This is a genomic window from Modestobacter muralis (genome assembly GCF_010682105.1).
GTDB classification, from domain to species: Bacteria; Actinomycetota; Actinomycetes; order Mycobacteriales; family Geodermatophilaceae; genus Modestobacter; species Modestobacter muralis.
In genome coordinates this window covers 1-56,663 of record NZ_JAAGWH010000055.1, presented here as the reverse complement: position 1 = coordinate 56,663, position 56,663 = coordinate 1, and the positions used below count along the sequence as shown (strand labels likewise).

Here is a 56,663-nt window from a genome sequence, read left to right as displayed (position 1 = left end):
GCCCGGCGTGCCGATGGTCGGGCCGCGGCAGCACGACGCCCCGGCCCCGGCGGCCACCGACTCGCAGCCGGTCCCGGCGCTCGGGCAGCCGCCGGTGGGCGAGCCGGCGCCGGGACACCAGCCGACCACGCCGGTGGAGGCCCGCTCCCGGCCGCGCCCGCGGATGCCACGGCCGGACCAGATGATCCGGATGGGCCCCTGGGCGCCGGTCGCCGGTGCCGCGATCGGGCTGCTGCTCGGGCTGGTCGTGGTGGCGTTCCTGGCCTCGTCGGCTAACACGTTCGACCAGCGGATGGCGCTGGTGTTCGTCGTCCTCGGGCTCGCCCTGCTCGGTGCCGGCGGCACGCTGCTGGCCGACGAGGTGCGGCTGCTGCGCCGCGGCACCCAGGCCGTCGAGGCCCGGTCGGCCAACGCCGGGATGATCGCCGGTCTGCTCAACGGGCTCACCCCGGCGCGGTTGCTGATCACCGCCAGCGCGTTCTCGCTGCTGCTCAGCGCCTACGTCACCAGCGGCAGCTGACCCAGCGACCCGGCCGGCGCCACGGCGCCGGCCGGGGGCCGGGTCAGTGCCGGCGGGGGACGGACAGCTCGTCCAGGCCCATCCGACCGGCGACCAGGTCGTCGGCGACGTCGTCCACCACGCGGCCGGTGGCGAAGGCGTGGGCCTTGAGCACGGCGAGGGCGTCGGCGGTGTCGAGGTCGAAGCCGACGTTGACCATGCCGGTGGCCTGCCACACGCGGGCCCGGCGCAGTGCGTCCGGGCCGTCCCACCAGCCGCGCCGGCCCTCCTGCACCGGGGCCCCCAGTGCGGCGGCGACCATCGCGCGGGTCATCGCGATCGTCACGTCCGCCACGTCCTCGCGGTCGGTGGCCGGCAGCGCGTCGGCGTCGCGCACGTAGAGGTCCAGGACCACCAGCGGCCCCAGCGGCGGCAGCAGCGGCACCGACAGCACCGCGTGCAGGTCGGTCTGACCGATCATCGACTCGTGCAGCTCGGGCCAGTTGCGGGCGATGGCCGCCTCGTCGAAGGCGATCGCCACACCGTCGTCGTGCGCCCGCAGCGCGGGGCCGTCGCCGTGGGTGAACTGCAGCCGCTCGGCCTGGGACGCGACCGGGTCGCTGGCGCCGATCGGCGTCCGGTGCCCCTCCATGTCGTGGATGCTCAGCCCGGCACCGTCCACCGGCAGCGCGGCGACCGCCGCCCGCGACAGCCGGACGGCGAGCATCTCGGGGCCGCGCAGCTCCGGCGGCGGGAGCTGGTCGAGCTCCGCCACGAAGCGCTGCGCTGCCGGACCCGGCACGATCATGTCGTTCCTCCGTCGTCGGGGCGCCCGTGCGGACGCCGGGCCCGGCCGGTGGTGCGACCGGGCCGGGTACCACTCTGCCCGGTCAGCCGAACGCGTCGAGGCCCAGGTGCACCGCGAGGCCCAGTCCGGCCACCGCGATGACCCGGCGCAGCAGCACCTGCGGCACCCGCCGGGCCACCCGTGGGCCCAGCCGCCCCCCGATCAGGAAGCCGATCGCCAGCGGCAGCGCCGCCAGCCAGGCCACGTCGGCGAAGACGGCGTAGCCGATCGCGGCCACCGAGTTGGCCAGGCCGAGGACGACGTTCTTCAGCGCGTTGCCCTGCGGCACGCCGACCCCCAGGACCAGCAGGAACGTGGCCAGCATCAGCACCCCGGCGGCCGCACCGAAGTAGCCGCCGTAGATCGAGATGGCGAAGGTGCCCAGGACGACGCCCCAGTGGTCGCGGTGCGGGTGGGCGGCCTGTTCGGCCGCCCCCTGCGCCGCCAGCTCCCGGGCCGGGCGCTGCACCAGGATCGCCGCCGAGGCCACCGCGATCAGCACGGGCACGGCCTTCTCGAACGCCGCCGACGGGGTGAGCAGCAGCAGGACCGCGCCGACCGCCCCGCCGGCCAGCCCGGCGGCGCCCAGCCGCAGCAGCCTGCTCCGCTGACCGGCGAGCTCGGGGCCCGAGGCGCTGACCGAGCCGACCCCGTTGGCCACCAGGGCGACGGTGTTGGTCACGTTCGCCGACACGGGGGACAGGCCGGTGGCCAGCAGCGCCGGGTAGCTGATCAGCGAGGCCAGCCCGGCGATGCTGCCGGTCAGGCCGGCGCCGGTCCCGGCCAGGACGAGGAGGGCGAACTCGAGCACGCTCACCGGCTGACCAGCACCCCGATCGCCACCAGGCCCAGGACGACGATCGCCGTCCGCAGCACCGGGGCGGGCAGCCGCCGGCCGTAGGTCGAGCCCAGGTGCCCGCCGACGAGTGAGCCGCCGGCGACCAGCCCGGCCGCGCGCCAGTCGATCCGGTCGGTGGCCACCACGACGTAGGCCAGGGCGGCGACGGCGTTGACGCCCAGGGTGAGCACGTTCTTGATCGCGTTGAGCCGCTGCAGTGGCTCGCGCAGCAGTAGCCCGAAGATGCCGATCTGCAGCACGCCCTGGCTGGCGGCGAAGTACCCGCCGTAGGTGCCGGTGGCGTACGCGCCGGCGACCAGCCCGGCCAGCCGCGCGCCCCGGACGTCGCCGGGCCCGCCGCCCGGGCGGGTGCGCAGCCGGCGCTGCAGCCACGGCTGGACGGCGACCAGCACCACGGCGAGCCCGACCAGGCCCGGCACGACCGCCTCGAACGCCGACGCGGGCAGATGCAGCAGCAGGAACGCCCCGGTCAGCGCGCCGAGCACCGAGGCCGGCAGCAGTCGCAGCAGCAGCCCGCGCTGCCCGGCCAGCTCGCGCCGGTAGCCGATCGCGCCGGTGAGGTTGCCGGGCACCAGGCCGAGTGAGTTGGAGATCGTGGCCGTCACCGGCGGCAGCCCGACGGCCAGCAGCACCGGGAAGGTCACCAGGGTCCCGGAGCCGACGACGGCGTTGATGCTGCCCGCCGCCAGCCCCGCGGCGGCGACCGCGACCATCTCCTCCACCGTCATGCCCACATCGCCGCGAGCGTGTCACAGCCCCCGGTGCCCCCCGGTCAGGCGGGGGTGAGCTCACCGGTCGAGGAGCGGCGCCGGTTGTCGGCCAGCCAGGCGCTGAACGCCTCGGCCGGCGCCGGCGGGAGGTACAGGTAGCCCTGCAGCGAGCCGATGCCGACGCGTTCGAGGACGTCCTGCTGCTCGACCGACTCCACGCCCTCGGCGACGGTCTCCAGTCCCAGCCGGTGCGCCATCTGCACGATCGCCTCGACCACGGCCTGGTCGGCGGCCTGGGTGAGCACCCCCGCGACGAAGGAGCGGTCGATCTTGACGATGCCGATCGGCAGGCTGCGCAGCGTGGTCAGCGCCGAGTAGCCGGTGCCGAAGTCGTCGAGCGCGATGACCACGCCGAGGGCCACCAGCGCGTCCAGCGTCGCCGCGACCACGGGGGAGTCCAGCACCGTCGTCTCGGTCACCTCGACGACCAGCTGCCCGGGGTCCAGGTCGGCGGCGGCCAGCGACTCGCGCACCAGCTCGACGAACCGCGGGTGCGCCAGCTGGGTGGGGGAGGCGTTGACGTGGACGGCGACCGGGTGGCCCTCCTGCGCCCACCGGGCGGCGTCGGCGCAGGCCCGGCGGACCACGAACTCGCCCAGCGGCACGATCGCGCCGGTCTCCTCGGCCAGCGCCAGGAACTGGTCGGGGCCCAGCAGCCCGCGGAAGGGGTGCGCCCAGCGGACGAGCGCCTCGACCGCGGTGCAGCGCCCGTCGCCGGCCGCGACCACCGGCTGGTAGGCCAGCACGAGCTCGCCGCCGTCCACCGCGGCGCGCAGCTCGGCCTCGGCCTCGACGGCGTCGTCCAGCTGGAGCATCGCCGGGTCGAAGAACTGCACGCGGTTCTTGCCCGCGGACTTGGCCGCGTACATGGCCACGTCGGCCTGGTGCACGACCAGCGTCTCGGTGGAGCCGGGCAGCACCCGGGTCGCGCCGACGCTGGCGCCGATCCGGGCCAGGCCCTCGCCGAGCTGGACGGGGGTGGAGATCGTCTCCACGATGCGCTGGCCGATCCGGCGGGCCTCGGCCTCGCCGGCGCCACGGAGCAGCACGGCGAACTCGTCGCCGCCCAGCCGGGCGCACAGGTCCTCGGCGCGCAGCGTCCCGGTCAGCTCGCAGCCCAGATGGGCCAGCAGCCGGTCGCCGGCCAGGTGGCCGAGGGTGTCGTTGACGACCTTGAAGTCGTCGAGGTCGAGGAAGAGCACCCAGGCCTCGGAGTCCGGGTCGGCCAGTGCGGCGTCCACCGCGGTGGAGAAGGCCGTGCGGTTGGCCAGGCCGGTGAGCCGGTCGGTCAGCGCCTGGGCGCGCAGCTCGCGGTGGGCGCTGCTGGTGCGCAGGGCGAGGGCGACCTGGTTGAGCATCGACTGGACGGCGAGCACCGCGTCGCGGGGCACCGTGGGGTGGCCGCCGAGGAGCATGTAGCCGCCGGGGGAGTCCGGCATCGGCAGGCCCAGCCACTCGCCGCGGACACCCGAGCTGAGCACGAGCGCGGTGGGCGGCACGACCCGCTGGGGACCCGGTTCGTCGTCGGACAGCAGGTCGCCGGGCAGCGTCGTGGGCGGGCGGAGGAACTCACCGGCCGCGCCGTGCACCCGCAGCAGGTCGCCCTCGCGGGCCAGCACCGCGGTGCGCAGTCCGGGGGTCGCCGCGCAGACGGCCTCGGCGGTGGCCCACGCCGTCCGCAGGATCGCCGTCCGGTCGGTGACGCCGAGCAGCTGCCCGCCGAGGGCGGCCAGGGCGGTGTCGCGGGCCTGGGTGTGCTCCCGCTCGAACAGCCCCACGGCCAGGTGCCGGACGACGAAGACGGTCAGCAGCAGCACCGGCAGGTTGCCCACGACGGCGGCCACCGCCAGCTGCGCGCCGTGCCCGGGGACGGCCGACCACAGCTCCAGACCGCCCACGAGGGCGAGGCAGACGCCCACGCCGTAGCCGACGATGCGGCCGGTGTCGCCGTAGACGGCCCGGTACCAGACGGCGGGGAAGGCGACGCCCAGGGCGAGCACCGGCCGGGGGCAGGCCGCGGCGAACACCGCCAGCGCCAGCAGGTCGGCCAGGTCGGCGACCAGCGGCGCCCGGCGACGTCGGTAGCGGTGCAGCCAGGACGCCACGAAGGTGGCCGCCGCGACCGCGGCCAGCGCGAACGACCAGCCGGTGACGCCACCGGACAGCACGGTCAGGCTGGTGAGCCCGACGGCGGCGATGCTGGCCAGGCAGAACAGCCAGCGGGTGTGCTCGACCAGCTCGGTGGGCGGGTGCACGCGCTGCAGGGCGGCGCGCAGCACCGTCTCGACGCGGGGGGAGCTCATCACGGTGGACCGTCCTCGGGCTGGCGGAGGGGACGTCGTGGTCGCGACGTCGGTCCTCATGCCACGTCCATCGTCATCGGACGATCTCGTCTTGATCACCCCGTCGGGGCACTTCCGTGGGCTCCAGGTCCCGTCCGGGCCCCCGCGTGGACATCCGCGGCCGGGGTGAGCAGGCTCGGGTGGTGTCCCGTCCCGCGCCGTCCTACCGGTTCCGCAGCACCTGGCGGGTGGCCGGCACCGTGGCCGAGGTGCAGGCGGTGCTCAGCGACCCGGACTCGCTCACCCGTTGGTGGCCCTCGGTGTACCTCGCCGTCGTGCCGGTCGCCGACGGCGGGCCGGACGGCGTGGGTCGCAGCGTGCAGCTGTCCACCACCGGCTGGCTGCCCTACACGCTGCGCTGGACGCTGACGATCACCGAGACGATGACCGACACCGGCTTCGCGCTGTCCGCGACCGGTGACCTGGTCGGCTCGGGCCGCTGGACGTTCGTGCCCGACGGGCCGGAGGTGGTGGTCACCTACGACTGGTCGGTTGCGGCGGCCAAGCCGCTGCTCGCCCGGCTGAGCTGGCTGCTGCGCCCGGCGTTCGCCGCCAACCACCGCTGGGCGATGGCCCGCGGCGAGCAGAGCCTGGCACTCGAGCTGCGTCGTCGCCGGGCCACCGGGCTCGAGGTGCCCCCGCCGCCCGGCCCGACGTTCCGCCGTTCGGCCCCGTCCAGAGGCTCGTCCCGAGCTTGCGAGGGATGAGGAGGACGGGGTCCTTCATCAGTCCTTGCGGCCGGCGTCCACGAGGCGCATCACCAGCACGCCCTCCTCGTCGGAGGCGTCCAGGTCGATCTCGGCGTCGACGCCCCAGTCGTGGTCGCCGGCCGGGTCGTCGAGGACCTGCCGCACCTGCCACAGCCGCGGGTCGGACTTGTCGACGATGAGCAGCGCGGGGCCGCGGGCGTCGCCGCCGGTGTTGAGCTCGCCGTGCTCGGCGAAGTAGGCCTGCACGACCTCACCCCACCGGTCGGCGTCCCAGCCGGAGGCGGCGTCGAGCTGGCCGAGGTCGTACCAGCGGCGGCGGGCGATGAGGTCGACGCGGCGGAACAGCGCGTTGCGCACCATCGCGGTGAACGCGCGCTCGTTGCCGGTGAGCGGGCGCGGCCGGGCCGGCACCGACACCGGGGCGTCGAGCGGACCGGAGGGGTTGGTCAGCTCCTCCCACTCGTCCAGCAGCGAGGAGTCGACCTGGCGCACCAGCTCGCCGAGCCACTCGACGATGTCGGTGACCTCCTCGGTGCGGGCGTCGGCCGGGACACCGGAGCGCAGCGCCTTGAACGCATCCGACAGGTACCGCAGCACCGCGCCCTCGGAGCGGGTGAGCTGGTAGGTGTTCACCAGCTCGCGGAAGGTCATCGCCTGCTCCCACATGTCCCGCACCACGGACTTGGGTGAGAGCTGAGCGTCGGCGACCCACGGGTTGGAGGTCCGGTAGGTCTCGAACGCGTACTCGAGCAGCTCCTCCAGCGGCTTGGGGTAGGTGATCTCCTCCAGCAGCTCCATGCGCTCGTCGTACTCGATGCCCTCGGCCTTCATCTGCGCGACCGCGGCGCCCTTGGCCTTGTTCAGCTGGGCGGCGATGATCTGCCGCGGGTCGTCCAGCGTGGCCTCGATGACCGAGACGACGTCCAGGGCGTAGGTGTCGACGCCGTTCTCGTCCGGGCCCGGGTCCAGCAGCCCGATCGCGGCCAGCGCGAAGGTCGACAACGGCTGGTTGAGCGCGAAGTCCGGCGGCAGGCTCACCGTGAGCCGGTAGCGGCGGCCGTCGGGCTCGGGGACGGCGAGCCGCTCGATGACGCCGGCCTGCAGCAGGCCGCGGGCGATGCCGATCGCCTCCCGGATGTGCTTGCGCTGCCGGGAGCGGGGCTCGTGGTTGTCGGTGAGCAGGTGCCGCATCGCCGCGAACGGGTCGCCGGGGCGGGCCAGCACGTTGAGCAGCATCCCGGTGGACACCTTGAAGTGGCTGGTCAGCGGCTCGGGGTCGGCGTTGATCAGCCGCTGCTGGGTGGCCTCGCTCCACGGCACCATGCCCTCGGGGGCCTTGCGGCGCACCAGCTTGCGGCGCTTCTTCGGGTCGTCGGCGACCTTGGCGAACTGCTTGAGGTTCTCCACCTCGTGCTCGGGCGCCTGGACGACGACGGTGCCGGCGGTGTCGTAGCCCGCGCGCCCGGCGCGGCCGGCGATCTGGTGGAACTCGCGGGCGTTGAGCAGCCGGGTGCGGGTGCCGTCGTACTTGCTGAGCGCGGAGAACACCACGGTGCGGATCGGCACGTTGATGCCCACGCCCAGGGTGTCGGTGCCGCAGATGACCTTGAGCAGCCCGGCCTGGGCCAGCTGCTCGATCAGCCGCCGGTACTTCGGCAGCATGCCGGCGTGGTGCACGCCGATGCCGTGGCGCACCAGTCGCGACAGCGTCGTCCCGAACGCCGAGGAGAACCGGAAGCCGCCGATCATGTCGGCGATCGCGGCCTTCTCCTCCTTGGTGGAGACGTTGACGCTCATCAGCGCCTGCGCGCGCTCCAGTGCGGAGGCCTGCGTGAAGTGGACGACGTAGACCGGCGCCTGCTTCGTCGACAGCAGTTCGTCGATCGTCTCGTGCATCGGGGTGGTCGCGTAGTAGTGCGACAGCGGCACCGGGCGCTCGGCGTTGGCGACCAGCGCGGTGGGCCGGCCGGTGCGCCGGGTGAGGTCCTCGCGCAGCGTGGTGACGTCGCCGAGCGTGGCGCTCATCAAGAGGAACTGGGCGTTGGGCAGCTCGATCAGGGGCACCTGCCAGGCCCAGCCGCGGTCGGGGTCGCCGTAGAAGTGGAACTCGTCCATCACGACCAGGCCGATGTCGGCGTCCGGGCCCTCGCGCAGCGCGATGTTGGCCAGCACCTCGGCGGTGCAGGCGATGATCGGGGCGTCGGCGTTGACGCTGGCGTCACCGGTGAGCATGCCGACGTTGGCCGCGCCGAAGACCCCGCACAGGGCGAAGAACTTCTCGCTGACCAGCGCCTTGATCGGTGCGGTGTAGAAGCTGACCCGGTCGGTCGCCAGCGCCGCGTACTGCGCGCCGGTGGCCACCAGTGACTTGCCCGAGCCGGTCGGGGTGGCGAGGACGACGTTCGCCCCGCTGACCAGCTCGATCAGCGCCTCCTCCTGCGCCGGGTAGAGCACCGTGCCCGAGGCCTCGGCCCACTCGGCGAACCGGGCGAAGACGGCGTCCGGGTCGCTGCCCAGGGCCAGCAGGTCGGACAGGTCGTCAGGGTCGGCGATCAGCGGAACCGCGCCGGACGAGGGCAGCGCGGAGGCGGGGGAGTCGGCCGGGGTCGAGTCGGTACCGGCGGGGGAGAGCGTCATCGTGCCCATCAGCGTGCCCGATGCCGCAGACGTTCCCGCGCCGGGCCGGGCCCAGCCGGGTCACCCGTTCGGGTCACGAACCGGTCTCGGTGGGTCGCTGCGTGCATGAAGAGGCGAACAGTGGGACATTAGGTGAACGGAAGGTTAACGAGAGGTGGATGTCATGCGTGAGAACCTGTGCCCGGAGCTGCACTGGGTGGCCGTCGTCGACGGTGCCGGACGGCGTCGTCTCGAGATGCGCTGGGAGCAGCCCGTCGGTGCCGTCGTCCCGATGCGCAGCACTGCGCGCGTGGCCGCGTCCCGCGCGGCCTGAACGACGACGTCCCACCGGCTGCCGGTGGGGCGAGCAGGAGACCGACCGGCGACCCGGGAGGAGGCGAGGCGCGCGACACGTGCCTCCTCGCCACCTCCCGGGTCGCTGGCGGTCCGGGGTCACGTCGACGGTGCGGGCACCCGCCGGCGCGTGCGCGGGTTCGCCGAGTCCGGGCTCGGGTAGGCGGGACACGACGCGGTACCGGGCCGGCCGCAGGATCAGCCGGCCGCGTGAGCAGAGCGCGGGAGTGCCGCCGTCCGTGAACCGCAGGAGGACCACCATGTCGTCACCGCGCCCCGAGTCCCAGCCCGAGCAGCAGCAGACCCCGCCCGGCGTCCTCGCCGAGATGACCCCCACGCCCGACCACGGCGAGGAGAGCTACGTCGGCTCGGGGAAGCTCACCGGCAAGCGGGCCGTCATCACCGGCGGTGACAGCGGCATCGGCCGCGCCGTCGCGATCGCCTTCGCCCGCGAGGGCGCCGACGTGCTCATCTCCTACCTCAACGAGCACGAGGACGCGCAGGACACCGCGAAGTACGTCGAGCAGGCCGGCCGCAGGTGCGTCCTGGTCCCCGGCGACCTGTCCGACCGGGCGCACGCCAAGACGATCATCCCCAAGGCGGTCGAGGAGCTCGGCGGGATCGACATCCTGGTCAACAACGCCGCGTTCCAGATGAGCCACGAGACGCTGGACGAGATCAGCGACGACGAGTGGGACCACACCGTGGCCACGAACCTCACCGCGATGTTCATCCTGTGCAAGGACGCCATCCCGCACATGGGGCCGGGCTCGGCGATCGTGAACTCCTCGTCGGTGAACTCCGACATGCCCAAGCCCAACCTGGCGCCCTACGCCATGACGAAGGCCGGCATCGCCAACTTCACCGCCAGCCTGGCGCAGATGTACGGCGACAAGGGCATCCGGGCCAACAGCGTGGCCCCGGGGCCGGTGTGGACCCCGCTCATCCCGGCGACCATGCCCCCCGAGCAGGTGGCCAGCTTCGGCTCCGAGGTGCCGCTGGGCCGCGCCGCGCAGCCGGCCGAGCTGGCGCCGGCGTACGTCCTGCTGGCCAGTGACGAGGGCAGCTACATCTCCGGTGCCCGCCTCGCGGTCACCGGCGGGAAGCCGATCCTCTGATGGTCTTCGTCTGGGGCTGGGGCGGCGGGGGGCCGCGTCGCCGACGTGGCTTCCGCCGTCCCGGCTACGGCCGCGGGTACGGCCCCGGCTACGGTCCGCCGCCCGGGTACGGCGGGTACGGCCCGGCGTACGGGCGCAACGACTCGTGCCTGCGCAACCTGTTCTTCCTCAACACCGGTTGCTGTCTGGCCCAGGCCCTCGGCTGCGGGATGGACCTCCTGCTGGTGGCGCCCACGACCCTGCGCAGGGTCCGATCGGAGAGCCCGGGCGGCCGGACAGCTGACCGGCTGATCGCGGCGGTGCGGGTCTACCAGCGGGAGGTCAGCCCGCGCCGCGGTGCCTGTTGCCACTTCACGCCGACCTGCTCGGCGTATGCGATCGAGGCGGTCGAGCGGCACGGGGCGCTGCGCGGCAGCTGGCTCACCGCGCGGCGGCTGGTGCGCTGCCGGCCCGGCGGCCGGCGGGGCGAGGACCCGGTCCCCGCCTGAGGGAGGACCCCGCTGCCCCCCACCACTCGCGAGCCGGTGACGGGACGCGGCAGCGGGGCCGGGTCACCGGACGGCGTCGGCGATCGCGCGGACGTCGTCCGGTCGCACCCGGCAGCAGCCGCCGACCAGCCGCGCGCCGGCGGTCACCCAGGCCCGGACGTCCCCGACCCCGGTCGTGCCGGTCCAGCGGCGGGCGACGGCGTCCCAGCTCTCGCCGCTGTTCGGGTAGGCCACGACCGGCTTCCCGCTGGCCGCCTGCGCCGCCACGACGGCCGGGACCACCGTGGCCGGATCGGTGCAGTTGACGCCCACGGCCACCACCTGCGCGACCCCGCGCGCCATCCCGAGGACGTCGGCGACGAGCTCGCCCCGGCGGGTGCGGACGGCCCCGTCCGGTCCGGTGACCGCGGAGACCGAGAGCCACACCGGGACGTCGAGGGCGGTGACCTCGTGCAGCAGCGCCTCGACCTCGGCGGCCGCGGGCAGCGTCTCGCAGGCCAGCACGTCGGCGCCGGCCTCGGCGAGCACCTCCAACCGTGGCCGGTGGAACGCACGCAGCGCCGCCACCGGGACGTGGTCGACGTAGTCCCCGGAGTACTCCGACCCGTCGGCCAGGTACGCCCCGTACGGGCCGACCGACCCGGCGACCCAGCCCTCGGGTGCGCCCTCCCGGGCCAGCGCCACGGAGCGGGCCATCAGTGCACGTGCCTCGTCGGCGCCGATGCCGGCGGCGGCGAAGCCCGGGAGGGTCGCCTGGTAGCTGGCCGTGGTCGCCACCTGGGCGCCGGCCGCGGCGAAGGCGGCGTGCGCGGCGACGATCGCCCCGGGGTCGTCGCGCAGCAGCCGGGCCGACCACAGCGCCGACGTGACGTCGTGCCCCCGGGACTCCAGTTCGGTGGACAGGCCGCCGTCGAGCACGACGGGTCCGTCGGCGAGGGCGGCGGCGAGGCTGGTCACCGGTCCATGGTGCCGGGTCGCGGCCCTCCCGGTGACGTCAGCGGGGGGTGCGGCCCCGCCGGTGGTCGGCGGCCACGAAGGCCACGGCCAGCGCCAGCGGCACCGCGCCGGAGAGCAGTGTCATGCCCAGGACGTCGCCGAGGCCGGCCGGGGCGCCGGAGGAGGCCAGCAGCGACCACCCGAGCGCGGTCATCGGCACCGTGACCACCCCGGTGCCCAGCGCGGCGCGGATCCGGGCGCCCCGCCCGTCGGCGTGGGCCAGCGCACCGGCGAGCAGCGCGGCGACCAGCGGGACCAGGCAGCGCACGGCCAGCCCGCCGGGCCGCTCGCCGGTGCCGGCGTAGGAGGTCAGGGACAGCGCCGAGGTCAGCGAGACCACCATCGCGCCGATCACGAGCAGCCACCACACCCGGACCGCGCCGGCGGAGTCGAAGGTGCGCTCCGGGCGCACCGCGCGGCCGGCGGCCCAGACGCACAGCGCGCCGCAGATCAGCAGGAAGGTCACCAGCGACTGCGGGACGGCGCCCACGGCACCACCGACCCGCTGCGGCAGCTGCCAGGGCTGGTCGCCGAGCAGGGCCAGCAGGACGGTGAGCCCGAGGATGAGCGGCACGACCAGCCCGGCGCGCGTGCCGGTGACCGGGCGGGGCGCCGTGGCGGCGTCCAGCTGCTCGGCGCGGGCCAGCAGGTCACGGAACCGGTCGTCCTGGGCGGCGGCGAAGGCCCGGTCGTCCTCGGTCTGCGCGGGGTCGGGCTGCGCACTGACGGAGTTGCCGGCGAACTCGGTGCCGGTGACCAGCTGCAGGTGGTTCGCGCTCCGGGTCGTCACGTCCTGAGCGTCACACGCAGTGACCGCACCGGCGAGCCGAGTGGGTGACGTGCACCCGACCGGGCGACCTCCTCGTGACCGGCCGTGGGCAGACGTCCCCCGGACCGGTGACGCGGCCCGCCCCGGCCCGGCCGCGAACTCGGTGGTGGACGCCGACGGTGACCAGGGAGGATGGGCGCATGGCCGGTGACGACGCGTTCGGTGACCTGCCGGTCGTCGGGTCGCTCGTCGTCCCGGCGTCCGCGCTGTCGTGGCGGTTCTCCCGGTCGTCCGGGCCCGGCGGGCAGGGCGTGAACACCGCTGACTCGCGGGTGGAGCTCGTGGTCGCTCCGCTGGAGCTGGCCGGGCTGACCGAGACCCAGCGGGCCCGGCTGACCGAGCGGCTCGGCCCCCGGCTCGTCGACGGCCTGCTCACCATCGCGGCGAGCGAGCACCGGCAGCAGCTGCGCAACCGGGAGGCCGCCCGTGCCCGGCTGGCCGCGGTCCTGCGCGCCGCCGTCGCCGCGCCGCCGCCGGTCCGTCGGAAGACCAAGCCCTCGCGCGGGTCGCAGGAGCGCCGGATCAAGGCCAAGAAGGAGCGCGGGCAGACCAAGCGGCTGCGCGGCTCCTGGGACTGAGGCCTGACTGCGGGGTCAGCGCCGGCGGGTGAGCCACGAGCCCACCAGCACGCCCGCCAGGGCCCAGACCGCGCCGGCCCCCACCCCGGCGAGCACGACCCAGAAGGGGACCCGCAACTGGTCCGTCGCCACGTGCACCAGCCGCTGCTCGGTCGTCTCGTCCATGCACCGGAGCGTGGCCCAACCGCCGCGCCCCCGCCAGGGCCTGCGGCACGGACGTCCAGCCGGTGGGTGCGCGGTCCGGTCGGGTGCCCACAGGTCGGGTGCTGGTCGCTTGTGCTCTGCTCCCTCCCAGGGAGCAGAGCACAAGCGAGGAGGTGGTGGTCCCGTCGACCGCGCCGGCTCAGCCGTGAGCCAGGACCCAGCTCGAGCCCGGCGCAGGACCTGGCCGCCGAGCGACGCAGTGCGTACGGTCCGGCCGTGCCGCCGCGCGGGCTGACCAGGTGGACCGGCGCGCCGCGTCGGGTTCGGGTGGTGGCCGCAGCGACGGTGCTCCTGCTCGGGTACGGCACGGCCGTGCACGTGATTCAGTTGGTGGACGCCGGCTTCGCGCCCTACCCGCACCTGCCGGGCTGGCTGCGGAGCTACTTCATCGGCCTGACCGTCCTCGACCCGCTGGCCGCCGTCCTGCTCGCCCGCGCTCGGCGGAGCGGCGTCGTCCTGGCGGTGGGCGTCCTGGTCACCGACGCCGCGGCCAACGCCTGGGCGAACCTGGTGCTCGACGAGAGCCCGGGCCTGACTTCCGGTCGGGTCGGTACCGCGGTCATCGCGGCTCTGGCGGTGGTCCTGCTCGTCACCGCGCGGCCGCTCTGGCGGCACGCGGGCGGCCCCGGTCGCTAGCCTCCGCCCGTGACGCTGACCTGGTGGCTCGTCTACGTCGCCGGTCTGCTCCTCTTCGTCGGCGCGTTCATCGTGCCGCTGCTCCGCTCGGAGCCCGCAAGACGGCTCACCGCGGCGAGGGCGTTCGAGGGCGGGGGGCCGTGGGCGGCCGTGGCCGGCGTCGTCGGCTCGGGCTTGCTGATGACGGTGGTGGGGATGGCCACCGAGGGCGTCCTGGCCGCGGCTGCGGTCCCTGGCTCGGCGGTCGCCGTCGGCGTGGTCGCCTGTGCGCTGGTCATCCGGCGGCACAACGCGCGGCTCACTCGGACCGGCCGGGGCGGGACCGACCGCTGACGGCCGCGCGGCCTTACCGTGCGGTTGTGGACCTCGACCGGGCCGTCGCCGCGGTGCTCGCCCTGCCCGGGGTGACCGAGGCCGACCACCACGGACGGCGCTCGTTCCGGGTCGGTGCTGGCACGGTGCTGGCCACCGTGCCCTCGGACGGCGTGCTGAACGTGCTGGTCGGCGAGGAGCTGGCCCAGGCGGTCGCGGCACAGCCCGGCGTCACGCTGCTCACCTGGGGCATGACCACCCCCGGTGTGTGCGTCGAGCTGACCGTCGTCGACCCCGACCTGCTCGACGAGCTGCTGCACGCGGCCTGGTCGCGGCGCGCCCCGGCGTCCCTGCGGCGGCAGCTGCCCGGCTGAGCAGTCAGCGCGGCGGCCCCACCGTCGTGGTGAACGGGGCCAGCAGCAGGCGGCACTCCCGACGCAGGTCCAGCACGAAGACCGCCCACAGGCCGATCAGCACGGCGAGCGCGAGCACGGCCCAGTCGAGCAACGTCGACGGTCCCGGTGAGGCGATGAACCAGACGGCCTCACCGGCCAGGAGCACCGCTGCGGCCAGCACCAGCGGGAACGCCCAGCGGGCGCCCCGCTGGCTCTGCCACCAGTGCGGACCCGTGGGGCGCAGCACCGCGGCCGCGTAGACGACCGCCGCCCAGGCGGCCGGCTCGTGTGGGTGCCGGTGGCCGAGCTTCGCAACGCGCACCACCTCACGTCGCAGCGCGTACGGGTATGCCGCCCAGGTCCGGCGGACCCAACGCCGTTCATCGCGGGTGGTCGGCACGCTCAGGTCGAACACGGGCCGAGGATGGCAGCACGACGTGCCCGGTGGCCGCACCGCCACCACCGGCTCGGTGTGAGGCCGACGGAACGCGACCTTGACGCGGGCGCATCGGCGGGGAAACCGCGCCACCGCAGTCTCGGTTCGTGTCCACCGCCGTCTCGCTGCCGCACCCGGCGACCGGTACGCGCACCACCGCCACCCACTGCCCGTACTGCTCGCTCCAGTGCGGCGTCACGATGACCGCCGGCGACCGCCCGGCGACGTTGGTGCCCGCGGACTTCCCGGTCAACCGCGGCGGCCTGTGCTCCAAGGGCTGGTCGGCCCCCGAGCTCCTCGACCACCCCGAACGGCTCACCCGCCCGCTGGTCCGCGCCGTCCCCGGCGACCGCACCAGCCCGCTGGTGGAGAGCACCTGGGACGACGCCCTCGACCGCATCGTCACCGCCGTCCGCACCACCCAGGACCGGCACGGCCGGGACGCCGTGGGCTGCTTCGGCGGCGGTGGGCTGACCAACGAGCAGGCCTACCAGTTCGGCAAGTTCGCCCGGGTCGCGCTGCGCACCAGCGCCATCGACTACAACGGCCGGTTCTGCATGTCCTCCGCAGCGGGCGCCGCGATCAAGGCGCTCGGCCTCGACCGCGGGATGCCCTTCCCGCTGGCCGACGTCGCCGAGGCCGACGTGGTCGTGCTGGTCGGCAGCAACCCGGCCGACACCATGCCCCCGGCCATGCAGTACTTCGACGCCGGCCGGGCGCGTGGCGCCGAGCTGATCGTCGTGGACCCCCGCCGCACCAACACCGCGAAGAACGCGAGCCTGCACCTGCAGCCGCTGCCGGGCACCGACCTGGCGCTGGCCAACGGGCTGCTGCACATCGCGCTGGCCGAGGGGCTGGTCGACGAGGCGTACATCGCCGCACGCACCACCGGCTTCGACGACGTCCGGGCCGGGGTCGCCGGGTACTGGCCCGACCGGGTCGAGCGGCTCACCGGCGTGCCGGTCGCCCAGCAGCGCCGCACCGTCTTCGCCCTGGCTCGCGGCAAGCGGGCGATCATCCTGTCCGCCCGCGGGGCCGAGCAGCACCGCAGCGGCACCGACACCGCGCTGGCCTGGATCAACCTCGCGCTGGCCCTCGGCCTGCCCGGCCGCGAGGGCAGCGGCTGGGGCACCGTCACCGGCCAGGGCAACGGGCAGGGCGGTCGCGAGCACGGGCAGAAGGCCGACCAGCTGCCCGGCTACCGGAAGATCACCGACCCGGCCGCCCGCGCCCACGTCGCCGCCGTCTGGGGCGTGGACCCCGAGTCGATCCCCGGCCCCGGCCGCAGCGCCTTCGAGATGCTCGACGCGCTGGGCACCGACGGCGGCGTGCGCACGATGCTGGTGCTCGCCTCCAACATCGCCGTCTCCGCGCCCGACGCCCGCCGCGTCATCAGCCGGCTCGGGAACCTGGACTTCCTCGCCGTCAGCGACTTCTTCCTCTCCGAGACCGCCGAGCTCGCCGACGTCGTCCTCCCGTCCGCCATGTGGGCGGAGGAAGAGGGCACGATGACCAACCTCGAGGGCCGGGTGGTCCGCCGCCGCCAGGCGATGAGCGCCCCCGACGGCGTCCGCGACGACCTCCAGTCCCTGGCCGAGCTGGCCGGTCGGCTGGGGGCCGCCGGGTTCAGCGGGGACGCCGGGACCGTGTTCGCCGAGCTCGGCCGGGCCAGCGCCGGCGGGGCCGCCGACTACTCCGGCATCAGCTACGACCGCATCGACGCCGAGGACGGCGTCTTCTGGCCGTGTCCGCAGACGCCGGCCGGAGCCCCCGAGCACCCGGGCACGCCGCGGCTGTTCACCGAGCGGTTCGCCACCCCCGACGGGCGGGCGCGCTTCCACCGCGTCGAGCACGTCGACGCCCACGAGCGGCCCGACGCGCAGTACCCGTACGTGCTCACCACCGGCCGGGTGCTCGCCCAGTACCAGTCGGGCACCCAGACCCGCCGAAGCAGGAGCCTGCAGCTCATCGCCCCGACGCCGCGCGCCGAGCTGCACCCCGACCTGGCCCGGACGCTCGGCATCGCGCAGGGCGACGCGGTCGAGCTGGCCACCCGCCGCGGCCGCGCCCGCTTCCACGCCCAGGTCACCGACACCATCCGGCCCGACGTCGTCTTCGTCCCGTTCCACTGGGGCGGCGGCGCCAGCGCCAACGCGCTCACCGACCCCGCCCTCGACCCGACCAGTCGGATGCCGGCCTTCAAGGTCTGCGCGGTCGCCGTCACCCGCGTCGGGGTGGCCGAGGAGCGCATCCCGGCCCCCGAGCCGGCCGCCCAGCCGCAGCCCCTCGCCCACACCCCACCCACGGCCCACACCCCGCACGCCCCGTCACGGAGGAGGACCACCAGCGTGAAGAGCACCCCGCGCTTCCTGTCCGGCGTCTACCCGATCACCGGCGAGGGGCTGGGCAAGCCCGGCCCGGTCGACCCGGCGTTGCGCTACCAGGTGCCGGAGGGGAGGACGGCGCAGGCGCTGTACTTCCGCGGCGGCAACTCCACCGACGAGCTGGTCTACCTGCTCCTGGTGCGCGACGGCGAGCCGATGCGCTGGTTCCCGATCGGAGCTAAGGGCGACTGCCACGTGCCGCTGCGCGTGGTCGAGGACCTCGACGGCGGCACCGTCGTCGAGCTGCACGCCGCGGCGCCGCTGGGCGTCACCGGCGAGATCGTGGTCGACCTGGGACTGGTGGAGGTCTGATGACAGCTGTCCTCGGCGGGCGCCCCGAAGGCGTGAGCACGCTGCACTTCGCGATGGACGAGGCCGACGGGATCGACACCCGCCAGCGCCTGGTCGTCATCGGCAACGGCATGGCCGGGGCCCGGGTGGTCGAGGAGGTGCTCGAGCGCGGCGGCGGCGACCAGTTCGCGATCACCGTGTTCGGCGAGGAGCCGCACGGCAACTACAACCGGATCATGCTCAGCCACGTGCTGGCCGGCGAGGAGCACGAGGACGACATCGTCCTCAACAGCCACGACTGGTACGCCGACAACGGCGTCGTCCTGCGGGCCGGGGTCCGGGTGGTGCGGATCGACACCCACGCCAAGGTCGTGCACGCCGCCGACGGGACGACGGCGCCCTACGACCAGCTGGTCATCGCCACCGGCAGCCGCTCCTTCGTCCCGCCGATGACCGGGCTCTACCAGGCCGAGGAGCAGCTCATCCCCGGCGTCTTCGGCTTCCGCACCATCGACGACACCCGCGCGATGCTGGCCGCGGCCGCCGAGCACGACAAGGCCGTCGTCGTCGGCGGTGGGCTGCTGGGCCTGGAGGCCGCCCGCGCGCTGCAGGGCCACGGGCTGGCCGTCGAGGTCGTGCACGCGGGCACCCACCTGATGAACCAGCAGCTCGGCGCGGAGGCCGGGGCGATCCTGGCGAAGAGCGTGGAGGCGCTGGGCATCGTCGTCCACCTGGCCACCCGCACCACCGAGGTCATCGGCCCCGACCGGGTGCGCGGCGTCGTCCTGGCCGACGGCCGGGCGATCGACGCCGACATGCTCGTCCTCGCCGCCGGCATCCGGCCGGTCACCGAGGTCGCCCTGATGAGCGGCATCGAGGTCGAGCGCGGCGTCGTCGTCGACGACCAGCTGCGCACCGACGACCCCGACGTCTACGCGGTGGGGGAGTGCGCCCAGCACCGCGGCGAGCTCTACGGCCTGGTCGCCCCGGTCTGGGAGCAGGCCCGGGTGCTCGCCGATCTGCTCACCGGCACCGACCCGGACGCGGAGTACCACGGCTCCCGGACGGCGACGAAGCTCAAGGTCGCCGGCGTCGACGTGGCCACCATGGGCATCAGCAGGCCCGAGCGGGACAGCGACGAGTTCTTGGTGATCTCCGAGCCGAAGCGGGGCGTGCACCTGAGCGTCGTCGTCCGGGACGACAAGCTCATCGGCGCCACCCTGCTTGGTGACACCCGCAAGGTCGCCTACCTGACCCAGGCCTTCGACCGCGGCACCCCGCTGCCGGAGGAGCGGATCAAGCTGCTGGTCGACCTCTCCGACGGCGCCGCGGAGGTGGGCGTGGCCGAGCTGCCGCACGACTCCCAGGTCTGCAACTGCAACGGCGTCACCAAGGGCGCGATCTGCGAGGCGGTCGCCGGTGGCTGCGGCAGCGTCGGGGCGGTCATGGACAAGACCCGCGCGGGCAAGGGCTGCGGCTCGTGCAAGGGCCTGGTCAAGCAGGTCGTGGAGTGGGCCGCCGACGGCGACGTCGTCGAGGACCCCGCCGCCAGCTGGTACGTCCCCGGCATCCCGATGGCCAAGCCCGAGCTGATGGCCGCCATCCGCGAGCGCGGGCTGCTCAGCCCCTCGGCGGTGTTCGCGGCGCTGGCCCCCGGGGGTGCGGAGGACGCCAAGTCCAAGATGGGCCTGACGTCGCTGCTGCGGATGATCTGGGGCAAGGACGCCGTCCAGGAGAACGACGCGAAGTTCATCAACGACCGCGTGCACGGCAACATCCAGCGCGACGGCACGTTCTCCGTCGTCCCGCAGATCAAGGGCGGGGTGACCACCCCGGCGCAGCTCCGGAAGATCGCCGACGTGGCCGAGAAGTACGAGGTCCCGATGGTCAAGATCACCGGTGGCCAGCGGATCGACCTGCTCGGGGTCCGCAAGGAGGACCTGCCGGCGATGTGGAACGACCTGGGCATGCCCTCGGGCTACGCATACGGCAAGAGCTTCCGCACCGTGAAGACCTGCGTCGGCAGCGACTTCTGCCGCTTCGGCCTGGGCGACTCCACGCAGCTCGGCATCGACCTGGAGACCCGCTTCCAGGGCATCGAGAGCCCGGCGAAGATGAAGATGGCCGTGGTCGGGTGCCCACGGAACTGCGCCGAGGCCTATGTCAAGGACGTCGGCGTCGTCGCGGTCGGGAACGGCAAGTGGGAGGTCTACGTCGGCGGCGCCGCCGGGGCCAGCATCCGCAAGGGCGACCTGCTGGCCACCGTCGACTCACCCGAGGCCGTGATGGAGCTGTCGGGCCGGTTCATGCAGTACTACCGGGAGAACGCCAACTGGCTCGAGCGCACCTACGACTTCGTGCCCCGGATCGGGCTGGAGAAGATCAAGGCGGTGCTGCTGGAGGACAGCGAGGGCATCTGCGCCGAGCTGGACGCCAACATGCAGCAGTCGATCGACGCCTACACCGACCCGTGGGGCCAGGACGGCAAGGCACCGGCCACGCCGGGCCAGTTCCGCACCGCCCTGCCGCTGGTCGAGCTGCCGCTGGTGCCGGTCCGATGAGCGTCACGCAGAGCGAGGCCGCGGCCGGCGGACCGGGCCTGTTCGGCACCCAGGAGGTCAGCGCGGGCACCCCGCACGTCGTCGGCCGGGTCGAGGAGGTGCCGCCCGGTGAGGGCCGCGCCTTCGTCGTCGACGGCGTGCAGGTGGCGGTGTTCCGGCTGCGGGACGGCTCGCTGCACGCCACCCAGGCCGCCTGCCCGCACGCCGGCGGACCGCTCGCCGACGGGCAGACCGACCTCGACGTGCTGGTCTGCCCGTTGCACCTCTACACGTTCCGCTGGACCGACGGCACCAGCCCCGGCGGCGCCGCGTCGCTGCGCGTGTACCCGGTCCACGAGGAGTCCGGCCAGCTCGTCGTCACCGTGTGAAGCCCGGTCGGGGCCATGTTCGCGGACATGGCCCCGACAAGGAGGGCCATGTCCGCGAACACGGCCCTGCGGGGCGTCAGGGGTGCATGCGGGCGCCCTTCATGACCTTGTCGACGGCGTTCTTCGGGCCGTGGACGGCGAGCCCGACCAGGTCCAGGTCGCTGCCGGCGACGGCGCGGACCGCGGCCCGGTTCTGCACGTCGCCGGGGGTGCTGAACAGCTCGGCGGTGAACACGGCCGGCGTGAGCGAGCGCTCCAGCGCCCGGGTGCGGGCGGTCGCCAGCAGCTCGCCCGGACCGGCCAGCACGAGCACCGGCTGCCGGATCATCGGCAGATAGCCGGTGCCGTCGGCGTCTTCGTAGGGCTCGCCGACCAGCTCCGGACCGGTCGCGGTGAGGCCGCTGACCAGGAACGCGGTGACGTTGAGCGCCTGCCAGGGAGCGAGGTCCTCGCGCAGCAGGACGGCGATCTTGGTGGCCCAGCGGGGCAGCTCGTCGGGGGTGTCCATGCCGTCCAGGCTCGCGGCCCACCCGGCCCCGGGTCTTGTACGTTCCTGACGTGGCCGAGGTGACGGCGTGGCGGCCCGACGTGCCGGGGCTGACCGAGGTGCTGCACGCGCACTTCACCGACCACGTCTACCCGGCGCACACCCACCAGGCCTGGACGCTCCTGCTCGTCGACGACGGCGCGGTCGCCTACGACCTGGACCGGCACCGGCACGGCGCCACCCGCGGCCTGGTCACCCTGCTGCCGCCCGGGGTCCCGCACGACGGGCGCTCCTCCTCACCCGCCGGCTTCCACAAGCGGGTGCTCTACCTGGAGCCGGACACCCTGGGTGCGGGGCGGGTGGGCACCGCGGTCGACCGGCCCGCGGTCGAGGACCCCGCGCTGCGGGTGCGGCTGTCGGCGCTGCACGCCACGCTGCGCCCGGGCGGCGACGCCCTGGAGGCGGAGAGCCGGCTGGGCTTCGTCCTCGAACGGCTGGCCCAGCACCTGGACGGCGCGGTGGCCGCCGCTCCCGACGTCCGCGAGGACGCCCTCGCCGACCGGGTGCGCGACCTGATCGACGCCCGGGTGGCCGAGGGGGTGTCGCTGACCGAGACCGCCGAGACGCTCGGCGTGCACCCGACGTCGGTCGTGCGGGCCTTCACCCGGCGGCACGGGCTGCCGCCGCACCGCTACCTCACCGGCCGCCGGATCGACCTCGCCCGCCGGCTGCTGCTGGCCGGGATGCCCGCCGCCGAGGTCGCCGCGGCGGCCGGGTTCGCCGACCAGTCGCACCTGACCCGGCACTTCCGCCGGATGCTCGACACGACCCCGGGTGCCTACGCCCGCTCCGCGGCAGCCGGCCCGGCCCGCTCCTCGGTAGTCGGCACGGCCCGCTGATCGGCGGGACGCGGGTCAGCCCCGCAGGTCGGTCTCCTCGACCACTCGTGCCCGGACGGTGCTGCCGTCGGCGGTCGTGACCTCGACGTCGGTCACGACCGCGGGGGAGGTGAGCACCGCGACCCCGTCGTCCATCGGGCTGTCGTCCAGGGCCGCACCCGTCTCGTCGAACAGGCGCACCGTGCCCGCTCCCCGCGGCCCCACGACCAGGAGAACCGGCGTGGGCCCGCCGAGGTCGCAGCGCACCGCGACCACCCGCTGGCGGAGCGGCGGGCCGGCCGGCTGCACCCCGGTCACGCACGAGTCGTTGTCGGACCGGCCGCTGAGGTCGGCGGGGGTCCCGTAGGGCGCGGTGACCACGACCGCCCCGGACAGCTGCGGCACCGCCAGCAGGGTGGTGCGCACCGGCCGGTCGTCCCGTCCGGGCAGGTCGCCGGCCCACAGCACCGTCGTCCCCGAGGTGTCGGCGCGCTGGCCCAGCCGGCCGAGCAGGCCGCGCAGCTGCTCCCCGGCCGCCGCGTCCCCGGCGGCCGGCCGGGGCGCGGGCCGCAGCCGCGGCAGCCACGGCGGGCCGGGGTCGGGCTCGGTGAGCACGTCGAGCGGCCCGGCCGGCAGCTCGCGCCCGTCCCGGACGACGCTGAACCGGACCGCGGGGGAGTCGGTGGGCGTGGACTGCGGCAGCTCCACCACCGCGACCCCGTCGACGGTGGCCGCGGGGGCGGAGGTGCGGGTGACCGAGCCGTCGGCGGTGATCTCCGGGCGCGGCGAGACCTGCACCTGGTCGCCCGGGGCGCCGACCACCACCAGCGCGCCCCGCACCGGCGCAGCCAGCGCGACGGGCAGGGTCCGGTCCGGGGCGAGCTGCACCGCCTGCACCCGCATGCCGCGCGGTGGGGCGCCGGACGGGCCGGCGAACCAGGCGGCGGCGAAGTCCTGGTCGGTGCCGCTCACCACGAGCGCGGCGCGCCCGCCGTCCACGTCGGCGGCCCACACCACCCGGCGGTCGGCCGGTGGTGGCTGGGTGGCCAGGTCGGTGCCCGCCCACCCCTGCGCCTGCAGCTCGGCGAGGAACTCGGCGTTCCCGGCGAGCGACCCCCGCGGCGGGCCGGCGAAGACGTCGACGGGTGCGGCCTCCTCGCCCGGCGACGGGACCACCCGGACCAGCGCGGCCAGCCCGGCCAGCGTCAGGACGGCGGCGAGCACCCGCAGCCGGGTCCGCCGGCGCGACCGGCGCCGCTCCCCGCCGTCCTGCTCCAGGGCGGCGGCCTGACCGGTGGTGAGCTCCGAGCCGGCGGCCAGTGCGCGCAGCCGGTCGGGCAGCGGCGTGCGGTCGGGCCGACGCACCGGCGGCGGGGACCCGGGGGCCCGGAACGGCGCCTCGAGGACCTCCCGCTCGGCCAGGGCGCGGGCGTCCTGCCGGCCGAGCTCGGCGGCCAGCGCGGACACGGCCGCGTCGGTCTCCGCCGGGCCGGCCCGGAGCTCCCCGGCGGAGACGGGGTCGAGCAGGTGGACGACGGCCAGCACGCGGGTGCGGCGGGGGAGCGCGCGCAGGGCGGCGGCCAGCGCCGCGGCGCCGTGGTCGCGCAGCGGGGACGCCGGTGCGGGACGGTCCGCGGCGTCCAGCGCCGCACGCGCCACCGCCCGCCGCAGCGCCGTGGGCTCCCGGTGCCGGCCGGCCAGCGCCGTCGTCACCAGCGCCTCGGCGTCGGCGCGGTCGTCGGTGAGCAGCACGGCGAGCGGCCAGGCGGCCGCCGGGCCGTCGACGTCGTCGTCGGTGTGCACGTGCCCTCCGTCCCGCCGGACGCCCGGCGAGGACCATCGTCCGCCCCGCGCCGCCCCCGCGCTGGCCCCCTCGCAGGGCCCCACCGCGAGCTCGCGAGTGGTGGGGGGCGAGGGGTCCTTCAACTAGGGGGTCGCGAGGTCCAGGTCGGCGAGCGCGCCGGTGAGGTCGTCCTCGCGGACGAAGTCCAGGGCCAGCAGCCGGTGCACCAGCACCCCGCGCCGGGTGAGCCGCAGGTCGGCCGGGCGGAGCCGGGCGCGGACCGCACCCGGGCGCGCGACGGCCGGCGGCGGGTCGAGCAGCCCGGCGCGCTGCAGGTCGATGACGTCCTCCCGGGCGCCCCAGGCGAGCCACGTGCGCGGCTCGTCCGCCAGGGCCCCCAGTGGCAGGGGAGTGCGGTCGCGCCGGCCGACGGCGGCCAGGAACACCAGCTGCCGCCAGCTGCACGACTGCGCCAGCTGCAGCGCTCGGGCGGCCAGCGCGGTGTCGACGTCGGGGGAGACGACCACCTCGGCGAGCAGGTAGCCCAGGTGCCGGACCCGCCGCTCCTCGGTCGTGGCCCGCGCCGCCTGGACGACGTCCTCGACCAGGCGCTCGGCGGCCGACCGGGCCGCGGTGCTGACGTGGAAGAAGCCGTCGGTGCGCACCGGCCGGCCCTGGGCGGAGCGGGTGACCGACAGCTCGGCGGCGAACGCCAGGACGGCGCCGGCGCGGGCGCGCTCCCAGGTCAGCGGCAGCTCGGCGGCGGAGGTCGCGGCGTCGCGCAGGCAGGCGGCCAGCCGCTCGTCCAGCCGCACCGCGCTGCCCTCGGGGTCGAACAGCAGCCCGGCGACCGCGCGGGTCATCGACCCGGCGACCAGCTCACCGGTCTCGACCACGTCGCGGCCGGGAGCGCGCTCGTTCCCGCGGGAGTCCCTCACGCGGTGATAATGGCCCGGCCCGGGCGGTGACGCACCCGGCGGACCGCGGCCCTCACCACAGCGGGGCAGGAGCCGTGAGCACAACGGAACACGAGGTCACCGCCTCGGCAACGACCAGGCCATGCCGACCCGTCACCGTTCGGCCATGGCCAGCTCCGTCACCGCGACCACCGCTCCGCCGACCCCGCACCAGCCCGGCCGTCTCGGCGGTCGCTGGATCGACGACTGGCGCCCCGAGGACCCCGCGTTCTGGGAGTCCACCGGCAAGGGCGTCGCCCGCCGCAACCTGTTCTTCTCCGTCTTCTCCGAGCACATCGGCTTCTCCATCTGGAGCCTGTGGTCGGTGCTGGTGCTGTTCCTGCCCGAGCCGGTGTTCGGCATCGACCCGGCCGGCAAGTTCCTGCTCACCACCCTGCCCACCGCGCTCGGGGCCTTCGTCCGGCTGCCCTACACCTTCGCCGTCGCCAAGTTCGGCGGCCGCAACTGGACGATCATCAGCGCCGCGCTGCTGCTCGTGCCGACCGTCGCCACCGCGATCGTGCTGGAGCCGGGGGTCTCCTACTCCACGCTGCTGTTCGTCTCCTGCCTGGCGGGCGTCGGTGGCGGCAACTTCGCCAGCTCCATGACCAACATCAACGCCTTCTACCCGACCCGGCTCAAGGGCTGGGCGCTCGGGCTCAACGCCGGCGGCGGCAACCTCGGCGTCCCGGTGGTCCAGCTGCTGGGCCTGCTGGTGCTGGCCACCGCCGGGGCCGACAGCCCGCGGATCGTGCTGTTCGTCTACATCCCGTTCATCGTGCTCGCCGCGGTCGGCGCAGCCCTGGTGATGGACAACCTGACCTCGGCGCGCAACCAGCCGCGGGCGATGCGGGAGGTGGCCCGCCAGCCGCACACCTGGATCATGGCCTTCCTCTACATCGGGACCTTCGGCTCGTTCATCGGGTTCGGGTTCGCCTTCGGCCAGGTGCTGCAGAACCAGTTCACCTCCGACTTCGCCACCCCGCTGGCCGCCGCGCAGCTCACCTGGCTGGGCCCGCTGCTGGGCTCGCTGATCCGCCCGCTCGGCGGCTCGCTGGCCGACCGCTTCGGCGGCGCCCGGATCACCTTCTGGACCTTCATCGCCATGGCGGCCGGTGCCACGGTCGTGCTGGTGGCCAGCACGCAGCAGTCGCTGCCGCTGTTCCTCGTCGGCTTCGTGTCGCTGTTCGTGCTCAGCGGCATCGGCAACGGCTCGACCTACAAGATGATCCCGGCGATCTTCCGGGCCAAGGCGATGGACGACGTCGCCGCCGGCGGGGACACCGTGGCCGCCGACCGGCTGGCGCTGCGCCGCTCCGGTGCGCTGATCGGCATCGCCGGCGCGGTCGGGGCCTTCGGTGGGGTGCTGGTCAACCTCGCCTTCCGCCAGTCGTTCCTGGAGACCAAGACCGGCGACAGCGCCTACCTGGCCTTCATCGCCTTCTACGTGGTCTGCGTCCTGGTCACCTGGGTGGTCTACCTGCGCCCCGGCAACCGGATGGCCGGCGTCTGACCCACGGTGGGACAGCGGGGCGGGACGCGGCCGGCGTCCCGCCCCGCTGCACGTCCGGGGTCGTTCCGGCTGCGTTCCACCGGCCGCACGGCGGTGCCCGGAACGGCGTGCGCGGCATGTTGCCCACGGGTCACGCGGCCGAGAGGGGGCCGTCACGCCGGCTCCCTACGGTCGGCGACGACGGGGCACACAGCCGGCGCTCAGCGGCCCCCGGACACCCGCCCCTCCTCGTGCAAGGAGCTCGATGTCCCCGATCCTCCCGAAGTCCGACGCGGCCGACCTGGTGGTCGCGGCCCGGATCCGGCGTGGCCTGTCCTGGTCGCAGATCGCCGACCAGATCGGTGCACCGCTGGTGTGGTGCACCGCCGCGCTGCTGGGCCAGCACCCGATGAGCCGGGAGCAGGCCACCGCGGTCTGCGCGCTGCTGGAGCTCGACGAGACCGTGGCCGAGAGCCTGCAGCTGCAGCCCTCGCGCGGCTCGGACCCTGCGCTGCTCACCGACCCCACCGTCTACCGGCTTATGGAGGCGATGTCGGTGTACGGGCCGGCCCTGAAGGAGCTGATCCACGAGGAGTTCGGCGACGGGATCATGAGCGCGATCAACTTCAAGATCGACATCGCCCGCCGTCCCGACCCCGACGGCGACCGCGTCGTCGTCACCCTCGACGGCAAGTTCCTCGACTACCGCTGGTGACCCGCCCAGCTCCCCAGTCCCTCGCCGCACCCCACCCCTGTACCCGAGGAGCACGCCCGTGTCCTACGTGATGCCCGAGGACTTCGTGACCAAGATGATCGACGCCGGTGAGGCGAAGGTCTTCATGGCCACCCGCGACACCCTCATCCGTGCCTTCATGGCCGGCGCGATCCTGGCGCTGGCCGCCGCGTTCGCCGTCACCGTCACCGTGCAGACCGGGCAGGCGATCGTCGGCGCCCTGCTCTTCCCGGTCGGGTTCTCCCTGCTCTACCTGCTCGGCTTCGACCTGCTGACCGGTGTGTTCACGCTGGTCCCGCTGGCGCTGATCGACAAGCGCAAGGGCGTCACCGTGCGCGGCATGCTGCGCAACTGGGGCCTGGTGTTCACCGGCAACTTCGCCGGCGCGCTGGTCGTCGCGGTGATGATGGCGGTGATCTTCACGTACGCCTTCTCCGTGCCGCCGAACGAGATCGGGGAGCGGATCGGGTCGATCGGTGAGGGCCGGACCGTCGGCTACGCCGACCACGGGGCGGCGGGGATGCTCACGCTGTTCCTGCGCGCGGTGCTGTGCAACTGGATGGTCAGCACCGGGGTCGTCGCGGCGATGATGTCGACGTCGGTGTCCGGGAAGGTCATCGCGATGTGGATGCCGATCCTGCTGTTCTTCTACATGGGCTTCGAGCACTCGATCGTGAACATGTACCTGTTCCCCTCCGGCCTGATGCTCGGCGGCGACTTCTCGATCGGCGACTACCTGGTGTGGAACGAGATCCCGACGGTGCTGGGCAACCTGGTCGGCGGGCTGGCCTTCGTCGGGCTGACCCTCTACGCCACCCATGCCCGCACCGCGGCCACCCGCCGTCCCGCGGACGCCGCCCCGGTCGCGCCGGCGCCGGCCGCGGCACCGCGGGAGCCGGAGACGCTCAGCATGAGCTGACGCTCCTCCGTCGTCGCGGGGCGGCCGCTCACCTCCGGGGGAGTGGCCGCCCCGTCGTCGTCCGGCTCAGGCCCCCGTGCAGCGTCCCACCGCGGGCGGAGCGAGTGGTGGAGGGCACGGGGGTCCTTCGTCAGACCGCCAGTCGGTAGCCGCGCTTGACGACGGTCTCCACCACCGGCGCGCCGAGCGCGGCCCGCAGCCGGGTGACCGCCATCTCCACCGCGTGCGCGTCACCGCCGCCGGAGAGCGCGCCCAGCAGGTCGGGCCGGGAGACCACCACCCCGGGACGGCGGGCCAGCGCGCGCAGCACCGCCATCGGGCCCGGCGGCAGCTCGACCAGCCGCCCGTCGAGCACCGCGGCGTGCCCGCGGACCTGGAGCGTGTGCGGGCCGGAGGTCAGCACCGGGTGCCGGGCGGGCAGGTCGGAGACGACCGAGCGGGCCAGCGCCCCCAGCCGCGCGCGCTCGGGCTGCACGGTGCGGATGCCGGCCTCCTCCAGCGGGGCGGCGGTCACCGGCCCCACGGCCACCGCCAGGACGGCGTCGGTGAACGCGGCGAGCACCCCGGCGCGCACGCCCTCCTCCCCGGCGACCTGCAGCAGGCTGGCCGCGGCCGGGGCGCTGGTGAAGGTGACGGCGTCGACCCCGCGGGCGGCGATCGTGCCGACCAGCCGGCGCAGCGGCGCGGTGTCCTCGGGCAGCACCCAGCGGTAGACCGGCACGGTCAGCACGTCGGCGCCGGCCGCGCGCAGCCCGGAGACCAGGTCCGGCAGTGGGTCGCCGTGCAGCTGGACGGCGATCCGGCGTCCCTCGATCGGTCCCTCGGCGCCGGACAGCAGGTGCGCCAGCACCTCGGCGGAGTTCTCCGACTCCGGCGACCAGGCGTCGACCAGCCCGGCACCGCGGATCGCACCGCGCGCCTTCGGCCCGCGGGCGAGCACCCGGGAGGTGAGCAGGTGGTCCCGCAGCGGCAGGTCCCAGGCCTCCGCCGCCTCCAGCCAGCCGCGGAAGCCGACGCCGGTGGTGGCCACCACCAGGTCGACCGGCTCGGCCAGCACCTCCCGGGTGGCGGCCACCAGGTCGGCGTCGTCGGACAGCGGCACGATCCGGATGGCCGGGGCGTAGACGACCCGGGCACCGCGGCGGTCCAGCAGCGCGCCGAGCTCCTCGCTGCGCCGGGCCGCGGTGACCGCCACGGTGAACCCGGCCAGGGGCAGCAGCTCCTGGGCCGGGGCGTCTCCGCCGGGGCCGTCCACCGGACGGGCGAGCGCGGGATCGGTCACCCCTCCATGGTGCGGGCTGGGTGTTCCAACCGTGTGACGCGCCCCGACGGGACCGGTCCTCGGGTCGGCGAGAGCTGTCCCGCGGTCCCGGCCGGCACAGCCGGCGCGCCCGCTGCCGCCCGGAGGGTCCTCAGCGGCGTGCCGTCCCGGTCATGGGGATCACCGGTCGCACAGCGGCGCCGGGCCGGTGCGGCGGTGCAGGATGGTGGCGTGCCCGCCGACGTCCCGCCCCCTCCCACCGGGCCCGCTCCGGTCTCCGCCGTCCCGCGCCGGCTGCGGCTGATCACCGCCCTGACCGCGGCCGGCCTGGTGGCCGTGATGAGCGTGGTCGCCGTCCTGCTGAAGAGCTCGACCACCGGGGTGGTCTCCTTCCAGACCGCCGACCAGGTGGCGATGGTCGGCCTGGGCCTGGCGATGGGCGCCGGGGTGGTGCTGGTGGGCCGCTCGCGCGTCGACGCCGACGCCTCCGGGCTGCGGGTGCGCAACGTCGTGGTCAACCACGAGGTGCCCTGGGAGGCGGTGCGCGCGGTGCGGTTCGACCAGCACTCGCCGTGGGCCACGCTGCTGCTCACCAACGACGACGAGCTGGCCGTCTCCGCGGTGCAGGCCGCCGACGGTGCGCGGGCGCTGGTCGCGGTCCGCGGACTGCGCGCGCTGCTCAGCGACCACCAGGCCCGTGCGGCAGCCGCCGCGCCGCCGAAGGAGGACCTGCTCTACCCGGACTGAGGCTCCCGCGCGGGGACCGGACCCCGGGAATGACGCACGGGTGCCCGGCGCTGTACAGTGCAAGCGCCTCCCCCTGCACCATCGAGGCGTGAGAACCACCGGTGGTGGGATCGTGAGGTCCGACCACCGACCAAAGAGGAGCCCGCTCCCACCTGGTGCCTTCACAGGCGTCCAGGTCCCCGGAAGACGACCGGCGTGTCCGGTCGTCGCTGGAACCGCACCCTCGTCGAGGACGCGGCTGCAGCAGTCGGCGAGTGGGCCCTGTGAGCGATCAGCTCACGGGGCCTTTCTGTCGTCGGTGCCCGGGACGGGTGCGGCTCCTCCCCGCAGCAGCAGAGGAGAGGCCATCACCGAGCCCCGTATCAACGACCGTATCCGCGTCCCCGAGGTCCGCCTCGTCGGACCCGAGGGCGAGCAGGTCGGCATCGTGTCGATCGGCGAGGCGCTGCGGCTGGCGCAGGACAGTGAGCTCGACCTGGTCGAGGTCGCGCCCATGGCCCGCCCGCCCGTCGCCAAGCTCATGGACTACGGGAAGTTCAAGTACGAAGCCGCGCAGAAGGCCCGCGAGGCCCGGCGGAACCAGGCGCTCACCGTCATCAAGGAGATGCGGCTGCGCCTCAAGATCGACCCGCACGACTACGAGACCAAGAAGGGCCACGTCGAGCGCTTCCTCAAGGGCGGCGACAAGGTCAAGATCACCGTGATGTTCCGCGGTCGCGAGCAGTCCCGCCCCGAGATGGGCTACAAGCTGCTGCAGCGACTGGCCGGGGACGTGTCCGACCTGGGGATCGTGGAGTCGAACCCCAAGCAGGACGGCCGCAACATGGTCATGGTGATCGCTCCGCACCGGAACCAGGTGGCCTCCGACGCCGTCCGGCGCACCGCGAAGGCGGAGAAGCACGCAGCGTCGGAGACGCCGGCCGCGGCCCAGCAGGCCCCGGTCGCGCAGGCCCCGGCAGAGCAGGCCCCGGCCGAGCAGGCGCCTCCGGCCTGAGCCGGACGGCCCTGAGCACCGACCTGCACCACGCACCACCGAGACCGCCCGCGCCGGGGAGCACGACCTGCCCCGGCGCGGACATCCACGAACAGGACGAGGACATGCCGAAGAACAAGACCCACAAGGGCGCCGCCAAGCGGATCCGCGTCACGGGCACCGGGAAGCTGGTGGCCGAGCACACGAACAACCAGCACAAGTTCGAGCACAAGTCCGGCTCTCGGAAGCGGCGGATCTCCGGCACGGCTGAGCTGAACCCGGCGGACACCAGCCGGATGAAGAAGCTCCTCGGCATCTGATCCCGCCCCCCTCCCGAACGAGCAGACAGGAGCTTCCACGTGGCACGCGTGAAGCGGGCGGTCAACGCCCAGAAGAAGCGTCGTACGACCCTCGAGGCAGCCAGTGGGTACCGCGGTCAGCGGTCCCGGCTGTACCGCAAGGCCAAGGAGCAGCTCCTCCACTCCGCGACCTACAACTACCGCGACCGCAAGGTCCGCAAGGGTGACTTCCGCAAGCTGTGGATCACCCGGATCAACGCCGCGGCGCGGCAGAACGACATGACCTACAACCGGTTCATGCAGGGCCTGAAGCTGGCCGGCATCGAGCTGGACCGCAAGGTGCTGGCCGAGCTCGCCGTCAACGAGCCCGCCACCTTCACCTCGCTGGTGGCCTCTGCCCGGGCCGCGCTCCTCGCGAACCCGCAGGCGACCGGCGCGGCGCAGGCCGACACCGCCGCCGCGTAAGACCCCCGTTCCACCCAGCGACGCCGTCGCCGGTGGGTCCCCGTGACCCACCGGCGACGGCGTCGCTGTCTGTGCAGCCCACCCCGAGAGGAAGCCCGTGCCCGACCTCCTGACCGACCGCTCGGCGCGGGTCGTCGCCGCCCGCAAGCTCACCCGCCGCAGCGGTCGGGACGACGCCGGCGCCTTCCTCGCCGAGGGCCGCCAGGCGGTCAGCGAGGCACTCGCACAGGCCGAGGGCGAGCCGGGCGCCGTCCGGGAGGTGTTCGCCACCGAGGCGGCGGCCGAGGCGCACCACGAGCTGCTCGCCGCGACCCGGGTGCCGGTGCGGCTGGTCGACGAGAAGGCCGCGGCCTCGCTGTCGGAGACGGTCACCCCGCAGGGGCTGGTCGCGGTCTGCGCGCTGCGCGACGTCCCGGCGCAGCGGCTGGTCACCGACCCGCCCCAGCTGGCCGTGGCGCTGGCCGAGCTCAACGACCCCGGCAACGCCGGCACGGTGCTGCGCACCGCCGACGCGTGCGGTGCCGGCGCGGTGGTCTTCGGTGCCGGCTCCGCCGATCCCTACAACGGCAAGGTCGTGCGCAGCAGCGCCGGCAGCCTGTTCCACGTCGACGTCGTCCGCAGCGCGCCGCTGCCCGCGCTCATCGCGGGGGTGCAGGCCGCCGGGGTGCGGGTGCTGGCCGCCGACGGCGGGGGAGAGATCGCCCTGGACGCCGCCGCCGGCGACGGGCTGCTGGCCGGTCCGGTGCTGTGGCTGTTCGGCAACGAGGCCCGCGGGCTGGACCCGGCGCTCGCCGCGGCCGCCGACGTCCGGGTCCGCATCCCCATGCGCGGCCGGGCGGAGAGCCTCAACCTCTCGGTCGCCGCCGCGATCTGCCTCTACGCCACGCAGCTCGCCCAAGGCTGACCGGAGTGGGTCCGTGCCGGTGACCGGCACCGACCCACTCCGCTCAGCGGTCGGCGGGGTGCTTGCTGGCGTACATCCGGGCGTCGGCGCGGTGCAGCAGCGGGGCGAAGTCGTCGCCGTCCTCGGGGTGCACGGCGATGCCGATGGTCACCTGCACCGTCACCGTGGTGCCGGCGAGGGGCACCGGCTGCTCGATCACAGCGCGCAGGTCACCGGCGACCCGCTCGGCCTCGGCCAGGGCGCTGGCGCGGTCCAGGCCCAGCAGGCCGACGAGGAACTCGTCGCCGCCGAGCCGGGCCAGCAGGTCGCCCCGGCGGAGCCGCCCGCGCAGCCGGTCGGCCACGGTCTGCAGCAGCTCGTCACCGGCGGCGTGCCCGTGCGCGTCGTTGACGGCCTTGAAGCCGTCGAGGTCCAGGAACAGCAGGGCCACGGCGCCGCCGTCCAGGCGCGCCTGCCACAGTGCGGTCTCCATCCGCTCCTCCAGCCGGCGCCGGTTGGGCAGGCCGGTGAGCGGGTCGGTGTAGGCCAGCTCCTCGATCCGGGCCAGGTGCTGGCGGGTGCGGTCGCGCTCCTGCAGCAGCTCGCGCTCGGCGTTGACGCGGGTGGTCACGTCGGTCTGGACGCCGATGTACTGCACGACGGTCCCGCGGGCGTCGGTGACCGGCGCCAGGTGGATCTCGTTCCACCACGGCTCGCGCTGCGGGCCCCGGTGGTTCAGCACGGTCGCCCGGAACTCCTGACCGGCGTTGATCGCCGAGCGCATCCGGCTGACCATCGCCGGGTCGGTGTCGGCACCCTGCAGGAACCGGCAGTTGCGGCCCAGCACCTGGGCGGCCGACAGCCCCGCCAGCTGCTCGAAGGCGGCGTTGACGTAGATGAGGGGCTGGTCGGGAGCGGTCATGTCGCTGATCGTCACGCCGCTGGTCGTCGCGGCCAGCGCGCGCAGCAGCAGCGGCTCCTCGGGGGTGGGGCCGGCCAGCGATGACTGCGCCAGGGGCAGCTGGACCGGGGGAGCCGCGACCTCGGGGACCGGCGCGGGCTGGGCGGCCACCCGGGCGACGAGGGAGATCCCCGCCAGCTCCACGGTGGTCCGCTCGTAGGTCAGGGCGTACTCGTACCGGCGCTGTGCGTCCGGGCCGCCGTCGCCGAGGTCGCGGGCCAGCAGTGCGGCGCTGAAGTGCGGGCTGAGGACGACGACGTCCCACTCGCCGCGCACCGGGTCGGCGGGGTCCAGGTGGGCACCGCGCAGGCCGGGGACCGGCTCCAGGGGCAGGTCGGCACCCAGCGCGCAGACGAAGCCGGTGCGGGCGACCAGGTCGCGGTAGCGGAGCTTCGTGGCCGGGGTGAAGTGCCGGGCCTCCTGGAAGGTGGAGGCCACCACGCAGGTCTCGCCCAGTCGCATGGCCTGTCGCTCCAGGTGCTTGCTCAGCTCGATCAGCAGCGCCTTGGGGGCGACCCGCAGCTCGGTGCCCGCGGGCAGGCAGCCGAAGGGGGAGCCGTGCACGTCGGCGTCCAGGGCGACCGGGGCGGGCAGCTTCAGCGTGCTGACGGCGCGGTCGGTCACCGCGGTCGCGCCGGGCCGGCCGAAGTGCCAGCCCTGGCCGAGGCTGGCGCCCAGGGCACGGGCGGTGGCCAGGTGGGCCTCGTCCTCGATGCCCTCGGCGAGCACCAGGGCGCCGGTCCGCTCGGCGTAGCCGTTGACGGCGTTCATGATCTCCGCGACCGCGGGGCCGGGGCGCTGTTGCACCAGCCGCAGGTCGAGCTTGACGACGTCCGGGCGCAGCAGCGGCATGAAGGCCAGCGACATCGACTCCGCGCCCACGTCGTCCAGGGCGATGCCCCAGCCGACCTCGCGGACGCGCTCGACGGCCCGCAGGAGGTCGGCGGGGCGGGTGGCCAGCGCCCGCTCGGTGATCTCCACGACGACGCGCAGGCCCGCGGGTGCGGTGGTGGCGATCGCCAGCAGGTCCTCCAGGGGTGCGGACTCCAGCACCTCGGGCTCGACGTTGACGAACACGGTCAGCGGCGGGCCGAGCCGGGCGGCCACGGCGCCCCGGAGGGCCGCCGAACGGCACAGCGCGTCGAGCTCGGCCAGCCGGCCGGCGGTGCGGGCCGCGGCGAAGAGCGCGTCCGGGGTCTGCAGCGGGCCCTGGGGGCCGCGCGCGAGCGCCTCGTAGGCGACGACGTTGCCGGTGCTCAGCTCGACGATCGGCTGGTAGACGCTGTGCACGCTGCCGGTACGGAGGACGTCGTCGAGCGACGAGGTGAGGGTGGCGATGGAGGTCACGAGAGCGCATCGGCACGATCGGGTCCCGCTCGCGCACCTGGGCGGGTGTCGCCACCCCAACGGGTGATCGGCAACCCGGGCGCGCGGGGAGTCCTCCGCCCGGCAGAATGACCACCTGTGTCTGGCGCCAACGATCCCTACGACCCCAAGCAGGTCGCCGCGCTGTCCCCGGAGGCCCTCGAGGCCGCGGTGGACGCCGCGGTGACGGCGTTCGCCGCGGCCGGTGACCTCACCGAGCTGGCCGCCGTCCGGCCGGCGCACCTGGGCGACCGCGCGCCGGTGCTGCTGGCCCGCCGCGAGCTCGGGGCGCTGCCCCCGGCGGCCCGCTCCGACGCCGGCAAGCGGGTGAACGCCGCCCGGGTGGCGGTCACCGAGGCCCACGCGTCCCGGCTGGCGGTGCTGGAGGCCGAGCGCGACGAGCGGGTGCTGGCCGAGGAGCGCGTCGACGTCACGCTGCCCTGGGACCGCGCCCCGCGTGGCGCCCGGCACCCGCTGACCACGCTCACCGACCGGATCGCCGACGTCTTCGTCGGGATGGGCTACGAGGTCGCCGACGGGCCCGAGCTGGAGGCGGAGTGGCTGAACTTCGACGCCCTCAACACCGGCCCCGACCACCCGGCCCGGTCGCTGGCCGACACCTTCTTCGTCGCGCCGGAGGACTCCGGCCTGGTGCTGCGCACGCACACCAGCCCGGTGCAGGCCCGGACCATGCTCGAGCGCACCCCGCCGATCTACGTGGTGGCGCCCGGGCGGGTCTACCGCACCGACGAGCTCGACGCGACGCACACCCCGGTGTTCCACCAGGTCGAGGGCCTGGCCGTCGACCGCGGCCTCACCATGGCCCACCTGCGCGGCACCCTGGACCACCTGGCCCGCTCGCTGTTCGGCGCCGACGCCCAGACCCGCTGGCGCCCGCACTTCTTCCCCTTCACCGAGCCCTCGGCGGAGTTCGACGTGTGGTTCCCCGAGCACCGCGACGGTCCGCAGTGGGTCGAGTGGGGTGGCTGCGGGATGGTCAACCCGCGGGTGCTCACCGCCTGCGGCATCGACCCGGAGGTCTACACCGGGTTCGCCTTCGGCATGGGCATCGAGCGCGCCCTGCAGTTCCGCTCCGGCGTCGGCGACATGCACGACATCGTCGAGGGCGACGTCCGGTTCACCACAGCGTTCGGAGTCGATCAGTGAGTGAGCATCGCAGCGAGCGCCAGCGAGCGAGGAGCGGAGCGAACGTGTTGCGGAGCAACGGAGTGAACCAGTGAGAGTCCCTGTCAGCTGGCTGTCCGAGATGGTCGACCTCCCGGCCGGGATCACGGTCGAGGAGCTCGACGCCGCCTTCATCCGGCTCGGCCTGGAGGTCGACGCCGTCCACCGCCCGCCGGTCACGACCGGCCCGCTGGTGGTCGGCCGGGTGCTGGAGATCGAGGAGCTCACCGGCTTCAAGAAGCCGATCCGGTACTGCCAGGTCGACGTCGGCGAGGACGCCCCCCGCGGCATCGTCTGCGGCGCCCGCAACTTCGCCGTCGGCGACCTCGTGGTCGCCGCGCTCCCCGGCGCCGTCCTGCCCGGCGACTTCGCCATCGCCGCCCGGACGACGTACGACCACGTCTCCGACGGGATGATCTGCTCGGTCCGCGAGCTGGGCATCGGCGAGGACCACGCCGGCATCCTGGTGCTCGGCCAGGACGGGTACACCCCCGGGACACCGGCCGCCGGTGTCCTCGGCCTGGACGACGTCGTGTTCGACCTCGAGGTGACCCCCGACCGCGGCTACGCGATGAGCCTGCGTGGCATCGCCCGCGACCTGGCCGCTGCGCTGGCCGTCGACTGGCGTGACCCGGCGGCGCTCACCCCGCCGGCCTGGTCGGGCGAGCCGGCCTGGCAGGTCACCGTCGCCGACCCCGACCGTTGCGACCGGTTCTCGATGGTCGCGCTCGAGGGCCTCGACCCGACCGCGCCCAGCCCGTGGGCGATCCGCCGCCGGCTGGCCCAGTGCGGGGTGCGCAGCATCTCCCTCGCCGTCGACGTCACCAACTTCGTGATGCTCGAGCTCGGGCAGCCGATGCACGCCTTCGACCGGGACCGCCTCACCGGCCCGATCGAGGTGCGGTTGGCCCGCGCGGGGGAGCGGCTGACCACCCTGGACGGCGTCGACCGCGCGCTGACCGACGACGACCTGCTGATCGCCGACGGGTCCGGCCCGATCGGGCTGGCCGGGGTGATGGGCGGGGCGTCGACGGAGATCGGTGACGGGACGACGAGCGTGCTGCTGGAGGCCGCGCACTGGGCCCCGACCGGCATCTCCCGCGGGGTCCGCCGGCACAAGCTGCCCAGCGAGGCGGCCAAGCGCTTCGAGCGCGGCACCGACCCCGAGGTCACCGTGGTCGCGCTGGCCCGCGCCGCGGCGCTGCTGGCCGAGCACGGCGGCGCCCGCGTCGTCGGTGCACCGGTCGACCTGGACGTCCGTGGTCCCCGGCCGGTCATCGCCCTGGACGCCGCGCGGCCCGGGCGCATCGCCGGCGTCGCCTACCCGGTCTCCCAGGTCGTCGACGTCCTGCGGGCCGTGGGTGCCACCGTCGACGCCGACGGTGCGCAGCTGCAGGTGACCCCGCCGTCCTGGCGCGGTGACCTCACCGACCCGGCCGACCTGGTCGAGGAGGTCGTGCGGTCCGTCGGCCTGGACGAGATCCCCTCGGTCCTGCCGAGCGCGCCCCCCGGCCGCGGGCTGACCGAGCGCCAGCGCCGCCGGCGCAGCATCGGCCGCGCGCTGGCCGAGGCCGGCTACGTCGAGGCGCCGTCCTACCCGTTCCTCGGCACGACCGTCCTCGACGACCTGGGCATCCCGGCCGAGGACGAGCGCCGCACGCTGATCACCCTGCGCAACCCGCTCTCGGAGGAGGCCCCGGCGCTGCGGACGACGCTGCTGCCCGGGCTGCTGGGCTCCCTGGCCCGCAACCTGGCCCGCGGCCAGCGCGACGTGGCGCTGTTCGAGCACGGCTCGGTCTTCCCCGGCGGCCTGACCGGCACCGCGCCGGTGCCCGGCGTCGACGCCCGCCCCGACGACGCGACGCTGGCCGCGCTGCTGGGTGCGGTGCCCGTGCAGCCCTGGCACGTGGGCGTGGTGCTCACCGGGCACCGCGAGCCGCGCGGCTGGTGGGGGCCGGGCCGTCCGGCCGACTGGGCCGACGCGGTGCAGGCCGCCCGCGTGGTGGCCGCGGCCGCCGGTGTCGAGCTGACCGTGCGCGCCGGCGACCTGGCGCCCTGGCACCCCGGCCGCTGCGCCGAGCTGCTGGTGGGCGAGCAGGTCGTGGGCCACGCCGGCGAGCTGCACCCGCGGGTGTGCGCGGCGCTCGAGCTGCCGGCCCGCACCTGCGCGATGGAGCTCGACCTCGACGCGCTGCCGCCCGCCGGGGTGCCGGTCGGCCCGGCCATCTCCACGTTCCCGCCGGTGCGCATGGACGCCGCGCTGGTCGTCGCCGACGGCCACCCGGAGGCGCTGGTGCGCGACGCGCTGGCCGCCGGGGCGGGGGAGCTGCTGGAGGACGTGCACCTGTTCGACGTCTACACCGGCAGCTCGATCCCCGCCGGCAGCCGGTCGCTGGCCTACGCGTTCACCTTCCGCGCGGCCGACCGGACGCTGACCACCGAGGAGGCCAGGGCGGCCTTCGAGGCCGCGGTCGCCGCCGCGGCGTCGGCCACAGGGGCGACCCTCCGTGCCTAGTCCGGACCTCCGCGGCACGGTCGCGCTGATCACCGGGGCCTCAGCCGGCATCGGCCGCCACCTGGCGCAGGGCTTGGCCGAGCGCGGCGCGACCGTGGTTGGGCTGGCCCGCTCCGGTGACCGGCTGGTCGCGGCGATGGACGACGTCGCCGAGGCGACCGGGGCCCGCACCCTGGCCGTGGCCGCCGACGTCACCGACCCCGACGCCGTCCGGGCCGCCGTCGACCAGGTGGTCGCCGAGCTCGGACCGGTCACCCTCCTGGTCAACAACGCCGGGCTGATCGACGCCGCCGAGGTCCCGCTGTGGCAGGCCGACCCCGAGCAGTGGTGGTCGGTGGTGGAGAGCCAGGTGCGCGGGCCGTTCCTGATGGCGCACGCCGTCGTGCCCGGGATGGTCGCTGCCGGTGGTGGCCGGGTGATCGGGCTGGGCAGCGGCCTGGGCACGCGGGGGAGCGACGTCTACAGCGCCTACTCGGCCGGCAAGACCGCGCAGATGCGGATCACCGAGGGCATCGCCCTGGCCGGGGCCGCGCACGGCGTGCGGGCGTTCGACCTGGCGCCGGGTGTCATCGACACCGCGATGACCCGGGCGATGCCGGTGCACGCCGGGCGCACGGAGTGGACCCGGCCCGAGGACGTCGTCGCCCTCGCGGTGGCGATCGCCGCCGGCGAGCTCGACCAGTGGTCGGGCCGTTTCCTGCGCGCCGGGGCCGACGACCTGGACACGCTGCGCCGCACGACCCCGGAGGGCACGGCGCGCCAGCTGCGGCTGCGCCCGTACGGGGACGCCGACCCGATCGGCTGAGCGGCCCCGGCGACACGGCCGCCGCCGGGCGCGCGTCCTCGTGCTCCCAGGGCCGGGCTGCCAGGCTGGGCTCCTGCTGAAGGAGGTCCACCATGGCCACTCCCTCCCGGGGAGCCACCGGGCTGATCGTCGTGGCACTGCTGATGGTCGTCGGCTTCACCGCGTGGTCCGGCCGAGCCGGCTGGGAGGCGAGCGGGTGGTGGTCCGCCGTCCTCTTCGGGGTCCCGCTGACGTGTGCCGCGGGAACCCTCCTGGCTGAGCGCGTGATCCGGGGGCGGCTGGCCCCGGTCGTGGTCGGTGTCCTCGCCTGGGTCTCGCTGGGCTGGTCGCTGCTCACCGGGCTCGGCATCGGGCTCGGCTTCCTGCTGCCGGCGTTGCTCCTGGTGGTCGCCGCGCTGGTCTCCGCGGTCGACCGGGCCACCGGTACGCGGGCGCCGCTGCCCGGCTGAGCTGCGCCGGCCTCAGACCAGGGTGGCCAGCGCCCGGGGTGCGATGTCGACGGTGACCGTCGTGCCGGCCTCCAGCTCGACCAGTTCGCCGTCCAGCTGCAGCGGCATGGGGGTCAGCGTGGTGAACGCGTAGTGCGTGGCGCTCGGCTGCGGGCCCAGCCCGCGGGTCGCGGCGCGCAGCGCGGTCGCCAGCACCCGCAGCTTGCCGGTGCGCCGCTGGGTGACCACCTCGAACCGGCCGTCGTCGGGTGCGGCGCCCTCGGTGAGCGTGGCGACCTTGGCCATCTGGGAGATGTTGGCGAACACCAGGCTGTCGATGGTCCGCCGCTGCCCGTTCTCGAGCCGCACCGGGAAGGGGCGGAAGCGAGCGAACCCGCGGACCACCGCGACGATCTCCCGCCACGAGCCCTTGCCGCCCTTCTCCAGGTCGACCGCGACCACCGGGGTCAGCCCGACGCCGATGTAGGAGTGCGCGTACCGGACCTCGGTCCCTGCCCCGCGGCCCAAGGTGAGCCGGAGCAGGTCGATCCGCCGGACGTCGCCGGCCACGATCGCGTCGGCCAGGTGGTGCTCCTTGGTCGTCCGGCGGTGGTCGTTGGCGTTGCCGGCGGCCCGGACGGCGCAGACGACCTGGTCGTTGCCGGCCTGCACCGCCCCGTCGACGACCTCGTTGTACCCACCGTCGCCGCTGACCGAGACGAGCAGCGGCCGGCCGGTGGCCGCCACCTCGCGGGCGATCTCGCGGGCGTGCCCGGCGCGCTGGGTCGGGCGCAGCTCCACCGGCACGTCCGGCAGGCGGTCCACCAGCTCGGCCTGCAGCTCCTCGGCGAGCCGGGGGGCGTCCCCGGTGCTGTGCGGGTTGAAGACGATGACGATCCGGTCGAACGGGCTCACGGCGGACGTCTCCTCGGGCTGCGGGTCGGCGCGTGGCGCGGGCACCACGACGGGGCGATCCTGCCCGGTCAGCAGCCCGGCTGCCGCCCGTGTCCCGGCGCGGCGACGGTCCACCGCGCCCGACCGGTCAGAGGACCGCCGCGAAGAGTCGCGTCACCCCGGCGATCTCGACCATCCGCTGCACGGTGTGCGAGGGGCGGCGCAGCTCCGGGACCCGGCCCGACCGGCGGGTGGCCTCGGTGGCCCGGACCAGCAGCCGCAGCCCGGGGCCGTCGAGGAAGGTGGCCGCGGACAGGTCGACCGCCACCGCCGACCGCCGGGCGGGGGAGGAGGTGGCGTCGTAGGCGGCGACCACGAGCTGGTCGACCTCGCCGTGCAGCCGGAGCACCGGCCCGCCGTCCTCGTCGACCAGGTCGATGCCGCCGGGCAGGTCGATGGTCTGCATGGTGTCCCTCCCCCTGGCCGGCACCGTCCGCCGACCTCGCGCACACCCTGCCCCGGGGGTCTGACAGTTCTGCTGCGCGTCGCCTGCCGACCGGCTGGGAGCTCAGGCCGCCGGCGTCGCCCCGACGACCCAGACCGTGTTGCCGTCCGGGTCGCGCAGCGCGAACAGCAGCGGCGCACCCGGGAACGGCTCGGGAGCCGGGTCGAGGTCGACGTCCCCGCGGGCCGCCAGCCGGGCGTGCTCGGCGAGCACGTCGATCGAGTCGACGCCGATGGCGCCACCGCTGGGTCGCCCGTCCGTCGGGGGCGTGAGCGCGAGCCGGGCGGCCGACCCGGGCGGGGCGACCTCAAGCCAGCGGTGCTCGCCGCGGGCGCCGAACCGGACGTCGGCGCGGACCTCGAAGCCGAGGACGTCGGTGTAGAAGGCCAGCGCCGCGTCCTGGTCGCGGACCGGGAACATCGCCGTGGACAGCTGGGTCAGGGTGGTGGTGGTCGTGGTGGTCATGCCAGGGGAGACCGGCCTGCGGGGTCGGACTCATCGGTCCGAGGTCGTCCCGACCGGTGCAACCCGGCCTCCGGCCGGCGGTCGCGTCAGCGCGCGAGGGAGCCGAACAGCTCGACCAGCCGGTCGGCATGCGCGTCGAACGTGTACCGCTCCCGCACCGCGAGCGCCGCGCGGGCGCCCGCCCGGGTGGCCAGCTCCCCGGCCAGGACGTCGGCGACGCCGTCCGCGGAGTCGTAGAACAGGCCGGTGCCGTCCTCGCGCAGCGCCCGGGCCACCGAGACCAGCTGCCCGGGGTGGTCCGGCTGCAGCAGCGGCAGCCCCGCGGCCAGGCAGACCGGCAGCCGGGCGGGGGAGTTGAGGTCGTCCCAGCTGGCCCGGCGCAGCTCGCCGTCGTTGTCGCTGGGCAGGCGGTGCAGCCAGCCGGCGTCGTAGCGGGACAGCTCGGTCACCCAGCTCTCCGGGCCCACCGCCGGGTGCACGTGGACGTGCCCGGGCGCGGCGGCCAGCGCCTCGTCCAGCCAGCCGGTCCACGACCCGGTGGGGCCGGGCGCCCGGACGCGGCCGTAGAGGTGGGTGTGCACCCCGCGCCGGGCCAGCTCGACCAGCCACTCGGCGTCCAGCCCGGCGGGGCGCCCCACGACGACGGTGTGCGGCTGCCCGTCGGCGTCGGAGAGCCTCGCCGACCGCGGCGCGTCCAGCCAGTCGCGCTTGGGCAGGTCGCCGTCCAGCACACCGAGCCGGGCCGGGTCGACCCGCCCGCGCAGCGCACCGGCGAACCAGTCGCGCTCCTCGGCGGTGGCCAGCAGGCAGGCGTCGGCGCCGGTGACCAGGTCGGCGAGCAGCGGCCACTCGCCGCGCACCATGCTGCGCTGCGGCGCCTCCTTGAAGTGCCAGACGAACGGGACGTCGGGGAACGCGCTGCGCACCGCGTGCGCGAAGGGGACGGCGCGCCAGTTGAGCTGGGCCCACACGACGTCGGGGGCCGGCGCGGCGACGCCGTCGCGCCAGGTGTCCCGGTCGAGGTCGGGCACGTGCCCGAACGGGAGCGGCCCCACCGTCGAGTCGCCCAGCCCGTCGGGGGTCCACAGCCCGGTCAGCCGGTGCCCGCGCTCGCGCAGCGTCAGCACCCGCTCGGGGTTGAAGGCCAGCTCCCCGACCAGCAGCACCGACAGGCCGTCGGGCTCGGGGTACGTGCGGTCGCGGAAGCGGGCGTAGCGGGCGACCTCGTCGACGTCCCCGCTGTCGGTGGAGGCGAAGCGCAGCGGCTGCGCCACCCGGTAGCGGCTGCGGAAGACGTTGAGCCCGCCGTCGGTGGACTCCCGGATCGCCCGCGAACGCTGACCGGCGTGCCGCGTCCAGGTGCAGGTGACCCGGCCGGTGTCCGCCGTCCGGCCCGAGCCGGCCAGCCGGTGCCAGAACAGCCGGTCGAGGTCGTCGGCCTCCAACTCGGCGCGCTCGGTCCACCGGTGCGCCGTCCGGCGATGGGCGACCTGTACCAGCTGGGCGTACTGGGTGTCTGAGGGCTCGGACAGCCCGCTGCGTGCCAACACCACCTCCGGGTCGGCAAGGCACCCCAGCAGCGCGCCGAGGTGGTCGGGCGCCCAGACGTCGTCGGCCGGCAGGTACGCCACGACCGGTGCGCCGGTCGCGTCCAAGCCGGTGTTGAGCGTGGCGCCCAGGCCGCGGTTGTCGGCCCGGGCGAGCAGCCGGACGCGCGCGTCGGGCAGCCCGGCGACCACGGCGGCCACGGCCTCCGGGGCGGGTGAGCCGTCGTCGACGACGACGGCCTCCCAGTCGGTCACCGTCTGGGCCAGCAGGCCGTCCAGGGCACGGGGCAGCCACGCCGACTGGTCGTGCACCGGGACGACGACGGCGACCCGGGGACCGCTCACGCCGGGACGGACAGCGCCGGCTCGCCGCCCCGGACCTGCCGGTAGACGTCGGCGACGCGCGTCGCCAGGTGCGGCCACGAGTAGTGCCGTGCGTTCTCCCGGGCACCGGCGGCCAGTCGGGCGCGCAGCGCGGGGTCGGCGACCAGCCGGTCCAGGGCGGCGGTCAGGGCGGGTACGTCACCGGGCGGGACGAGCAGCCCCGTCTCCCCGTGCCGCACCACCTCGGGGATCCCGCCGACGTCGCTGGCCACCACCGGCAGGCCGGCGACCATCGCCTCGACCAGCACCGACCCCATCTCCTCGTAGGCCGAGGGCAGCACGAGCAGGTCGAGCGAGGCGAGCACCCCCGGGACGGCGGAGTGCTCGACGAACCCGCGGGTGCTGATCCGGTCGGCCGCCGGGCTGGTGCGCACCAGGCGGTGCACGCGGTCGCGCTCGGGACCGTCGCCCACCACGACCAGGTCGGCCACCTCCTGCATCGCGCCGAAGGCGGTGACCAGCAGGTCCGCCCGCTTCTGCGCGGCGAGCCGGCCCACGTACCCGATCCGCGGCCGGCTGCGCGGGGCGCGGTCGGCCGGCACGTCGAACACCGCGGGCTCGAAACCGGAGGGGATCGTGCTGATCCGCTCCGCCGGGACGCCGTCGGCCCGCAGTGCCGCTGCCGTGCGGCCGGTGAGGACGACGACGGCGTCGGCCCGGCGCAGGGTGCTGCGCTCGATGCGGCCGCCGACGGCCCGGACCATGCGGGCGTGCAGCGAGTGGCCGGTCAGGGTGTGCCCGACGCTGCAGTGCACGGTCACCACCAGGGGGCAGCCGTGCCGCAGGGCGGCGAGGCGGGCCAGCAGCAGGGTGGCGAGGTCCTCGCCCTGGTGGCCGTGCACCACGTCGACGGGGCCCGCGGCCCGGGACAGTGCGCGCGGCAGGGCGGCGAGCGCCCACAGCTGGCGGGCGCGCCGGGTGCGCACCCCGGTGCGGTGCACCAGCGCGCCGACTCCCTGCCGGTCGGACCGGCGTGGCCCGCCCAGCCGGGAGGTGAGCACCGTCTGCCGGTGGCCCTGCGCGTCCAGGCACCGGGTGAGCGCGGCGGTGTGGTTCTGCATGCCGCCGATCGGGTCGAACCGGGCGGTGCGGGCGTCGAGACCGACGCCGTCCGCACGCGTCCCGGAGCCGGCCGGGGGCTCGAAGACACTGCACAGGCGCAGGACGTGCACCTCGCCACCTCTCCCGATGGTCGACCTGTCCGCTCGGTCGGTTGTGCGCAGTAGAACACGGACCACCGGTCAGGTGCCCGGTGCGCAGCCCGCCGGGCGCGGGTTGGCGCCGGCAGGCAGGATGCCCTGCGTGCTCCCGCCGCTCGCCGACCCCGCCGTCCGCCGGGTGGCGCTCGTCCGGCTGCGGGTCGGCCTGGGCGACCTGCTCTGCTCGGCCCCGGCGCTGCGCCGGCTGCGCGAGTTCCGGCCCGACCTGCACGTCACGCTGATCACCTGGCCGGAGATGGCCGACGTGGTCGGGCGCTACGCCGACGACGTCGACGAGCTGCTCCCGTTCCCCGGCGCGGACGGCATCCCCGAGCGGACGCCGGACCCGGCCGGCTGGGCACCCTTCCTGGCCGCCGCCCGGGAGCGGGAGTTCGACCTGGCGCTGCAGGCCTACGGTGACCGGCCCCCGGCGAACGCGGTCGCCGCGGCGCTGGGCGCCCGCCTGGTCGGCGGTTTCGCGCCGACCGGCTGGGACCCGCCCCCGGGCACCGGCGACCTCCACCTGCGCTACCCGCTGGACCTGCACGAGGCGCAGCGGCACCTGCGGCTGTTCGAGCACCTGGGGCTGCCGGCCGGGCCGGCGCCGGCGATGCACTTCCCGCTGACCCCGGCCGACCGCACCGAGCACGCCGCGACCCTGGACGCCGCCGGCCTGGTGCCGGGCCGCTACGTCGTCCTGCACCCCGGGGCGTCGGCGGCCACCCGCCAGTGGCCCACGGAGCGCTACGCGGCGGTCGGGGACGCGCTCGCCGCCGACGGCTGGGACGTCGTGCTCACCGGGGTGCCCGGCGAGCGGGGGATCAGCGCCACGGTCCAGGACCGGATGCGCGCGCCGGTCACCGACCTGACCGGCGCGACGAGCCTCGGCGGGCTGGCCGCGCTGCTGGCCGACAGCGCGCTGCTGATCGGCAACGACACCGGGTCCGCGCACCTGGCGGTCGCCGTCGGCGCGCCCAGTGTCACCGTCTTCCTGCCCGGCGACCCGGTGCGCTGGGCCCACTCCGGGCCGCGGCAGCGGGCGGTGGTCGCCGACGTGCCCTGCGCACCGTGCCCGCACCTGGTCTGCCCGATCGACTTCCGGTGTGCGGCGTCGGTGCGGGTCGCCGCCGTGCTGGCCGCGGCCCGCGAGCTGCTGGGGCCCCGGTGAGCCGCCGGATCAGCGTCGTCGCCGACTCCGACGCCTGGGGCGGGGCGGAGGTCTACCTGACCCACCTGCTGCGGGGAGCCGCCGACTCCGGATGGACGGCGTCGCTGGTGGTCGCCGAGCCGGTGGCCGACGGCTTCGCCCGCAGCGTGCCCGGGGTGCCGACGACGGTCGTGCCGCTGGTCCGCCACCGCGCCGACGCCCCCGAGGTCTCGGCCGCGCTCGCCGCGCAGCGACCCGACGCGGTGCTGGTCAACCTCGTCGACCCGGGGTCCAACGCCGCCGCCGTCCGTGCCGCGCTGGCCACGGCTCCCACCGCGGGGGTGCTGCACCTGCCCGGCGACACCGGCACCGGCGACGACCGCCGCCGGCTGGCCGACCTCTACGGCCGCCTCGGGCTCGTGCTCGGCACCTGCGAGGACGCTCGCGCCCAGGTGGTCACCGAGCTGGGCGTCGCGCCGGAGCGCACCGGCGTCGTCCCGAACGGGGTGCACGTCCCGGCGGTCGCCACCGGGCCGGCCGGGCACACCCCGCCGCGGCTGGGCACCTTCGGGCGGCTCACGGCGCAGAAGGGCTTCGACGTGCTGCTCGCTGCGGTCGGCCGGCTGGTCGCGGAGGGCCGTGAGTTCGACGTGGTGATCGGCGGCCACGGCCGGGACGCCGACCGCCTGCGCGAGCTGGCCACCGGCCTGCCCGTGACGTTCACCGGGTTCGTCGACGACGCCCCGGCCTTCCTCGCCGACCTCGACCTGTTCGCGTTGTCCTCCCGCCGCGAGGCGCTGCCGCTGGTCCTGCTGGAGGCGATGGCGGCCGGGCTGCCGTGCGTCACCACCGCCGTCGGCGACGTGGTGCCCGCGGTGGGAGAGGACGCCGTCGTCGTCCCGGTCGACGACGAGGCCGCGCTGGCCCGTGCGCTCGGTGCCCTGCTGGACGACGCCGACCGGCGGGCCGACCTCGGGGCACGGGCCCGGGAGCGGGCGGTCCGGGAGATGGGGGCCGATCTCATGGCCCGCCGCACGTTCGCCCTGCTGGACCGGCTCGTCGACTGACCCGCCGGGCCGCTCCGTACAGCTATGCATGGCAGTGTATGGTCATGCAGGTGAGCAGCGGACAGACGTGGACGGTCGGGGTCACCGGCGCCACCGGGTACGCGGGCGGTGAGGTGTGCCGGCTGCTGGCCGGGCACCCGCACCTCCGGCTGGCCGGGGTGCACGCCAACACGAGCGCCGGCCGACGCCTGGGCGAGCTGCAGCCGCACCTGACCCCGTACGCCGACATGGTGGTCCAGCCCAGCGACGCAGCCAGCCTGGCCGGTTACGACGTCGTCGTCCTGGCCCTGCCGCACGGGGAGTCCGCGGCCATCGCCGCGCAGCTGCCCGACGACGTCCTGGTCATCGACTGCGGCGCCGACCACCGGCTCAACGACCCGGCCGCCTGGGCGCGCTGGTACGGCGGTGAGCACGCCGGGCACTGGCCCTACGGGCTGCCGGAGCTCCCCGGTCAGCGCGAGCAGCTGGCCACCGCCCGGCGGATCGCGGTCCCCGGCTGCTACCCGACCTCGGTCACCCTGGCGATGGCCCCGGCGCTGGATCACCGCCTGGTCACCCCCGACATCGTGGTCGTCGCGGCCAGCGGCACGAGCGGCGCGGGCAAGTCGGCCAAGACCCACCTGCTGGGCAGCGAGGTGATGGGCTCGGCCAGCGCGTACGGCGTCGGCGGGGTCCACCGGCACACCCCGGAGATGGTGCAGAACCTGTCACAGGCGGCCGGTACGAACGTGACCGTGAGCTTCACCCCGACGCTGGTGCCGATGAGCCGCGGCATCCTGGCCACCTGCTCGGCGCCGCTCGCACCCGGCGTCGACGCGGCCACCGCCCGCGCCGCCTACGCGGCCGCCTACGACGACGAGCCGTTCGTGCACCTGCTGCCCGAGGGCCAGTGGCCCACCACGGCCGCCGTGCTCGGGGCCAACACCGTCCAGCTCCAGCTGGCCGTCGACCCCGACGCCGGCCGGCTGGTCGTGGTCGCCGCCGTCGACAACCTCACCAAGGGCACCGCCGGTGCCGCGCTGCAGTGCGCCAACCTGGCCCTCGGCCTCCCCGAGACCACCGGTCTCCCGCTCGTCGGAGTCGCACCGTGACAGTCACCTCCCCGCAGGGCTTCCGCGCCGCCGGCGTAGCCGCCGGCTTGAAGACCTCCGGCAACCCCGACGTCGCCCTGGTCGTCAACGACGGCCCGGACGACGTCGCGGCCGCCGTCTTCACCACCAACCGCTTCCCGGCCGCGCCGGTGCTGTGGAGCCGCCAGGTGCTCGCCGCCCACCGGCTCAAGGCCGTGGTGCTCAACTCCGGGGGCGCCAACGCCTGCACCGGGCCCGAGGGCTTCGCCGACACCCACACCACCGCCGAGCACGTCGCGGCCGAGCTGGGCATCGGCGCCGGCGAGGTCGCGGTGGCCTCCACCGGGCTGATCGGCGTCCGGCTGCCGATGGACAAGCTGCTGCCCGGCGTCACCGCCGCGGTGGCGAAGCTGTCCGCGGACGGCGGCACGGCCGCGGCCCAGGCGATCATGACCACCGACTCGGTGCCCAAGACCACCGTCCAGCGCGGCGAGGGCTGGACCGTGGGTGGCATCGCCAAGGGCGCCGGCATGCTGGCCCCGAGCCTGGCCACGATGCTCGTCGTCCTCACCACCGACGCCGTCGTCCCGCCCGCGCTGCTGCAGACCGCCCTGGCGCAAGCCACCAGCGTGAGCGTCGAGCGGGTCGACTCCGACGGCTGCCTGTCCACCAACGACACGGTCATCGCCATGGCCAACGGCGCCAGCGGCGTCACGCCCACGGTCGAGGAGGTCACCGCGGCACTGACCGCGGCGATGACCGACCTGGCCATGCAGCTGCTCGCCGACGCCGAGGGCTCGACCAAGGACATCGCGATCACCGTCCGCGGCGCGGCCTCGGTCGCCGACGCGCTGACCGCCGGCCGGGCGTGCGCCCGCAACAACCTGCTGAAGACGGCGCTGTTCGGCAACGACCCCAACTGGGGCCGGGTACTGGCCGCGATCGGCACCACCGACGCCGCGTTCGAAGCCGACCAGGTCGACGTGACGATCAACGGCGTGACCGTCTGCCGCAACGGCGCGATCGGCGACCCGCGCGAGGGCGTCGACCTCTCCGGCCGGGCGATCGCCATCGACGTCGACCTGCGGGCCGGCACCGAGGAGGCGACGATCTGGACCAACGACCTCTCGATCGCCTACGTGCACGAGAACTCGGCGTACTCGACATGAGCGGCGAGACGAACCCCGCCGAGGACGACGACGTGACCACCGCCCAGGACCCCACCCCGCCCGACGTCGCACCCGACGAGACCGCGCCGGAGGGCACCGTGCCGGGGACCGCTCAGGACCCCACGCCCCCGGACGTCGCCCCCGACGAGGTGCCGCCCCGGCGGATCGGCACCCACCGGGTCATGCGGGTCAACGACCCCGCGGGCGACGCGGCCAAGGTCGCCGTCCTCACCGGGGCGCTGCCGTGGCTGCGGGAGTTCCACGGCAACGTCGTGGTGGTCAAGTACGGCGGCCACGCGATGGTCGACGAGGAGTGCCGCCGCGCGTTCGCCGAGGACATGGTCTTCCTGCGGACCTGCGGCATCCTGCCCGTCGTCGTCCACGGCGGCGGCCCGCAGATCAGCGCCATGCTCAACCGGCTGGGCATCACCAGCGAGTTCCGCGGCGGCCTGCGGGTCACCACGGAGGAGACCATCGACGTCGTCCGGATGGTGCTCACCGGCCAGGTGGGCCCCGAGGTCGTCGGCCTGATCAACTCCCACGGCCCGCTGGCCGTCGGGCTGTCCGGTGAGGACGGCGGGCTGTTCACCGCCGAGCGCACCGCAGCCGTCGTCGACGGCGAGCCGGTGGACGTCGGCCTCGTCGGGGACGTCGTGGCCGTCGACCCCGCACCGGTCACCGCGCTGCTGGAGGCGGGGCACATCCCGGTCGTGGCGACCGTGGCCCCCGATGCCTCGGGCCAGGTGCACAACGTCAACGCCGACACCGCCGCCGCCGCGCTGGCCGTGGCGCTGGGCGCGGTCAAGCTCGTCGTCCTCACCGACGTCGAGGGTCTCTACGCCAACTGGCCCGACCGGGACTCCCTCGTCGAGCAGATCGACGCCCGGGAGCTCGCCGGGATCCTGCCCGACCTGGACGCCGGGATGATCCCGAAGATGGCCGCCTGCCTGCGGGCGGTCGAGGGCGGGGTGAAGCGGGCGACCGTCGTCGACGGCCGGCTGCCGCACGCCCTGCTGCTGGAGATGTTCACCACCGAGGGCACCGGGACGATGGTCGTCCCGGCCGACACAGACGGGGAGGCAGCACCATGACCACGCACACCGAGGAGCTGGCCACCCGCTGGTCGGCCGTGATGATGGGCAACTACCGCACCCCGCCGGTGGCGCTGGCCCGCGGCGCGGGCGCGACGGTCTGGGACGTCGACGGCCGGGAGTACACCGACCTGCTGGGCGGCATCGCGACCACGATCCTCGGCCACGCCCACCCGGCGGTCGTGCACGCGATCACCGCCCAGGCACAGCTGCTGGGCCACGTGTCCAACCTGGCCATGCACGAGCCCGAGCTGGTGCTCGCCGAGCGGCTGATCGAGCTGGCCGGCCGGCCGGGGCGGGTCTTCTTCGCCAACTCCGGCGCCGAGGCCAACGAGGCCGCGTTCAAGATCAGCCGGCTGACCGGCCGCACCGAGGTCGTCACCGCGCTCGGCTCCTTCCACGGCCGCACGATGGGCGCGCTCGCGATGACCGGCCAGCCCGGCAAGTCCGGCGCCTTCGCCCCGCTGCCCGGCGGCGTCCGGCACGTGCCCTACGGCGACGCGGACGCCCTCGAGCTCACCGACGCCACCGCGATGGTGTTCCTCGAGCCGATCCTCGGTGAGGGCGGCGTACTGCCCGCGCCGCCCGGCTACCTGGCCGCCGCCGAGTCCGCGGCCCGCTCGGTCGGCGCGCTGTTCGCCGTCGACGAGGTGCAGACCGGGACCGGCCGCACCGGCTCGTGGTTCGCCCACCAGGCCGACGGGCTGACCCCCGACGTCATCACCCTGGCCAAGGCCCTGGGCGGTGGGCTGCCCCTCGGGGCCACCCTCGCCTTCGGTGCCGCCGCGGACCTGATGACGGCCGGCTCTCACGGCTCGACCTTCGGCGGCAACCCGATCGCCGCCGCCGCCGCGCTGGCGGTGCTGGACACCATCCGCGACGAGGGGCTGCTGGAGCGGGCCAAGGAGATCGAGCACCGGTTCACCGCCGGCGTCGAGGGCCTCGGGCACGCCGGCGTCCGCGGCGTCCGCGGCCGGGGCGCGCTGCTCGGCATCGTCCTCACCGCACCGGTCGCCGCCGCGGCGGAGACGCACCTGCGCGCCGCCGGCTTCCTCACCAACGCCGTCGCGCCGGACGTGATCCGGCTGGCCCCCTCGCTGGTGGTCACCGACGCCCAGATCGACGCGTTCGTCACCGCGCTGCCCGCTGCGCTGGACGCCGCCCTGCAGGAGGCCGACTCGTGACCCGCCACTTCCTCGCCGACGACGACCTGACCCCCGACGAGCAGGCCGAGGTCCTCGCCCTGGCCGCCGAGCTCAAGGCCGGCCGGCACACCGCAGAGGCGCCCACCCCGCTGCGGGCCGCCAACGGTGTGCCGCGCACGGTGGCGCTGCTGTTCGACAAGCCGTCCACCCGCACCCGGGTCAGCTTCTCCGTGGGCGTCACCGAGCTCGGCGGCCAGCCCCTGGTCATCGACGCCGGCAACAGCCAGCTCGGGCGCGGGGAGTCCGTCGAGGACACCACCCGCGTGCTCGACCGCCAGGTCGCGGCGATCGTGTGGCGCACCGGCGCGCACGAGCGGATCGAGCAGATGGCCGCGGTCAGCCGGGTGCCGGTGGTCAACTCCCTCACCGACGACTACCACCCGTGCCAGATCCTGGCCGACCTGCAGACGGTGGTCGAGCACAAAGGGCGGCTGGCCGGGCTGACCTTCAGCTACCTCGGCGACGGTGCCAACAACATGGCGCACTCCTACCTGCTCGGCGGCGCGCTGGCCGGCATGCACGTGCGGATCGGCTCCCCGGAGGCCTTCCAGCCCGACCCCGCCGTCCTCGCCCGGGCTGCCCGGGTCGCCGCCGGGACGGGCGGCTCGGTGCAGTGGACGGCCGACCCGGCCGCAGCCGCCGACGGCGCCGACGTGCTGGTCACCGACACCTGGGTCTCGATGGGCCAGGAGGACGAGTACGCCGCGCGCAGCGCGCCGTTCCTGCCCTACGCCCTCGACGAGGCGGCGCTGGCCCGCGCCGCCGCCGACGCCGTCGTGCTGCACTGCCTGCCGGCCTACCGCGGCAAGGAGATCGCCGCCGGGGTGATCGACGGCCCGCAGAGCGCGGTGTGGGACGAGGCGGAGAACCGGCTGCACGCCCAGAAGGCCCTGCTGCTGTGGCTGCTCGAGCGATCGGGGTGACCACGGCGCTGACCCGCTCGGCCCGGCACGCCCGGATCGCCGAGCTGATCACCGCCGGGCCGGTGACCTCGCAGACCCAGCTGGCCCGGCTGCTGGCCGAGTCCGGCGTCGACGTCACCCAGGCGACCCTGTCCCGGGACCTGGAGGAGCTCGGCGCGGTCAAGATGCGCGGCTCCGACGGCGCCCCGGCGTCCTACGTGCTGCCGCCGGAGAACGCCCCGCTGCGCCCGGCCCAGTCCGCGCCGGCCCGGCTCACCCGCCTGCTGGCCGAGCTGCTCACCAGCGCCGAGGGCAGCGCCAACCTCGCCGTCGTCCGTACGCCCCCGGGAGCAGCGCAGTTCCTGGCCTCCGCGCTGGACAAGGTCGGCCTGCCCGACGTGCTGGGCACGATCGCGGGGGACGACACTCTGATGGTCGTCTCCCGCGCCCCCGACGGGGGCCCGGCCCTGGCCGACCGGCTGCGCGCGCTCGCCGAGCGCGCCGCCGCCGCACCGGCACCCCCGGGGCCGGACACCGACCTGGACGACGACGTGGAGGAGAGCGCACCGTGAGCGAGGCCAGCGGCGAGAACACCGGAGGCGGCCACACCCGGCTGTGGGGCGGTCGTTTCGGCGGCGGGCCCTCGGCGGCGATGGCGGCCCTGTCGAAGTCCACCGACGTGGACTGGCGGCTCGCGCCCTACGACCTGGCCGGCTCCCGGGCGCACGCCCGGGTGCTGCAGCGGGCGGGGCTGCTGAGCGTCGACGAGCTGGCCCGGATGATCGGCGCGCTCACCGAGCTGTCCGCCGAGGTCGCCGCGGGCAGCTTCACCCCCGTCGAGGCCGACGAGGACGTGCACGAGGCGCTCGAGCGCGGCCTGTTGGAGAAGCTGGGCGAGCTCGGCGGCAAGCTGCGCGCCGGGCGCAGCCGCAACGACCAGGTCGCCACCGACCTGCGGCTCTACCTGCGGCACAACGTCCGCACCCTGGTGCACGAGATCGCGGCGCTGGAGAAGGCCCTCATCGGCCTGGCGCTGCGCTACCGCGACGTCGCCGCACCGGGGATGACCCACCTGCAGCACGCCCAGCCGGTGCTCATCGCCCACCAGCTGCTGGCCCACGCGCACGCCTTCTCCCGCGACGTGGGGCGGCTCTTCGACTGGGACAAGCGGGCCGCGGTCAGCCCGCTGGGCTCCGGGGCGCTCGCCGGCTCCTCGCTGGCGCTGGACCCCGACGCGGTCGCCATCGAGCTCGGCTTCGACCGGGCTGCGGACAACAGCATCGACGCGGTCAGCGACCGCGACTTCGCCGCCGAGTTCTGCTTCGTGGCCGCGCTGCTGGGCGTCCACCTCTCCCGCCTGGGCGAGGAGGTCGTGCTCTGGACGTCGACCGAGTTCGGCTGGGCCCGCCTGGACGACGCCTGGGCCACCGGGTCCTCGATCATGCCGCAGAAGAAGAACCCCGACATCGCCGAGCTGGCGCGGGGCAAGGCCGGCCGGTTCATCGGCAACCTGACCGGGCTGCTGGCCATGCTCAAGGGCCTGCCGCTGGCCTACGACCGCGACCTGCAGGAGGACAAGGAGCCGGTCTTCGACTCGATCGAGCAGCTGCTCCTGCTGCTGCCGGCGGTCACCGGCATGATCGCCACGCTCACCCTCCAGCCCGACGTCATGGAGGCCTCGGCGCCCCAGGGGTTCGCCCTGGCCACCGACGTCGCCGAGTGGCTGGTCTCCTCCGGCGTCCCGTTCCGGTCCGCGCACGAGATCAGCGGTGCGATGGTCGCTTACTGCGAGGAGGCCGGCCTCGAGCTCGACGAGCTGGACGACGAGCAGCTGGCCGGCATCGACGAGCGGCTCACCCCCGAGGTGCGCTCGGTGCTGCACGTCGACGGCGCGCTCGCCGCCCGCCGGGCCCGTGGTGGCACCGCTCCCGAGCGGGTCGCCGAGCAGCTGAGCTCGCTGGCCGAGCAGGCGCGCCGGCACACCGAGTGGTCGACGCTCTCCCCGGTGGCGGCGGCGCTCTGAGCTCGCCAGGCCACCCCGGCGGCCGGCCCGGGCCGGGTCCCCTCCTCATCGAGGCGGACCTGCTCGGGCCGGTCGACGTCGTGGGCCGTGCCCTGCTCGGCTGCTGGGTGGTCACCGACCGGCCCGAGGGCCAGGTGGCGGTGCGGCTCACGGAGGTGGAGGCGTACTCGGGGGAGGGGGAGGACCCCGCCTCGCACGCCCACCGCGGGCCGACCCCGCGCGCGGCGATCATGTTCGGCCCACCCGGCCGGCTCTACGTCTACTTCAGCTACGGCGTGCACTGGTGCGCCAACGTCGTCGTCGGCCCGCCCGGGCGGGGGTCGGCGGTGCTGCTGCGGGCCGGTGAGGTGGTCGTGGGGGAGGAGCTGGCCGCCTCCCGCCGTCCCGCCGCGAAGGTCCCGCGTGACCTGGCCCGCGGCCCGGCCCGGCTCACCCAGGCGCTGGCGATCGGCCCTGGCGACAGGGACGCGCACCTGCTGGAGGCCTCCTCCCCGGTGCGGCTGCACCGGGGGACGCCGCCGGCCGCGGTCTCGGCCGGGCCCCGGGTCGGCATCAGCGTGGCCACGGACCTGCCCTGGCGGTTCTGGGAGACCGGCGCGAGCTCGGTCAGCGCCTTCCGGGCCGGGGGGAAGGCCCGGCGCCGACCCGCGCCGCCCGGGTGATCAGGCAGGATGGGCAGTCGTGACCGACGTGATCGACGAGCTGCACCGCCGTGGGCTGATCGCCCTGAGCACCGACGAGGACGCCCTGCGCGCCCACCTCGCGGAGGGGCCGGTCACCTACTACTGCGGGTTCGACCCGACCGCGGCCAGCCTGCACGTCGGGCACCTCATCCAGTTCATGGTGCTGCGGGCCCTGCAGCGGGCCGGACACCAGCCGATCGTGCTGGTCGGTGGCGCCACCGGGCTGATCGGTGACCCCCGGCCCACCTCCGAACGGGTGCTCAACGACCCGGCGCAGGTCGCCGCGTGGGTGGACCGCATCCGGGCCCGGGTGGCGCCCTTCCTCGACCGTCCGGCCTCCGACGACGGCCACCGGGCGCCGATCTACGTCGACAACCTCGAGTGGACCGCGCCGATGTCGGCGATCGAGCTGCTCCGCGACCTGGGCAAGCACTTCCGGGTCAACCGCATGCTGGCCAAGGAGGCGGTGTCGGCCCGGCTCAACAGCGACGCCGGCATCAGCTACGCCGAGTTCAGCTACCAGATCCTGCAGGCCAACGACTTCCGTGAGCTGCACGGTCGGCACGGCTGCACGCTGCAGACCGGCGGCTCGGACCAGTGGGGCAACCTCACGGCGGGCATCGACCTGGTCCGCCGCACCGAGGGCGCCTCGGTGCACGCCCTCGGGACGCCGCTGATCACCACCGCCGACGGCAAGAAGATCGGCAAGACCGAGGGCGCCACCATCTGGTTGGACCCCGAGCTGACGTCGCCCTACGCGTTCTTCCAGTACTGGCTCACCCTGGACGACGTCGATGCCCGCGCCTGGTTGCCGCTGTTTTCCGAGCGGCCTGCCGAGGAGGTCGCGGCACTCGTCGCGGAGTCGCAGGAGCGGCCGGCCTCCCGGGCTCCGCAGCGCGCACTCGCCGAGGAGCTCACGGCCCTGGTGCACGGACCGGGGGAGCTGGCCCAGGCCGAGGCTGCCGGCCGGGCCCTGTTCGGCCGGGCCGAGCTCACCGAGCTGGACGCCGCCACGCTGGAGGCGGCCCTCCGGGAGGCCGGTGCCGTGGAGGTGGACGACCCGGCGGTCCCGGTGTCGGCGCTGCTCCAGGCGACCGGTCTGGCGTCCTCCCTGTCGGACGCCCGGCGCACGGTCAAGGAGGGGGGCGCCTACGTGAACAACGTGCGCGTCACCGACGCCGACGCGGTGCCGGCGGCGGGGGAGTGGCTGCCCGGTGGGTGGCTGGTCCTGCGCAAGGGGAAGCGCAGCGTGGCGGGCGTGCACCGCCCGTCAGCCGCCCCCGCAGGTGGCTCTACGGCCTGATCTGGGGCCTGACCTGGGCACTCGCGGCGTGTGAACGCCGGGTGTCGGGCACGTTCCGTCCAGGTGGCGCGCGTCACCAGGGCCCGGGTTTGACACCGCCGCCAGAGGCACGTAACTTTCTCTTTGCGCCGGGGACGACCGCGAGGCCGGGCCCGAAGCGCCGAGCAGGACAACACAAGCTGGCAACGACGATCCGAGAGGGTCTGGTTTGCTGCGCGTCCGCTCCTTGAGAACTCAACAGCGTGCCGAAAGTCAGTGCCAAGTAACACATCCCCATGCGA

The 56,663-nt window shown here is 75.1% G+C and carries 55 protein-coding genes (1 of these 55 running past the window's edge); 36 read left to right on the top strand and 19 right to left on the bottom strand.

The features are described 5' to 3' along the window. Positions 1–520, top strand: the 3' portion of a protein-coding gene (locus GCU67_RS18395; RefSeq protein ID WP_163612807.1) for a hypothetical protein. Its footprint begins 176 nt before the window's first position; only the last 520 of its 696 coding nucleotides appear in the window; its start codon lies off the left edge, out of view; it ends in the stop codon at positions 518–520. Positions 521–563: 43 nt separating this feature from the next. Here the strand turns inward: GCU67_RS18395 and GCU67_RS18390 are convergent, their stop codons facing one another. The 4 genes from GCU67_RS18390 to GCU67_RS18375 all read right to left on the bottom strand — a co-directional run bounded on the left by GCU67_RS18390 (position 564) and on the right by GCU67_RS18375 (position 5,278). Further along, a complete protein-coding gene (locus GCU67_RS18390; RefSeq protein ID WP_163612806.1) occupies positions 564–1,307 on the bottom strand; it encodes a hypothetical protein in 744 nt (247 codons plus the stop codon). A gap of 82 nt (positions 1,308–1,389) precedes the next feature. Next, the gene (locus tag GCU67_RS18385; protein ID WP_163612805.1) at positions 1,390–2,163 is read right to left on the bottom strand and encodes a TSUP family transporter; all 774 of its coding nucleotides are present in this window, start codon (positions 2,161–2,163) and stop codon (positions 1,390–1,392) included. Continuing rightward, positions 2,160–2,933 carry a sulfite exporter TauE/SafE family protein gene (locus tag GCU67_RS18380; RefSeq protein ID WP_163612804.1) on the bottom strand — a complete coding sequence of 258 codons (774 nt, stop codon included), beginning with the start codon at positions 2,931–2,933 and terminating at the stop codon, positions 2,160–2,162. The genes GCU67_RS18385 and GCU67_RS18380 overlap by 4 nt, the downstream gene beginning before the upstream one ends. Before the next feature lie 44 nt (positions 2,934–2,977). Then, on the bottom strand, positions 2,978–5,278 hold the full coding sequence (locus GCU67_RS18375) for a putative bifunctional diguanylate cyclase/phosphodiesterase (protein ID WP_163612803.1): 2,301 nt from the start codon (positions 5,276–5,278) through the stop codon (positions 2,978–2,980). 182 nt (positions 5,279–5,460) lie between these two features. Here GCU67_RS18375 and GCU67_RS18370 point away from each other — a divergent pair, with 182 nt between their 5' ends. Continuing rightward, positions 5,461–6,024: an SRPBCC family protein gene (locus GCU67_RS18370; protein WP_211661663.1), complete on the top strand. Its 564-nt coding sequence runs from the start codon at positions 5,461–5,463 to the stop codon at positions 6,022–6,024. An 18-nt stretch (positions 6,025–6,042) separates the two neighbouring features. Here GCU67_RS18370 and GCU67_RS18365 read toward each other — a convergent pair whose 3' ends face one another. Then, entirely contained in the window at positions 6,043–8,664 is a 2,622-nt protein-coding gene (locus tag GCU67_RS18365) for a DEAD/DEAH box helicase (RefSeq protein WP_246215343.1), read from the bottom strand. 163 nt (positions 8,665–8,827) lie between these two features. Between GCU67_RS18365 and GCU67_RS18360 the strand changes: the two genes are divergently transcribed. The 3 genes from GCU67_RS18360 (at position 8,828) to yidD (ending at position 10,603) form a co-directional block, all read left to right on the top strand. Beyond that, positions 8,828–8,977, top strand: a complete 150-nt coding sequence (locus GCU67_RS18360) for a hypothetical protein (RefSeq protein ID WP_163612801.1) — start codon at positions 8,828–8,830, stop codon at positions 8,975–8,977. A 280-nt stretch (positions 8,978–9,257) separates the two neighbouring features. Beyond that, positions 9,258–10,115 carry an SDR family oxidoreductase gene (locus GCU67_RS18355; RefSeq protein WP_163612800.1) on the top strand — a complete coding sequence of 286 codons (858 nt, stop codon included), beginning with the start codon at positions 9,258–9,260 and terminating at the stop codon, positions 10,113–10,115. Next, a complete protein-coding gene (gene yidD / locus GCU67_RS22095) occupies positions 10,115–10,603 on the top strand; it encodes a membrane protein insertion efficiency factor YidD (RefSeq protein ID WP_163612799.1) in 489 nt (162 codons plus the stop codon). The genes GCU67_RS18355 and yidD overlap by 1 nt, the downstream gene beginning before the upstream one ends. Positions 10,604–10,666: 63 nt before the next feature. On the opposite strand, the gene mmuM is transcribed toward yidD, so the two are convergent. Further along, on the bottom strand, positions 10,667–11,560 hold the full coding sequence (gene mmuM / locus GCU67_RS18345) for a homocysteine S-methyltransferase (protein ID WP_163612798.1): 894 nt from the start codon (positions 11,558–11,560) through the stop codon (positions 10,667–10,669). A gap of 37 nt (positions 11,561–11,597) precedes the next feature. Continuing rightward, a complete protein-coding gene (locus tag GCU67_RS18340) occupies positions 11,598–12,389 on the bottom strand; it encodes a hypothetical protein (protein WP_163612797.1) in 792 nt (263 codons plus the stop codon). 179 nt (positions 12,390–12,568) lie between these two features. On the opposite strand from GCU67_RS18340, the gene arfB reads away from it, so the two are divergent. Next, positions 12,569–13,006, top strand: coding sequence for an alternative ribosome rescue aminoacyl-tRNA hydrolase ArfB (gene arfB / locus GCU67_RS18335; protein ID WP_163612796.1), 438 nt, complete (start codon positions 12,569–12,571; stop codon positions 13,004–13,006). Between the two features lie 15 nt (positions 13,007–13,021). Here arfB and GCU67_RS18330 read toward each other — a convergent pair whose 3' ends face one another. Beyond that, a complete protein-coding gene (locus GCU67_RS18330) occupies positions 13,022–13,171 on the bottom strand; it encodes a hypothetical protein (protein WP_163612795.1) in 150 nt (49 codons plus the stop codon). Positions 13,172–13,480: 309 nt separating this feature from the next. Here GCU67_RS18330 and GCU67_RS18325 point away from each other — a divergent pair, with 309 nt between their 5' ends. From GCU67_RS18325 to GCU67_RS18315, 3 genes are read left to right on the top strand one after another with little or no spacing between them, the layout of a single operon-like run. Further along, the gene (locus tag GCU67_RS18325; RefSeq protein ID WP_338105139.1) at positions 13,481–13,846 is read left to right on the top strand and encodes a hypothetical protein; all 366 of its coding nucleotides are present in this window, start codon (positions 13,481–13,483) and stop codon (positions 13,844–13,846) included. Between the two features lie 9 nt (positions 13,847–13,855). Next, entirely contained in the window at positions 13,856–14,179 is a 324-nt protein-coding gene (locus tag GCU67_RS18320) for a hypothetical protein (RefSeq protein ID WP_163612793.1), read from the top strand. Positions 14,180–14,205: 26 nt separating this feature from the next. Beyond that, positions 14,206–14,532 carry an MmcQ/YjbR family DNA-binding protein gene (locus GCU67_RS18315; RefSeq protein WP_163612792.1) on the top strand — a complete coding sequence of 109 codons (327 nt, stop codon included), beginning with the start codon at positions 14,206–14,208 and terminating at the stop codon, positions 14,530–14,532. Positions 14,533–14,536: 4 nt separating this feature from the next. On the opposite strand, the gene GCU67_RS18310 is transcribed toward GCU67_RS18315, so the two are convergent. Next, on the bottom strand, positions 14,537–14,968 hold the full coding sequence (locus tag GCU67_RS18310; protein ID WP_163612791.1) for a hypothetical protein: 432 nt from the start codon (positions 14,966–14,968) through the stop codon (positions 14,537–14,539). A gap of 128 nt (positions 14,969–15,096) precedes the next feature. Between GCU67_RS18310 and GCU67_RS18305 the strand changes: the two genes are divergently transcribed. The 3 genes from GCU67_RS18305 to GCU67_RS18295 are packed head-to-tail and all read left to right on the top strand — an operon-like array spanning position 15,097 to position 20,593. Continuing rightward, positions 15,097–17,685, top strand: a complete 2,589-nt coding sequence (locus GCU67_RS18305) for a molybdopterin oxidoreductase family protein (protein ID WP_338105138.1) — start codon at positions 15,097–15,099, stop codon at positions 17,683–17,685. Further along, positions 17,685–20,225: a nitrite reductase large subunit NirB gene (nirB, locus tag GCU67_RS18300; RefSeq protein WP_211661662.1), complete on the top strand. Its 2,541-nt coding sequence runs from the start codon at positions 17,685–17,687 to the stop codon at positions 20,223–20,225. Before GCU67_RS18305 ends, nirB begins: the two co-directional genes overlap by 1 nt. Beyond that, complete coding sequence (locus GCU67_RS18295) at positions 20,222–20,593, top strand: Rieske (2Fe-2S) protein (protein WP_163612790.1); 372 nt, start codon at positions 20,222–20,224, stop codon at positions 20,591–20,593. Before nirB ends, GCU67_RS18295 begins: the two co-directional genes overlap by 4 nt. A 76-nt stretch (positions 20,594–20,669) precedes the next feature. Here the strand turns inward: GCU67_RS18295 and GCU67_RS18290 are convergent, their stop codons facing one another. Further along, a complete protein-coding gene (locus GCU67_RS18290) occupies positions 20,670–21,101 on the bottom strand; it encodes a DUF2000 domain-containing protein (protein WP_163612789.1) in 432 nt (143 codons plus the stop codon). A 50-nt stretch (positions 21,102–21,151) separates the two neighbouring features. Between GCU67_RS18290 and GCU67_RS18285 the strand changes: the two genes are divergently transcribed. Then, positions 21,152–21,979 (top strand): helix-turn-helix domain-containing protein, encoded by an 828-nt coding sequence (locus GCU67_RS18285; protein WP_163612788.1) that lies wholly within the window; start codon positions 21,152–21,154, stop codon positions 21,977–21,979. A gap of 15 nt (positions 21,980–21,994) precedes the next feature. Here the strand turns inward: GCU67_RS18285 and GCU67_RS18280 are convergent, their stop codons facing one another. Together GCU67_RS18280 and GCU67_RS18275 are read right to left on the bottom strand one after the other, a co-directional pair. Next, entirely contained in the window at positions 21,995–23,761 is a 1,767-nt protein-coding gene (locus GCU67_RS18280; RefSeq protein ID WP_163612787.1) for a hypothetical protein, read from the bottom strand. Between the two features lie 123 nt (positions 23,762–23,884). Next, positions 23,885–24,679: a hypothetical protein gene (locus GCU67_RS18275; RefSeq protein WP_163612786.1), complete on the bottom strand. Its 795-nt coding sequence runs from the start codon at positions 24,677–24,679 to the stop codon at positions 23,885–23,887. Positions 24,680–24,824: 145 nt separating this feature from the next. On the opposite strand from GCU67_RS18275, the gene GCU67_RS18270 reads away from it, so the two are divergent. The 3 genes from GCU67_RS18270 (at position 24,825) to GCU67_RS18260 (ending at position 27,841) form a co-directional block, all read left to right on the top strand. Beyond that, positions 24,825–26,210 carry an MFS transporter gene (locus GCU67_RS18270; RefSeq protein ID WP_163612785.1) on the top strand — a complete coding sequence of 462 codons (1,386 nt, stop codon included), beginning with the start codon at positions 24,825–24,827 and terminating at the stop codon, positions 26,208–26,210. Positions 26,211–26,454: 244 nt separating this feature from the next. Then, positions 26,455–26,904 (top strand): cyanase, encoded by a 450-nt coding sequence (cynS, locus tag GCU67_RS18265; protein WP_163612784.1) that lies wholly within the window; start codon positions 26,455–26,457, stop codon positions 26,902–26,904. A gap of 58 nt (positions 26,905–26,962) precedes the next feature. Beyond that, on the top strand, positions 26,963–27,841 hold the full coding sequence (locus tag GCU67_RS18260; protein WP_163612783.1) for a formate/nitrite transporter family protein: 879 nt from the start codon (positions 26,963–26,965) through the stop codon (positions 27,839–27,841). A gap of 130 nt (positions 27,842–27,971) precedes the next feature. On the opposite strand, the gene GCU67_RS18255 is transcribed toward GCU67_RS18260, so the two are convergent. After that, complete coding sequence (locus tag GCU67_RS18255; RefSeq protein WP_163612782.1) at positions 27,972–29,123, bottom strand: uroporphyrinogen-III synthase; 1,152 nt, start codon at positions 29,121–29,123, stop codon at positions 27,972–27,974. A 210-nt stretch (positions 29,124–29,333) separates the two neighbouring features. Between GCU67_RS18255 and GCU67_RS18250 the strand changes: the two genes are divergently transcribed. The 5 genes from GCU67_RS18250 (at position 29,334) to GCU67_RS18230 (ending at position 32,490) form a co-directional block, all read left to right on the top strand. Continuing rightward, positions 29,334–29,849, top strand: a complete 516-nt coding sequence (locus GCU67_RS18250) for a PH domain-containing protein (protein ID WP_163612781.1) — start codon at positions 29,334–29,336, stop codon at positions 29,847–29,849. A 298-nt stretch (positions 29,850–30,147) separates the two neighbouring features. Beyond that, entirely contained in the window at positions 30,148–30,843 is a 696-nt protein-coding gene (gene infC / locus GCU67_RS18245) for a translation initiation factor IF-3 (protein WP_163612780.1), read from the top strand. A 104-nt stretch (positions 30,844–30,947) separates the two neighbouring features. Continuing rightward, positions 30,948–31,142 (top strand): 50S ribosomal protein L35, encoded by a 195-nt coding sequence (rpmI, locus tag GCU67_RS18240; protein WP_163612779.1) that lies wholly within the window; start codon positions 30,948–30,950, stop codon positions 31,140–31,142. A 39-nt stretch (positions 31,143–31,181) separates the two neighbouring features. Continuing rightward, positions 31,182–31,586 (top strand): 50S ribosomal protein L20, encoded by a 405-nt coding sequence (rplT, locus tag GCU67_RS18235; protein ID WP_163612778.1) that lies wholly within the window; start codon positions 31,182–31,184, stop codon positions 31,584–31,586. Between the two features lie 97 nt (positions 31,587–31,683). Beyond that, a complete protein-coding gene (locus tag GCU67_RS18230) occupies positions 31,684–32,490 on the top strand; it encodes a TrmH family RNA methyltransferase (RefSeq protein ID WP_163612777.1) in 807 nt (268 codons plus the stop codon). Between the two features lie 43 nt (positions 32,491–32,533). Here the strand turns inward: GCU67_RS18230 and GCU67_RS18225 are convergent, their stop codons facing one another. Beyond that, the gene (locus tag GCU67_RS18225) at positions 32,534–34,777 is read right to left on the bottom strand and encodes a diguanylate cyclase domain-containing protein (protein ID WP_338105137.1); all 2,244 of its coding nucleotides are present in this window, start codon (positions 34,775–34,777) and stop codon (positions 32,534–32,536) included. Positions 34,778–34,894: 117 nt separating this feature from the next. Here GCU67_RS18225 and pheS point away from each other — a divergent pair, with 117 nt between their 5' ends. The 4 genes from pheS to GCU67_RS18205 all read left to right on the top strand — a co-directional run bounded on the left by pheS (position 34,895) and on the right by GCU67_RS18205 (position 39,749). Continuing rightward, entirely contained in the window at positions 34,895–35,962 is a 1,068-nt protein-coding gene (gene pheS, locus GCU67_RS18220; RefSeq protein ID WP_163612776.1) for a phenylalanine--tRNA ligase subunit alpha, read from the top strand. Between the two features lie 70 nt (positions 35,963–36,032). Beyond that, entirely contained in the window at positions 36,033–38,495 is a 2,463-nt protein-coding gene (gene pheT / locus GCU67_RS18215) for a phenylalanine--tRNA ligase subunit beta (protein WP_163612775.1), read from the top strand. After that, positions 38,488–39,300 (top strand): SDR family NAD(P)-dependent oxidoreductase, encoded by an 813-nt coding sequence (locus GCU67_RS18210; protein WP_163612774.1) that lies wholly within the window; start codon positions 38,488–38,490, stop codon positions 39,298–39,300. The genes pheT and GCU67_RS18210 overlap by 8 nt, the downstream gene beginning before the upstream one ends. 92 nt (positions 39,301–39,392) lie before the next feature. Beyond that, positions 39,393–39,749, top strand: a complete 357-nt coding sequence (locus GCU67_RS18205; protein WP_163612773.1) for a hypothetical protein — start codon at positions 39,393–39,395, stop codon at positions 39,747–39,749. Positions 39,750–39,761: 12 nt separating this feature from the next. Here GCU67_RS18205 and GCU67_RS18200 read toward each other — a convergent pair whose 3' ends face one another. From GCU67_RS18200 to GCU67_RS18180, 5 genes are all read right to left on the bottom strand, one after another. After that, complete coding sequence (locus GCU67_RS18200) at positions 39,762–40,643, bottom strand: diacylglycerol kinase family protein (protein WP_163612772.1); 882 nt, start codon at positions 40,641–40,643, stop codon at positions 39,762–39,764. Between the two features lie 127 nt (positions 40,644–40,770). After that, positions 40,771–41,088, bottom strand: a complete 318-nt coding sequence (locus tag GCU67_RS18195) for an STAS domain-containing protein (protein WP_163612771.1) — start codon at positions 41,086–41,088, stop codon at positions 40,771–40,773. A gap of 102 nt (positions 41,089–41,190) precedes the next feature. Further along, positions 41,191–41,592 carry a VOC family protein gene (locus GCU67_RS18190; protein WP_163612770.1) on the bottom strand — a complete coding sequence of 134 codons (402 nt, stop codon included), beginning with the start codon at positions 41,590–41,592 and terminating at the stop codon, positions 41,191–41,193. Positions 41,593–41,678: 86 nt separating this feature from the next. After that, the gene (locus tag GCU67_RS18185) at positions 41,679–43,484 is read right to left on the bottom strand and encodes a glycosyltransferase (protein ID WP_163612769.1); all 1,806 of its coding nucleotides are present in this window, start codon (positions 43,482–43,484) and stop codon (positions 41,679–41,681) included. Beyond that, positions 43,481–44,695, bottom strand: a complete 1,215-nt coding sequence (locus tag GCU67_RS18180; protein WP_338105135.1) for a glycosyltransferase — start codon at positions 44,693–44,695, stop codon at positions 43,481–43,483. The genes GCU67_RS18185 and GCU67_RS18180 overlap by 4 nt, the downstream gene beginning before the upstream one ends. 121 nt (positions 44,696–44,816) lie before the next feature. On the opposite strand from GCU67_RS18180, the gene GCU67_RS18175 reads away from it, so the two are divergent. The 11 genes from GCU67_RS18175 to tyrS are packed head-to-tail and all read left to right on the top strand — an operon-like array spanning position 44,817 to position 56,382. Next, on the top strand, positions 44,817–45,890 hold the full coding sequence (locus GCU67_RS18175) for a glycosyltransferase family 9 protein (RefSeq protein WP_163612768.1): 1,074 nt from the start codon (positions 44,817–44,819) through the stop codon (positions 45,888–45,890). Next, on the top strand, positions 45,887–46,936 hold the full coding sequence (locus GCU67_RS18170; RefSeq protein ID WP_163612767.1) for a glycosyltransferase: 1,050 nt from the start codon (positions 45,887–45,889) through the stop codon (positions 46,934–46,936). Before GCU67_RS18175 ends, GCU67_RS18170 begins: the two co-directional genes overlap by 4 nt. Positions 46,937–46,986: 50 nt before the next feature. Continuing rightward, a complete protein-coding gene (gene argC, locus GCU67_RS18165; RefSeq protein ID WP_338105133.1) occupies positions 46,987–48,027 on the top strand; it encodes an N-acetyl-gamma-glutamyl-phosphate reductase in 1,041 nt (346 codons plus the stop codon). Continuing rightward, positions 48,024–49,175: a bifunctional glutamate N-acetyltransferase/amino-acid acetyltransferase ArgJ gene (argJ, locus tag GCU67_RS18160; protein WP_163612765.1), complete on the top strand. Its 1,152-nt coding sequence runs from the start codon at positions 48,024–48,026 to the stop codon at positions 49,173–49,175. Before argC ends, argJ begins: the two co-directional genes overlap by 4 nt. Beyond that, on the top strand, positions 49,172–50,266 hold the full coding sequence (argB, locus tag GCU67_RS18155; RefSeq protein WP_246215342.1) for an acetylglutamate kinase: 1,095 nt from the start codon (positions 49,172–49,174) through the stop codon (positions 50,264–50,266). Before argJ ends, argB begins: the two co-directional genes overlap by 4 nt. Further along, positions 50,263–51,450 (top strand): acetylornithine transaminase, encoded by a 1,188-nt coding sequence (locus tag GCU67_RS18150; protein ID WP_163612764.1) that lies wholly within the window; start codon positions 50,263–50,265, stop codon positions 51,448–51,450. The genes argB and GCU67_RS18150 overlap by 4 nt, the downstream gene beginning before the upstream one ends. Then, entirely contained in the window at positions 51,447–52,394 is a 948-nt protein-coding gene (gene argF, locus GCU67_RS22090) for an ornithine carbamoyltransferase (RefSeq protein ID WP_163612763.1), read from the top strand. The genes GCU67_RS18150 and argF overlap by 4 nt, the downstream gene beginning before the upstream one ends. Continuing rightward, the gene (locus GCU67_RS18140) at positions 52,370–52,945 is read left to right on the top strand and encodes an arginine repressor (RefSeq protein WP_420846372.1); all 576 of its coding nucleotides are present in this window, start codon (positions 52,370–52,372) and stop codon (positions 52,943–52,945) included. Before argF ends, GCU67_RS18140 begins: the two co-directional genes overlap by 25 nt. Beyond that, positions 52,942–54,396, top strand: coding sequence for an argininosuccinate lyase (gene argH, locus GCU67_RS18135; RefSeq protein ID WP_170311083.1), 1,455 nt, complete (start codon positions 52,942–52,944; stop codon positions 54,394–54,396). The genes GCU67_RS18140 and argH overlap by 4 nt, the downstream gene beginning before the upstream one ends. Continuing rightward, the gene (locus tag GCU67_RS18130) at positions 54,360–55,058 is read left to right on the top strand and encodes a DNA-3-methyladenine glycosylase (RefSeq protein ID WP_420846371.1); all 699 of its coding nucleotides are present in this window, start codon (positions 54,360–54,362) and stop codon (positions 55,056–55,058) included. Before argH ends, GCU67_RS18130 begins: the two co-directional genes overlap by 37 nt. A 19-nt stretch (positions 55,059–55,077) precedes the next feature. Continuing rightward, positions 55,078–56,382 (top strand): tyrosine--tRNA ligase, encoded by a 1,305-nt coding sequence (gene tyrS / locus GCU67_RS18125; protein ID WP_163612762.1) that lies wholly within the window; start codon positions 55,078–55,080, stop codon positions 56,380–56,382. Positions 56,383–56,663: the final 281 nt, after the last annotated feature.

Excerpts from the sequence above, each read along its gene's own strand:
- GCU67_RS18190 (WP_163612770.1), bottom strand. The coding sequence starts at position 41,592 with ATGACCACCACGACCACCACCACCCTGACCCAGCTGTCCACGGCGATG.
- GCU67_RS18355 (WP_163612800.1), top strand. The coding sequence starts at position 9,258 with ATGTCGTCACCGCGCCCCGAGTCCCAGCCCGAGCAGCAGCAGACCCCG.
- GCU67_RS18205 (WP_163612773.1), top strand. The coding sequence starts at position 39,393 with ATGGCCACTCCCTCCCGGGGAGCCACCGGGCTGATCGTCGTGGCACTG.
- GCU67_RS18295 (WP_163612790.1), top strand. The coding sequence starts at position 20,222 with ATGAGCGTCACGCAGAGCGAGGCCGCGGCCGGCGGACCGGGCCTGTTC.
- GCU67_RS18380 (WP_163612804.1), bottom strand. The coding sequence starts at position 2,933 with ATGACGGTGGAGGAGATGGTCGCGGTCGCCGCCGCGGGGCTGGCGGCG.
- nirB (WP_211661662.1), top strand. The coding sequence starts at position 17,685 with ATGACAGCTGTCCTCGGCGGGCGCCCCGAAGGCGTGAGCACGCTGCAC.
- GCU67_RS18390 (WP_163612806.1), bottom strand. The coding sequence starts at position 1,307 with ATGATCGTGCCGGGTCCGGCAGCGCAGCGCTTCGTGGCGGAGCTCGAC.
- GCU67_RS18290 (WP_163612789.1), bottom strand. The coding sequence starts at position 21,101 with ATGGACACCCCCGACGAGCTGCCCCGCTGGGCCACCAAGATCGCCGTC.
- rpmI (WP_163612779.1), top strand. The coding sequence starts at position 30,948 with ATGCCGAAGAACAAGACCCACAAGGGCGCCGCCAAGCGGATCCGCGTC.
- cynS (WP_163612784.1), top strand. The coding sequence starts at position 26,455 with ATGTCCCCGATCCTCCCGAAGTCCGACGCGGCCGACCTGGTGGTCGCG.
- GCU67_RS18330 (WP_163612795.1), bottom strand. The coding sequence starts at position 13,171 with ATGGACGAGACGACCGAGCAGCGGCTGGTGCACGTGGCGACGGACCAG.
- argB (WP_246215342.1), top strand. The coding sequence starts at position 49,172 with ATGAGCGGCGAGACGAACCCCGCCGAGGACGACGACGTGACCACCGCC.
- GCU67_RS18195 (WP_163612771.1), bottom strand. The coding sequence starts at position 41,088 with ATGCAGACCATCGACCTGCCCGGCGGCATCGACCTGGTCGACGAGGAC.
- yidD (WP_163612799.1), top strand. The coding sequence starts at position 10,115 with ATGGTCTTCGTCTGGGGCTGGGGCGGCGGGGGGCCGCGTCGCCGACGT.
- GCU67_RS18175 (WP_163612768.1), top strand. The coding sequence starts at position 44,817 with ATGCCCTGCGTGCTCCCGCCGCTCGCCGACCCCGCCGTCCGCCGGGTG.
- GCU67_RS18365 (WP_246215343.1), bottom strand. The coding sequence starts at position 8,664 with ATGACGCTCTCCCCCGCCGGTACCGACTCGACCCCGGCCGACTCCCCC.
- GCU67_RS18360 (WP_163612801.1), top strand. The coding sequence starts at position 8,828 with ATGCGTGAGAACCTGTGCCCGGAGCTGCACTGGGTGGCCGTCGTCGAC.
- arfB (WP_163612796.1), top strand. The coding sequence starts at position 12,569 with ATGGCCGGTGACGACGCGTTCGGTGACCTGCCGGTCGTCGGGTCGCTC.
- GCU67_RS18270 (WP_163612785.1), top strand. The coding sequence starts at position 24,825 with ATGGCCAGCTCCGTCACCGCGACCACCGCTCCGCCGACCCCGCACCAG.
- GCU67_RS18375 (WP_163612803.1), bottom strand. The coding sequence starts at position 5,278 with ATGAGCTCCCCCCGCGTCGAGACGGTGCTGCGCGCCGCCCTGCAGCGC.
- GCU67_RS18150 (WP_163612764.1), top strand. The coding sequence starts at position 50,263 with ATGACCACGCACACCGAGGAGCTGGCCACCCGCTGGTCGGCCGTGATG.